The following is a 55,198-nucleotide window of genomic DNA, read 5'->3' on the forward strand; positions in this document are numbered from 1 at the left end:
GCGTTGATGTCCCAGTCGTTGACGGCGTTGGGGTTGCCGCTGGACTCGCGCATGATGTTGCGGTGCAGGCCCTCGTAGGTGCCCGGGATGTGCTTGGCGTGCATGATGTCGAGCGCCTCGCGGATCCAGCCGTCGAGGTTGTTCGCGTAGTGCTTCACGGCCTTGCGCTCGGCGGAGCGGTTGGCGGCCTGCTGGGCGGTGTGCTGCTTGGCGACGGCGGTCACCTTGATGTGGTCGGCGACCGAGGCGGTCACCGGGCGGCCGGTCTTGGCGTCGGCCTTGGCGGCGGTGTCGGCCTTCTGGGCCGGCAGGCCGTTGGCGCTGACGGGCTTGACGGCGGCCGGAGCGTGCTCAGACGCAGCCTGTGCGGTGTCCGGGGCGGAGGTGAGCGCCAGACCCGAGGTGGCACCCGCGGCGGCCAGAACGGCCACGGCGACCTTGTGGGTACGGGTGATGCGGGTCATACGGACAGCGCGGGGCAGGGTGAAGCTGGGCATGCAGAGGGACCTCTTCCAGGTACGGGATCGGGGAGCGGCCTTCGTTGGCGGCGCGTTGCGAACCGGAGGTCATTGCCGCGTTCGCCGGGGGGCGTTCACCGCGACTCGCTCTCGGCGCGTCGGAATCCATGTTTAGCGACGGACCGGAATCGAGGCAATGGTGCTTTGTACTACCCATCTTCGTGAGAATCCCGGCTTCCTGAAGTAATAAGCGTTTCGCACCGCGTTGACCTGGAAAAGCTGCGAATTCCATCGACTAGGCGTGGTCGTAAGTGACGTGCATCGCGTGCCGCGGGTCACCTGGAAGCGGCCGGAAAGCCCGCGTTATCGGGGTGCTTAAGTTGCCTGGCTCACACCGCAATTACCGCCCGCCGGCACCGTTTCATGCACCGGCCCCGGCCGATTCATCCGCCCGGCTGCCCGTCGTGGGCCAGCGGGATTCGATAAATGTGGTGCAGGGCACTGCCGCTGAGCCCAAAAGGGCGGCATTTGTGCGCCAATTCACGTGCCAGGGACGGCTCTGAAATGACCGCCGGGCGATCGGTGGCGCGGTGCCGGGCTGGGCCGTTGGTGAGGCGCCCGCTACGGCAATACGGCGGTGCCGCTGGGCCGTTCGCAGCAGCGCCCCGGACTGTCGCATGACGGCGCGGCCCCGGCTCCCCGACAGTGACACCCATACAGTCGTCACTCACCGTAGGGATGTGCTCATGTTCCGTCGCATCGCCGTCGTCGTCACCGGTCTGCTCGTGACCGGCGTCCTCACGGCGGGCTCCGCGGCCGCGGCGCCCGTCGACGACCACCACCACCTGTCTCCCAGGGAAGAGGCGGGACTTCGCTTCGCGGGCGAGGTGCTCGACGCGCTCTTCGGCGGCTCCGGCCCGGCCCGGCACGGCCGTTACTGAGGCCGCCCGAGGAGCCGGAAAACGGCAGCGGCCCCACCCGCGCGAGGCGGGCAGGGCCACTGTCGTGGAGGTGCTACTGGCGGCTCAGTAGGCCGAGTTGACGTTGTCGATCGAGCCGTAGCGGTCGGCCGCGTAGTTGGCGGCGGCGGTGATGTTGGCCACCGGGTCGGTCAGCTTGTTGGCCGTGCCGGCGACGTGGTAGCGGTCGAAGGTGGGCTGGATCACCTGCAGCAGGCCCTTGGACGGGATGCCGTTGATGGCGTTGATGTCCCAGTCGTTGACGGCGTTGGGGTTGCCGCTGGACTCGCGCATGATGTTGCGGTGCAGGCCCTCGTAGGTGCCCGGGATGTGCTTGCGGTGCATGATGTCGAGCGCCTCGCGGATCCAGCCGTCGAGGTTGTTCGCGTAGCGCTTGGGAGCGGCCTTCGGCTTGGCCTTGGGCGCGGCCTTGGGTGCCTGGGATATCGCCTTGCGCTCGACGGAACGGCTGGCGGCCGCCTTGGCCACATGGCCCTGCTTCTCGACGGCGGTGACCTTCAGGCCGTCGGCGACGGACGACGCCACGACCCGGTCCTTCTTGCCGTCGTCGGCCCGGTCCTTGGCGGTCAGCGGCATTCCGTTGGCGCTGACCGGCTTGACCGCGGCCGGTGCGTGCGCGGCCGGCGTCGCGGCATCGCTCGGCGCGGCGGTGAACGCCAGCGCGGCGGCGCAGCTCGCGGTGGCCACCAACGCCGCGGAAGCCTTGTGGGTGCGGGTGATGCGGACGTTCCGGACGGCGCGGGGCAGGGTGAAGCTGGGCATGCGGAGGTGACCTCTTCCAGAGCTGGTGGCGGGGGAAACGGCCTTCGGTTGGCGCGTGAGGACCGAGGGTCATTGCCGCGCTCGCCACTCCGGCTGAAGTCGCAGGCACGTTCTCGGTGCTACCCGGAACATGGTTAGCGCCCGCCCTGGAGGGTGGCAAAGAGGTGTTGTACTACCTCTCTTCGTGACTTGAGGAGAGATGTCCGATATAAATTGCCGATTTCCTGCTCAGTGCAGGCCTCACTTCCCCCTCGGGAATCGACTAGGAATGGTCGTACGTGACGTACGTCGCGTGCCCGGCATCACCCGGAACCGCCCCCGCGCCCCGCCCGGAACCCCCGCCGGAGTTACCCGGCTCACACCCCGCGGCCCGGCCCGCATGCCCCTGCGCAAAGGAGAAAGCGCCCCCTGCGAAGTCCGCAGGGGGCGCTTTCCCGTGCCGCCGGAAACACAGCCGGGGAAGAACGGGGACAGGCCCGCGAAAACGTGGGGCGGGCCCGCTCAATCCGTCAGCAGCCGGGCCGCCAGCCTTTCGATCCTGGCGTGCCAGGCCTCCAGTGCGGGCCGCGGATCGACGTCCCGCGGGCCGGTCTGGGTGAGGACGAGCCGGGCGCCGTGGCCGGTGCCCTTTCCCAGTTCCCAGCGGACGGTCCCCGCCGTGTGCCAGCGGTACGCGAGGAGTGTGGGGGCGCTCACCTCGGTGACCGGTCCGCCCGGCACCGGCGGAGCGGTGAAGCCCGGTGGCGCCGGCGCCCCCACCTCGGGCTCCGCACCCCCGGTCAGCGCCGTCCACACCGCCTCGGCGGGCCGCACCAGCTGGCGTTCGAAGCGGATCCGCGGACCGTCCGGCGTGTCCTCGACCACGCCGGCCCCGAGCCCGAACTGCTCCAGGTACGCCTCGTGCAGCTCGCCGGTGTCCCGGTCCACCGCCGGGGTCCGGCCGTCGAGCAGCTGGGAGAGCGCGGTCAGGCACAGGTGCCAGCCGGAGGCGAAGCTGGCGCCGCCGAACCGGTCGCCGAAGGTGTGGGTCAAGGTCAGCAGCGAGCCGTCCCCGTCCGGCGTGATCTCCCAGCGCAGATGGTCTTCTCCCCAGGTGAACGCGAAGAGTTGGGGCGGCTCGGCGTCGGTGACCGTGCCGGTCATGGCGACCCCGGTCACACCGGGCATGGTGAAGGTCATCGCCCCGCCGGGCCGGAGCTCGACGGCGACCTGGGAGGGGAACCACCTTCCGAGCTGCGCCGGGTCGGTGAGCGCCGCCCAGAGCTTCTCGGGCGGATGGGCGAGCCGACGCTCCATGCGCAGTGCGGGGCGGCCTTCCTCGGTGGTGAGGCTGTCGGAGTGCGGATTCATCGGGGGTCGTCCTCCATGGCGTCGAGGTGCCGTTCCAGGGCGTCGAGGCTCCCGGCCCACAGGTGCCGGTAGTGCGCGAGCCAGACGTCCAGCTCCGCGAGCGGTTCCGGCCGGAGTTCGTACCAGCGGCGCTGGGCGTCCTGCCGGACCTGTACCAGCCCGGCCTCGCGCAGCGCCCGCAGGTGCTTGGAGGTGCCGGGCTGGCTCAGGCCGAGTTCCGCGGTGAGCTCGCCGACCAGCCGCGGGCGCTCCAGCAGCAGGTCGAGGATCTTGCGCCGGTTCGGCTCCGCGAGCACGTCGAACGGTAGGGGCATACCGCAAGTATGTGCCGCTGGTTATATAACCGCAAGGGAATGCTGGTCTGCGGCGCCGACGGCACGGGCCGAAGGCGGCGCCGGGCGGGGCACCGGGGCGAGCGCGGGGGCGCACTCCAGTGGGGCGTCGGTGAAGAACCGGGCTGCCAACTCCGCGATGTCGTCGGCCCGTTCGAGCACCACCCAGTGATCCGTGTCGGGGACGGTCAGGAAGCGGCTGCCCGGAATCCGCGCCGCGAAGGCCCGCTGCCGCTCCGCGGAGGTCACCGTGTCGTGCTCCCCGCTGAAGACCAGCGTGCGCACCCCGGCCGGCACACCGGAGAAGTCCGGCCGGTCCGTGAGCGCACGGCCCAGCGCAGTCGCCGCATGGGGCGAGTGCCGCGCGGCGTGCAGCATCGAGCGCCGGACGTACCGCCGCGCCAGGGCCCGCCGGGTGACGTACCGGTCCTCGTCCAGGCACATCAGCGCCTCGGTGACCAGGGTCGCGAAGGTGCCGGCGTCACCCCGCACGAGGTGGTCCGCGGCCCGCCGCCACAGCTCCAGCTGCCCGGTACTCAGATGCGCCGGTACGCCGCCGAGGGCGAGCCGCGCGATCCGCCCGGGGACCCGCCGCGCGCACCCGTAGGCCAGGCCCGCGCCGTAGGAGAAACCGAAGAGGTTGATCCGCGGCACGTCCAGGTCGTCGATGATCCGCTCCAGGGCGGCGCACAGCAGGCCGTGGGCCGGCCCCGGCGGCAGCGGATCGGCGCTGCCCATCCCGGGCAGATCGGCGGTCACCACATCCGCCACCGGGCCCAGCCGGTCCTCCATCTGCGGCCAGCCGAACATGCCCTGCAGCGCGCCGCCCAGCACCACGACCGGCTCGGTGGCCGGCGAAGGGGCACCCAGCCGCCGGTAGGCGAAGCCCACCCCGTCCACCGACAGTGACCGGACCGTCTCCTCGTGCATCGCCGCCGCCTAGCGGGTCAGCACGAGCGCGGCGTTGTGCCCGCCGAAACCGAGCGATGTCTTGACCGCACAGTCGAAGGACGCCCGCCGCGGCTCCTGAGCCACGATCTCCAGCGGCAGCCGCGGATCGGGCACGTCGAGGTTCGCGGTCGGCGGCACCAGCTGCTCCTCCAGCGCGAGCACGGTGAGCGCGGTCTCGATGCCGCCGGCCGCGCCCAGCGTGTGGCCGGTCATCGCCTTCGTGGAGGTGACCAGCGGGTGCTCGCCGATCACCCGCCGCAGCATGGTGGCCTCGATCAGATCGTTGACCACCGTCGACGTGCCGTGCGCATTGACGTGTCCGACGTCACCGGGCTGCACCCCCGCGTCGGACATCGCGGTGCGCAGCGCCTGCTCGATGCCCTTGCCGTCGGGATCCGGGGCGACCGCGGCATAGGCGTCGCTGGACGCCCCGTAACCGCTGACGTGCGCCCGGACCGGCGCCCGGCGGGCCGCGGCGTGTTCCGGCCGTTCCAGTACGAGCAGGCCGGCGCCCTCCCCGACCACGAAACCGTCCCGGGCGGCGTCGAACGGCCGGCAGGCCGCGGCCGGGTCCTCCCGCCGGGTCGAGACCGCCTTCATCCGGCAGGCGCTGGCGATCAGCAGCCGGGAGATCGGCGACTCGGCACCGCCGGCGATGGCGATGTCACAGGCCCCGGTGCGCAGCAGCTGGTGCGCGGTGCCCAGCGCGACGGTCCCGGAGGAGCAGGCCGTCGCCACGCCCAGGCTGGGGCCGCGCACCCCGAGGTCCATGCAGACGCTGCTGGCGGCGCCGTTGACGACGGTCAGCGGGGCGAGCTTGGGGGAGACCCGGCGGGCGCCGCGCTCGGTCATCGCCCCGTGCTGCTGGTCGTAGAAGGGCAGGCCGCCGTGCGCGGAGCCGATGACCACCGCGACCCGGGAGCCGTCCCAGATCTCCGGGTCCAGGCCGGCGTCCGCGACCGCCTCGCGGGCCGCGATCACCGCGAGCTGCGAGAAACGGTCCATCAGCCGCTGGGCCGCCACCCCGAGCTGCTCGGTGGTGTCCAGGTCGGAGGTGTACATGAAGTCGCAGGGCAGATCGGCGAGTTCGGGGTGCGGGTGCACCCCGCCGGGCGCGGTGTCCTGGGTGACGGAGTGCCAGGTGGCCTTGGCGGTGGCGCCCGCCGCGGTCACCATGCCCAGTCCGGTCACCGCCGCGGAGAACGGCTGCCGGCGGGCCGTCACGCCGCGACCGTGAATCGCTGGAGGGGACATCCCGGGGCCTGCGGGGTGTGGACAACTTCTGCCGCATTCACGTGGCGTTCCTCCGCTTGTTGGCGTGCCGCCCACCGCGTCATGGACGGGTCTCGCCGGTGGCCCGGCGGTTGGCCACTCTTTATACGCCTTCGTCCTGTTGAGCCCCCAACCCCGGTAACTCAATGGGGTGAGCGGGCGTCGGGGGGCCGGGAACGCCGTCCGGTCGGCCGGCCGTGGCGCGCGGGGACCTCAGGACGCGTCGAGCGCGCTGGTCACCCGGCCCAACAGGCCCCGCAGCGTGCGCAGTTCCTCGACGGTCAGGCCGGTGGAGGCCAGCATCCGGCGGGGGACCGGCAGGGCCGCCTCGCGCAGCTCGTCGCCCGCCGGGGTCAGCTGGATGGTGACCGACCGCTCGTCCTCGGTGCTGCGCTCGCGCTGGACCAGGCCGGCCGTCTCCAGGCGCTTGAGCAGCGGGGAGAGGGTGCCGGAGTCCAGCCGGAGCCGCTCGCCGATCGCCTTGACCGGCTGGGCGCCGTGCTCCCACAGGACCAGCATGACCAGGTACTGGGGATAGGTGAGGCCCAGGTCCTTCAGTGCGTCCCGGTAGACGCTGCCGAACGCCCGCGAGGCGGCGTGCAGGGAGAAGCAGACCTGGTGGTCGAGGCGGAGCAGTTCGGCGTCCGGCGGAAGCGTGGTCATGGCTCCAGGTTAGCCGGGCGGGCATTTAAGTTGCACGCAATCGAGTTGCGCACAATTTAGATCTCTGCGACAGTGGAGCCCGTCGGACGGCCGGGAAGCGGCCGCCCCGCCAGCTGAAGGGACCCATGATGGACGCGCTGTACACCGCCGTCGCCACCGCCAACGGCCGCGAGGGCCGGGCCGTCAGCTCCGACGGCACGATCGACCTCGCCCTGGCCCTGCCGCCCCAGCTCGGCGGCAACGGCGCCGGCACCAACCCGGAGCAGCTCTTCGCCGCCGGCTACGCGGCCTGCTTCGCCAGCGCCATGAGCAACGTCGCCCGCCGGATGAAGCTCGACACCAAGGACGTCTCGGTCACCGCCGAGGTCTCCCTCGGCAAGGACGGCGAGGGCTTCGGCCTCGGCGTCGTCATGCGGGTGGAGCTGCCGGACAGCCTGGCGGGCGAGACCGGACACCGGCTGGTCGAGGCCACCCACGAGTTCTGCCCCTACTCCAAGGCCACCCGCGGCAACATCCCGGTCGAGCTGGTCATCGAATAGGACGGTGCCGGCGGATCAGCCCCGCGTAGTGCCGGCCGCTGTCCTTCAGGGTGCGGGCCTGGGTCGCGTAGTCGACGTGGAACAGGCCGAACCGCTTGCCGTAACCGTAGGCCCACTCGAAGTTGTCCATCAGGGACCAGGCGAAATACCCGGCGAGCGGGGCACCCCGCCGGGCCGCCCGGGCACAGGCCGCCACATGCCCGTGCAGGTAAGCGGTCCGCTCCGGATCCCGCACCGTCCCGTCCGGCCGGACCACGTCCACGAACGCCGACCCGTTCTCGGTGACGTAGATCCGCCGCGCCGCGTACTCCCTGGTCAGCCGCAGCAGCAGGGCCTCGAGGCCGCCGGCGTCGATCTCCCAGTCCATCCCCGTACGCGGCACCTGCGGCCGGCGCACCGGGCGGGCGTACGGAGGCGGCCCGGCCGGATCGGCGGCCACCACGGCCGGGAAGTAGTAGTTCAGCCCCAGCCAGTCCAGCGGCCCGGCGATGACCTCCGCGTCGCCGGGCCGCTCCGGCAGCTCGACGCCGTACACCTCCCGCAGGTCCGCCGGGAAGCCGCGGCCGTGCACCGGATCCAGCCACCAGCGGTTGGTGTGCCCGTCCATCCGCCGCGCCGCCGCGACGTCCGCCGGTGAGTCGGTGGCGGGCACGACGGGGCTGAGATTGTTCACGAGGCCCACCTCGGCGCCCGGCGCCCGGTCGCGGATCGCCCGCACGGCCAGCCCGTGCCCGAGCAGCAGATGGTACGAGGCCCGCACCGCCGCCGTGAGGTCCGTGACCCCGGGCGCCATCCGGCCTTCGAGATGCCCGATCCACGCCGAGCACAGCGGCTCGTTCAGCGTGGCCCAGTGACGCACCCGGTCGCCCAGCCGGCCGGCCACCACCGACGCGTACTCCGCCAGCCGCTCGGCGGTCTCCCGCACCGGCCAGCCACCCCGGTCCTGCAGGGCCTGCGGCAGATCCCAGTGGTACAGGGTCACGGACGGCGCGATGCCCGCCGCCAGCAGACCGTCCACCAGCCGGTCGTAGAAGTCCAGGCCCGCGGCATTGACCCGGCCGTCACCCCGCGGCACGATCCGCGGCCACGACAGCGAGAACCGGTAGGCGCCGACACCCAGTTGACCCATCAGGCCGATGTCCTCGCGCCACCGGTGATAGTGGTCGCAGGCCACGTCCCCGGTGTCACCGTTGTCCGTCCGGCCCGGCGTGTGCGCGAACGTGTCCCAGATGGACGGCGCCCGGCCGTCCTCGTCGACCGCCCCCTCGATCTGATAGGCCGACGTGGCCACGCCCCAGACGAAATCGTCCGGCAGGGCGGCGAAATCGATCCGTTCGGTCACGGCGTTCCTCTCGACGAAAGGCCCTTCGGCACGGGTCATTTGACGGCCCCGGCGGTCAGCCCGGCGACCAGAAAACGCTGCAACAGCAGGAACCCCGCCACCACCGGCACGCTCACCACCAGCGACGCGGCCATGACCTGGTTCCAGTACACGTCGTTCTGCGTGGCGTAACCCTGCAGCCCGACCGACAGCGTGCGGGTGGTGTCGTTCGTCATCACCGACGCGAACAGCACCTCACCCCACGCCGTCATGAACGCGTACACCGCGACCGCCACGATCCCCGGCAGCGCCGCCGGCACCACCACCCGGAACAGCGCACCCAGCGCCCCACAGCCGTCCACGTACGCCGCCTCGTCCAACTCCCGCGGCACCGACGCGAAGTACCCGGTCAGCATCCAGATCGAGAACGGCAGCGAGAACGTCAGATAGGTCAGCACCAGACCGCCCCGGGAACCGTAGAGCGCCACACCGGTGGCATTCCCGACATTGACGTAGAGCAGGAACAGCGGCAGCAGGAAGAGGATGCCGGGGAACATCTGGGTGGACAGCACCGTCACCGTGAACACCCGCCGGCCACGGAACCGGTACCGGCTGACCGCATACGCCGCGAACACCGCGACCAGCACCGAACAGACCGTCGCCGACCCCGCCACGATCAGCGAATTCACGAAATAGTGCGCCAGCGGCACGGTCCGCCAGATGTCGAGGTACGGCCGGACCGTCAGCTCGCTCGGCAGCCACCGGAACGCACCCGAGACGTCCTGCAGCGGCTTCAGCGAACTGCTCAGCATCACATACACCGGCAGCAGCACGAAGCCGGTCAGCGCGGTCAGGAAGATCCGCCGCGCCCAGCGGAACGACCGGGGCGGCGCGGTGGGCGAGACCCGGCGCCGGGCCCGGGAGCGCCAGCGGACCGGCGGGCGCGGACCTCGGACCGCCGGGCGGGGCGCGCGGGCAGCGGTGTCAGTCATCGGCGTGCTTCCTTCCGCGGGACGTCACCCACAGATAGCCCGCCGTCACCACCAGCAGGAACAGCAGCAACAGCACCGACATCGCCGAGCCGGTGCCGAAGTTCCAGGTGGCGAACGACGACTGGTAGAGGTGGACGGACAGCAGATCGGCGGCCTCCGGCGCGGCCTTCCCGAACAGCACATACGGCGTGTTGAAGTCGTTGAACGTCCACAGGAACAGCACCAGCACCAGCACCTGGTTCACCGGCCGCAACGCCGGCATCGTGATCCGCCACAACTGCCGCAGCATCCCCGCCCCGTCCAGCGCCGCCGCCTCGTAAAGATCCTTCGGAATGTTCTGCAACGCGGCCATCACCACCAGGAACGCGAACGGCCAGCTCTTCCACACGGCGACCACCAACAGGGCCACGAAGCTGTTGTCCCCCAGTAGCCAGAACGGCCGGTCAACGGTGAGGTGCAGCTGATCGTGCAGCACATGATTGACCAGCCCGCTGTCCCGCTGGAACATGAACGCCCAGGTGATCACCGCGGCGTACACCGGCAACGCGTACGGAGTGAGGAACACCGCCCGCAGCAGACCCCGGCCACGGAAGTTCTCCTGCAGGAAGACCGCCGCCGCGGTACCGAGCAGCCAGCACAGCCCGACCGCCAGCACACTGAACACACACGTCACCCAGAACGAGTGCAGCAACGCCGCGCCCACCGGAGCGTGCACGTCCACGACCACCCGGTAGTTGCCCAGTCCCTTCCAGGGCGCCGCACCCCAGTTGCCGAGGAAGAACTGGGTCAGTTCCCGGAAGCTCATCACCACGCCGATGACCATCGGCACGAGATGGACCAGCACCTCCAGGGCCAGCGCGGGCAACAACAGCAGATACGGCAGGCCGGCACGGCGCCACCGGGCGAAACGCACCACGACGGACCCGCTCACTTCGCCATCTGCTGCTCGGCCTTGGCCAGCCGGGCGCGCACCGACGCGGTGGTCACCGGATGCCCCGCCGCCGCATCAGCGAACAGATCCTTGATCGCGGTGCCCACCGACGTCTCGAACTGCGCCTCATCGGGGAGCTGCGGCAGCGGCGTGGCACTCCTGGTGAGCGTCTCCCGCAGCACCCTGGTGTCCTGCCGGTCGAACGCCGGGTCCCGCTGGGCCGACGTGACCGGCGGTATCGCCCCGTACGTCTTGTTCAGCAGCCGCTGCTCGGCGTCGCTGGTCAGGAACTTCACGAACTTCCGCGCGCCGTTGAGGTTGTGGGTGTTCCTGAAGACCGCGACGTTGATCCCGGCCAGCATCGAGTTGGTCTGCCGGCCGGCTCCCGGGCGCCCGGACGGCACCGGCACCGGTACGACGCCCCAGTCCGACGGTTTCATCCCGTCCGCCGCGAACGTCGTCGCGGCGGCCTGCCACAGCACCATCGCGGTCTTGCCGGTCGCGAAGTCCCGCAACGACTGGTTCTGGCCGTACTCGGCGTTCCCCGGCGCGATGATCCGGTCCTTGGCCATGAAATCGACGTACTGCTTGACCGCCGCGACCGCACCGTCGGAGGTGAACGACGGCCTGCCGGCCGCGTCGAAGAAGTCGGCACCGTGCTGCTTGCCCAGCACGAACGCCTGGTGGACGTTGTTGGCCAGCTGCTCGCCCTCGGCCCCCAGCCCCCACCTGCCGTCCTTCGACACCTTCTTGCCCGCCGCGACCAACTCGGCCCAGGTGGCCGGGGGTTTGCCGATCCCGGCGTCCTTGAACATCCGCTTGTTGTAGTAGAGCGCGTACGTCAGCGAATACAGCGGCACCGCGGCCGGGTCCTTACCTGCCGCACCCGCCGCGGCCAGCGCCGGCGCCGCGAACCGGTCCCGCCCGCCGATCGCCGCGAAGTTGTCCTTGTCCCACGGCAGCAGCGCGCCGGTGGCCTGCAGCGAGGCCGACCAGGTGTTGCCGATGTTCAGCACGTCCGGGCCCTGGCCGGATGTGGTGGCCGCCAGGATCCGGTTCAGCAGATCGGGCCAGGGAATGACCTCCAGCTTCACCTTGATCCCGGTCTGCCGCTCGAACTTCTTCAGCTCCGGGCCCAGGATCTTCTTGTCCGCCTCGACGTTCGGCCCCTGATTGGACGCCCAATACGTCAGCGTCGTCGGGGAATCGTTACTGCCCCCGCCACCTGGGCTCGTACCGCCACCACACCCCGAGGCCGCCGCGGCGAGCGCGGTGACGAGGGCGGAGACGGTCGCGACTCGGAGCATGCGCATGACGGATACGCCTCTCTTTGAGGAGTCCGAGGGCCGCCATGTTCAGGTCCTGAACGGCCTCAAGGCTTAACTTTCGGTGTGAGTTAAAGCCTGAGAGACCAACGCGTCAAGGGAGCACACGGGCAGCGCACGGCCAGCACATGGTCACCAAACGCGTTTCGAGAGGGGATGAGTTGGGGGGCGGGGGAGTGGGAGGGCGGGGGAGGGGGTGGCTTACGAGGAGGGGCGGCGGGTGCCTAGGAGGGGTGGCCGGCGGACTAAGGCCCGCCCCCAGCGGCCAGGCCCGTCATGCCTCAGGCGTCATCGGCCGCGTACACCCGCTGACCCCCGACGAACGTCTCCAGCACCCGGGCCGCGGCGATCTCCTCCGGCGGCCCGTCGAACGGGTCCCGGTCCAGGACGACCAGGTCGGCCAGCTTGCCCGGCTGGATGCTGCCGGTGTCGTCGAGGTGGTTGGCGTACGCACTGCCGGCCGTGTAGGCGGCCAACGCCGACCCCAGATCGAGCCGCTGCTCGGGCAGGAAGACCGGCACCGAGGGCGCGGCCTCCGGGATGCGGCGGTTGACCGCGACGTGCAGCGCGGCGAGCGGATCGGGCGAACTGACCGGCCAGTCGCTGCCCGCCGCGAGCGTCGCCCCCGCCCGCAGCAGATCACCGAACGGGTACTGCCACGACGCCCGTCGGTCCCCCAGGAAGGGAATCGTCAGCTCGTCCATCTGCGGTTCGTGGGCCGCCCACAACGCCTGGATGTTCGCCGTCGCCCCGAGCCGCCGGAAGCGCGGTACGTCATCGGGGTGGACGACCTGGAGATGCGCGAGATGCGGCCGGGTGTCGCGCCAGCCGTTCGTCCGCCGGGCCGCCTCGACCGCATCGAGCGCCTCCCGTACGGCGCGGTCGCCCAGGGCGTGGAAGTGCACCTGGAACCCCTCCGCGTCCAGCGACGTGACATACGTCCGCAGCTCCTCGGGGTCGATGAACGAGATCCCGCTGTTGTCGGAGGCACAGCCGCACGCCGTGAGGTAGGGGCTGAGCATGGCCGCCGTGTGGTTCTCGGCGATCCCGTCCTGCATGATCTTCACGCTCGTCGCCCGCAGCAGCCCGCCCGTCAACTCCTCACGCTTGGCGACCAGTTCGGGAATCTGCTCCGCGCCCCGAGCCCGGTCCCACCACAGCGCCCCGGTCACCCGCGCGGTCAGCTGCCCCTCACTCCGGGCGGCCACATACGCCGGGGTGGCGTCGGCGATGCCCGGCGTGCGGCCCAGCATCGCGTCCTGCCAGGCGGTCACACCGTAACTGTGCAGCAGACGCTGCGCCCGCAGCAGCCCGGCGGTCCGCTCGGCGAGCGTCGGCTCCGGGATCAGGTCGGCCACCAGCCGCATCGCCCCCTCCTGCAGCATGCCGGACGGATGGCCGTCGGCCTCCCGCTCGATACGGCCGTCGGACGGGTCCGGCGTACGGGCGGTGAGCCCGGCACGTTCCAGGGCACGGGAGTTGGCCCAGCCACCGTGGTGATCGCGATTGACGAGGAACACCGGCCGGTCCGGTACGAGGGCGTCCAGGAACTGCCGGGTGGGCATCCCGCCCGGGAACGCCTCCAGGGACCAGCCGCCCCCGGTGACCCACGGCGCCTGCGGATGCGCGTCCGCGTACGAACCGATCAGCTCCCGGTACGCCTCCGCGGTCTCCGCCGCGCTCAGATCGCACTGCGCCAACTCCATTCCACCGCCCACGGGATGGACGTGCGCGTCCTGGAACCCGGGGATCAGCAGCTTGCCGCGCAGGTCGACGACCTCCGTCCCCGGCCCGATCAACTCCCGTACGTCCGCGTCGTACCCGACGGCGACGATCCGGTCCCCGCGCACGGCCACCGCCCCGGCCCGGCTGCGCGCGGCGTCAACGGTGTGCACGGGACCGGAGAGGAACACGAGGTCGGCGGGGCCGGGGGAGGGGGAGGCGGAGGGGGAGGCGGAAGTGCAGGTGGTGGCGGAGGGGGCGGACGGGGCGGACAGGGCGGGGGAGGTGGTGGTGGAACAGCGGGGGGCCATCTTGCGGTTGCTCCAGGGGTGTTGGTGGCGCCGTTGGCGTTCGTGGTGTCAGGTGGTTGGTGGTTGGTGGTCGGTAGTCGGTTGCGGACGAATTGTTGCTGGTCGTTGGTGGTGGGTCGCCCGTGGTGGCTTGCTGATCGTTCTGATCTTGCGGTCGTTGCGGTCGTTGCGGTCGCTTCGGTTGTCAGCCGTCCGAAGGCGAGGGCAACGGGGAAGGCGGCGAGGCCAAGGGGGTGACCGCCCCGGCCCCGGCTCCGTCCATCGGCAACGTCAGCGCATCCGCGTCCGTGCCCCGACCGGTACGGAAGTACGGGGCCTGCCGTACCCACTTGGCCCAGGCCGCGGCCGCCAGCCCCAGCAGGATGAACGCGGCCGGGAGGGCCAGCATGAACCAGCCGTTGTCCGGGCTCATCGCGAAGTGGTCGCTCATCGTCGCGTAGTCCCAGACCAGGTAGCCGCCGAGCCCGAACAGCACCAGTGCACTCGCGGCGGGCACCACCACGTCCCGCAGCGCACGGATCGCGCCCTGGCGCAGGCTCGTGCGGAAGCGCACCGCGCAGGCGAGCGCGGTGAGCCCGTAATAGAGGGCCACCGTGAGCCCGATCGAGTTCACCGCGGTGAGGATCATGTCGTTGAGCTGCGGGATGCCGACGGCGAGGACGGCGATCAGCGCGGCGATCGCCATGATGAGCAGCGTGCCGACGGCCGGCGAGCCGTAACGCGGGTGCAACCGCTGCCACACCGGGCCGAGCGTCCGGTCGCGCGCCATCGCGAGCGCACCGCGGGCGGTGGGGATGACGCTCGACTGCAGGGAGGCGAAGGCGGAACACATCAGCGCGGCCAACGGCAGCGAGGCCCAGGGCTCCGGTGCCAGTTTGCCGCCGAGGAAGGTGAGCGCCTGCGGTCCGTTGCGTACGAGTTCGCCGGTGCTCATCACCCGCTGGAAGGCGACCGCCCCGACGAGGAACAGTCCCGCCATCACCACCAGGGCGATCAGCCCGCCCCGTGCCGCGTCCGAGGCGCTGCGGGTCTCCTCGTTGACGCTGAACGCCGCGTCCCAGCCCCAGTAGATGAAGACCGCGAGCACCATCCCCTGCGCCAGTGCCTCGGGTGAGCCGATGTCGAGCGGGTTCAGCCAGGACAGTGAGAACGGCTGGTCGCCGACGACCACTGCGTAACCGCAGAAGACCAGCAGCACCACGTACTCGAAGATCAGCAGCCACATCTGCAGCCGGGTCGCCGCGCGTACGCCCGTGATGGCGGTGACGGTGACGAGGACCAGCGCAACGAGCCCCACCGCGGTACTGACCCCGGTCGAGCCCGGATCCAGCTTGAGCCCCCACACACTGTGCCAGCCCAGCTTGTTGAGGAACTGCAGCACCACGGACCCGGTCACCGCGCCCGTGTACGCCATGAAGACCACGTTGCCGACCAGCACCACCCACCCGGTGAGGAACCCGGACCAGGGGCCGATCGACCGGCCGACCCAGGTGTAGCCGCTGCCGCAGTTCGGCTCCGAGCGGTTGAGCCGGGCGTACGAGAGCGCGATGCCGAGGATGGGCAGGTAGGCCAGCAGCAACAGCGCGGGCGTCTGCCGCCCGGCGTACGCGGCCAGCGAGCCCATACCGATACCGATGCTGGTGGTGGCCGCGGTACTCGACGCGGCGATCGCCACCCCGTCCTTCACCCCTAGCGCGCGGCGCATACCCGCGCTGTTCTCGGGTTCCTGTGGCATTGCGGAGGACATGACATCGACTCCTTGGAGGGGGAGGGCGGGCCGGCTGGGGCGGGGGCATGACCTGCGGAGGGAGGGGGGTGCTCCACCGCGGGAGCCTGCAGTGACTCCGAGATGGCCTCGAGGTGACTCCGAGGTGGCTCTGAGGTGGCTCCGAGGTGGCGTGTGAGGCCGCCGTGAGACGGCTCTGAGGCGGCTCTGGGATGGGTCTGAGACGACTGCGGGGAGGCGGAGGAGGCTGTGAGGAGGCTGGGATCTGAGACGGCCCTGTCCGGTACGGGTCGCCGGCAGCGGGCCGCGCGGGCGCTGATGTCCGCCGATGAAACAGCCCCCGGCAGCTTGTGTCAACGGTGTTGACGTAACCTGGCGCAGGGGCGGACGAAGGGCGGGCGATCAACTGAGCCCCGGTCGACACCAATCAACCCCCATCGACCCCAATCGCCCCCATTCGACCCCGGGCGAGGCAAGGGCGAACCCCAACTGCCGGGCACGACAAGCGCAGGAACCGCAACGGGGAACGGAACCGGAACGGCGCCACCCGGAACGGAACCGGAACGGGGAAAGGGCAAAGGGAAACGGAACCGGAACGGGGAAATGAGAAAGGGAACCGGAACAGTGACACCTGGAACGGAACCTTGAACGGTTGAGAAGACCCAGGCAGGGCAGGATGGGGCGGGCCGCCGGGCCAGACGAGGCCCGGCGGGGATGCCTACGGAGCACGGATGCCCACGGAGCACGGATCCCGCGGAGCACGGATCCCCCGGAGTACGGATCCCGCGGAGCATGGATCCCACGCAGCACGGATCCCATGGAGCACAGAGAGAGGTTCGGCGTGCCAGACAGTGAACCTGCCAGCCCCCGGGTCCGCGTGCCGGCCGAGCGCAAGCGACGCCGGCCGACCAGCTCAGGCGTGGTGCTCTCCGCCGACCTCATCGTCGACACCGCATGCCAACTGATCGACGCACACGGTGCACAGGCGTTCACGGTACGCAAACTGGGCGCCGCGCTCGGTGCCGATCCCTCCGCGGTCTACCGCTACTTCCGCAACACCGAGGACCTGCTGCTCGCACTGGCCGACCGGCTCATCGGCGAATCAATGGCGGGGTTCACGTACAGCGGGGACTGGGCCGCCGACCTGCGCGAATTCGGCCTACGCGCTTACCGCTCCGCGCTCCGCCATCCGCAGATCGCCGTCTTCAGCACCCTCCGCGTCACCGGCCGGCCGCATGAGCAACGGGCCGTCGACGCCGGCATCGGCCTGCTGCTCCAGGCCGGCTTCGACGAAGCGAGCGCGGTCCGGCACTACCACGCCCTCGTCGACACGGTCCTCGGTCACGCCGCCCTGGACGCCGGCGTAATGCTGCTGGCCCCCGCCCAACGCGCGGCGGACGAACGCGCTTGGCACGCCGCATACGGCACCCTGCCCGCCGACGATTTCCCCAGCCTGCACCGCGTACGCGAACACCTCCCCCTCATGTCCGGCTCCGCCGTCGAACCCGCCCTCGATCTCCTCCTCACGGCCCTACGCCAGGAAGCGGCCAAGCACCCAAGCTGAGCCCGAGCATCAGGCATGCCCTCTCGACGTCCGACGCCTCTCCGGAGACGACGGCAACGCCGCACCGTGCTGGTGCTGCTCCCGATCAGCCCCATAGCGGCCATCCGCACGCTCGACCTCCTCTCATCGCCCCATATCCACCCCGGGCCCCTCCCGGCCGCAGCCCCCTCCGGCAATCACCACGGCCCCGCCGGCCCCGGCTGCCGCCACGATCGGGGCGCTCACGTTCGCCGCCCATCCAGGCCATCACCGGCGTGGCACGCCCGCCCTCCAGGCGGGATCGCTGTCCTGGCAACGGTCTCTCGGTGGCCTCCTGGCGGTCTCCTGGCGGTCTCCTGGCGGTCTCCTGGGGGTCTCCCAGTGGTCTCCTGGTGGTCTCCGCGCTGGCCGCCCTCTTCGCCCTCATCCGGGACCGCAATGAGCGCCGCCTGATAGAGCCACTCCGTTCAAGAGCCGCTCGGCCGCCGCGGTGGCCCAGCAGGTCCTGCTCCGCCGCTGCCCGAACGCAGCGTCCCCCTGGAGATCGCCTCGCCATACCTGCCGGCCGAGGAGGAGGCGGCGGAAACGGTCGGCAACTACAAGCGGATCAACCGGCGCACACATACTCGCGGCAAGCTGAGCGCCGTCGCCGTCGCCGTCGCCGTACGACGCTTCCCGCACCCCCGCCATCCACCCCACGACACCGTCCACCACCCACAACGACCCCCGCGACATCCGTCCCCGAACGGCCTTCGTTACCCCACCCGGCCGTCGTACCCCAGCGGCCCTCGTCCCCCGACCAGCGCCCGCCACCGATCCCACGCCCGCCCCGCCACCGACGCCCCCACTAAAACCCCTCACCTCTCACACCTCACTCTCCGCTCCCCCCGGCCTCACCCCTCCCACTGGCTGACCGACCGAACGCACGGACACAAACGCTGACACAAACGCCGACACAAACACGGACGCAAACGCGGACACAAAGCGGCCCTGAATATGCCGGCAAACCACCCCATAACATCCCGCTCCACCCCCTGACGCTTCCTCAGGGTCACCCTCTTTGATAGACACGTCCGAATCATCCGCAAGTGGTATGGACGCGCACCATGAACGACCGCAACACCACGGACGACCACATAGCCGAGCCGTCCGAGATCTTCGAGTTCGACCTCACCGCTCATGAAGCCCGGCGGCGGGCCGAAGTCGTCGCGGCCCTGGGCGACACCTGGGACCCCCTCACGGTGATGGAGGACGAGGCGGCCGCCCACCGGCTCCTCTACTCGGACCTGGACGCAGACCAGCAGGCCACCTACGACATGCTGGTCGCCGCCCACGTGCTGCCGGCCCCCGAGCAGGGCTGAGCATGCTGCCGCTCGACCCCACCGCCGACATCGGCCGCCGCGCCTGGGTCCCGTGCCCCCGCTGCGAGGACCACCAGGGTTGCGGAACCTGCCTCGACGGCCGCACCTGCACCACCCACTGGCGCTACCTCCTCTCCAACAAGGGCAGCGAGCTCCATCTGCAGTGCCCCAACTGCACCCACCTGTGGACCTGGCAATCCGGCTTCGGCGCAGCCGGCCGCCCAACCCCCTGACACCCCCTGCCCCTCCCCCCGAGGGAAGTCCCACGCCGACACGCTGCGCCGGATGCCCGGCGGCGGTAGCGTGCGAGGCATGGAGCTGCACGCACGATCGCTTTGGCTGATGACCGAGCCGCTGCACGCGGTCTGCTATTTCGACGAGAAGTGCCGTGCCCTGGGCAAGGACCTCGGCCTCAAGGGCTTCTGGATGGGCTATTTCGCCTCCCGCACCGCCCCGCTGGGTGCCGTGGAACCCGCTGCCGCCACGGCCGTACTGGGTGTCTTCGCACCCGGAATGGTGGCCCGGGCGTTGCCCGCCGCCTGGAGCCTGGCCGGTCCGGCCCACATCCTCGACGAACGCGGCAGCCGCGCCGCCCAGGCACTGCGCCGGATCGACCCCGAGCTGGAACACCGCACCACCGACCTCCTGCCCCCGCTCCAGATCCTCGTCGACGAGGCGCCGGCCACCGCACGCCCCCTCTTCGCCGCCAACCGCGCACTCTGCGACCACGCCGACCCCGTCGAACGGCTCTGGCAACTGGTCACCGCCCTGCGGGAGTTCCGCGGAGATGCGCATCTCGCCGTACTCGCCGACGAGGGACTCGACGGCTGCGAAGCCCTCGTCCTGGCCGCCGCCTCCGGCCGCGTCCCCAAGGACACCATCCGGGAGGACCGCGGCTGGAGCGAGGAGGAATGGGCGGCCGCCACGGACCGGCTGCGTTCCCGAGACCTCGTCGACGCAGACGGCCACGCCACCGAATACGGCCTGCGAGAACGCGAACGCATCGAGAACGCCACCGACCGGCTGGCCGGCCGCATGCTGCACGCGCTGCCCGAAGCGGATACCGAAGCGCTGCTGCACGCCCTGGACGCCGTCGTCCGCCGCGTCCTCGCCGCCGACGTGCTGCCCTTCCCGAACCCGATCGGGCTGCCCCACATCGACGAACCGCTGCCGCACGCCACGGAGCAATCCGCTGACCCAGCCGCTGCCCCTCCGGCTCCCTGAGCCCCCGCAGCGTTCGCTCCAGATCCAGCCGGTCGGCGACAGGCAACGCCTGAACCGCGACCGGCTAGTTGAACCCGAAGAAGCGTATGGCCACGTCCGACGCCCCCCGGCCCGCCTGATCGCCCCGCTCACGGGACTTCTTCACCAGGCGATGACCGGGACGGTCCCACACGCCGAGATCCAGCCTGCTCACCCGCAACCGCAGGAACCGCTCCACCACCTTCCCGCCACGCTCACGCCTCAGTGAATGACGACTCCTCATATCTCCCCCCGAAAACGATCACCGCGAGCAACAGGCAGTCCCGGCAGTGCCGCACCGCACAGGACAACGCACCGCACAGAACAACGCACCGCACAGAGCAACTCGCCACGCAGCCGCGCCGCCCGCGATGAAAATCTACTGATCACGACACTAGACCAAGCCACTGACAATCCACGCTGAGCGCGAAACCGACCGCGTGGCCAGGCATTACGCCATCCGGTGGCACTCACAGCTCCCCGCTCCGCCCCACGCAGAGTGATTTTCATCTAGTGGTTCGATGGGTGCTTTGGGGTGCTTTGCTACGGCAGGTCGGGACACCTTTGCCCAAGATGCGTTGAATGGGTATGGATCCTAGAGAGTTGTGGGACCGCAACGCCGTGTTGGCAGAGGCGTTTTGCCTGGGAGACGAACGCGTGCGGGAGGCGCAGGCGAGACTTGACGAGGCCCAGGCCGACCGGTCACGAGTTCTGGCGGCATTCGCGGTCACAGTGGGCAGCACCGGTGCAGTGGCCGGACTTTTCGGACTGAACGAGCGGGAAGTGCGCATCGCCCGACGCACGGTGGGCAAGGACGACGCCCGGGCCGTCGCCGAGGAATTGCTCGCCGCAGCCGCCCCCACCGCGCCACCCCGAGAACCCGAAGAGAACCCACCGTCCCCCGACAACTCTCCCGAATACTCCCACCACAGCCCCGCCGCCGGCCCCCGCACCACCGGCCCCACCCGCGAAAGCGGCACCGGCACCGGCACCGCGACCGGCTCGTCCGACCAGAATTGGTCCCCGGCCATGGACGCGGTCCTCATCGGCAGCTGGCAGACCGGCGTCGACCTCCGCGAACTCGCCGCAGAATTCGGGCTCGACCTCACCCGCCTGGTTACCCGTGCCCAACAGCTCTCCGCCCAGGGGCGGTTCTACCCGGGCCCGACGGAAACCGCGGGACGCCACCGCCGTGGCCCCGGCGACGTCCACGAAGGCGAATACACCATCCCCGCCCAACAAACGGCCGCCTGGAATGCCGTACCCCCGGCACACCCCATGGCGACCGCCTGGCAAACGGGCACGATGCCATCGGCGGAATCCGTCCCCGACGTCACCGCCGCCCTCGCTACCGAATGGGACAACGCCCTCGCCCCCTGGGGCTCCCTCGCCCCCACCCATGAGGACCCCGCGCAAGCTCCGCAACCCTGGACCCAATACCACCTGAGTTCTTGACCAGTTATGACCACGCGTAGTTACGACCAGATCCAGTTACGACCAGGTCCAGTTGCGACCAGATGCCGTCACCGGCCCCATTCCCCTCCAAGGCGCACGACTGCCGGCCCCGGCCCGCCCGACCGGTTCCGTTCGCCACCCTCCCCGTTCCCCACCCTCCCGATTTGTTTCCGGTACGACGAACCACCCCGCGATCCCGCCGGCCCCCGCCGCCCGCACCTGGGCCGGCACTCCCCAGCCCCGCCTCAGTCCCAGCCCCCTCCGACTCCCACTCCGCCAAGGATCGCCCGGCAAACGCCGTGAGTCCCCACACCACATGATCGACCACGGCGCTCGCCGGCCGGCGGGCTGCTCCGTCCTCAACCCCCGCGCAACGCGTCCCGCTTACGCCACGCCACCATCAGCGCCCCCAAAGCACTGAGCACGAGAAAAGCCATCGCCAACAGGAACGCGGGCGACGTCGGGGTCGCCGCCCGGGCACCGGCCACGGCATAGGCCGCCGTATTCGGAAGGCTGCCGAGCGCCGTGGCCACAAGAAAAGCGCACCAGCCCATACGTGAAATCGCAGCACAGTAGTTGGACGCGCAGAACGGCAGCCCGGGGAACAGCCGGACCGCCAGCATCGAGCGGAAGCCGTGCTCACTCAACTGCCGGTCGGCCGCCGCCAGCCAACGCGCCCGCAGCAACGGCCGCAACGCCTCCTGGCCCAGCAGCCGCCCCAGCCCGAACGCCAGCCCGGCCCCCAGCACCGTACCGACGAGTGCCGCGGCCAGCCCCACCACACTGCCGAACAGCGCACCCGCAGCAACGTTCAGCACCGGACGCGGAACAAAAGCAGCGGTGCACAGGCCGTAGGCCACCGCGAACACCACCACCGCGGTCGCCCCGGACCACTGTGCCGGCCAGCCACCCGACAAAAGACGCTGCGGCTCCCAGCGCAGCATCGCCACCGCACCACCTGCCAACAGGACGCCCAACAACGCCAGCCGCAACCACGGAGAACGCACCACACGCGCACAGCGGGCAGCAAAACCGTGGCCAGAGGCGGCAGTGGCGAACATCCTGGGAGCGTACCGACCGGCAGCTGATAAATCGTTCGACGCCGCGGTGACCACCCGGCACCATATGACGCATGTCCCGGTACGCCTTCCTGTCGCTCACGTCCGCAGTCGCGGACGAGCTGAAGGCTGCCGCCACCTTCCTCGCCGCAGTACCCGCCCGGGCCACTGCCGCGATGCCCACCAAGGCCATCGCCGCAGCAACCGCCCTGGCCACCGCTGCTGCCGCCTCCGACGGCGCACGAAGCTGACCCTCTCCGGATCGTCCGGCGGACCCCGCAGGGGGAGGGTCGGCTCGGCCCAGGGGTCCCCACGGCGCCAAGTCGCCGTCCTCACCGCATCCTTGCGAGGAAGAAGACCATGCCCAAGACGGCATACGTGCGCACCAAGCCGCACCTGAACATCGGCACCATGGGCCACGTCGACCACGGCAAGACCACCCTCACCGCGGCCATCACCAAGGTCCTCAGCGACCGCGGCACCGGCACCTTCGTGCCGTTCGACCGGATCGACCGCGCCCCGGAGGAGGCCGCCCGCGGCATCACCATCAACATCTCGCACGTCGAGTACGAGACCGGCACCCGCCACTACGCCCACGTCGACATGCCCGGCCACGCCGACTTCATCAAGAACATGGTCACCGGCGCGGCCCAACTCGACGGCGCGATCCTCGTCGTCTCCGCCCTCGACGGGATCATGCCGCAGACCGCCGAGCACGTACTCCTCGCCAAACAGGTCGGCGTACGCCACATCGTCGTCGCCCTCAACAAGGCCGACGCCGGTGACCCGGAACTCACCGACCTGGTCGAGCTGGAGGTCCGCGAGCTGCTGAGCGCGCACGGCTACGACGGCGAGCACGTACCCGTCGTACGCGTCTCCGGCCTGCGCGCCCTCGAAGGCGACCCGCGCTGGACGGAGGCCATCGAGGCGCTGCTCGACGCCGTCGACACCTACGTGCCGATGCCGGAACGCCATGTCGACGCGCCGTTCCTGCTGCCGGTGGAGAACGTCCTCACCATCACCGGGCGCGGCACGGTCGTCACGGGAGCCATCGAGCGCGGCAGCGTACGCGTCGGCGACCGGGTCGCCGTGCTCGGCGCGGACACCGAGACCACGGTCACCGGCCTGGAGACCTTCGGCAAGCCGATGGAATCCGCCGAGGCCGGGGACAACGTCGCGCTGCTGCTCCGCGGGATGCACCGCGACCAGGTACGCCGTGGCCACGTGGTCGCCACCCCCGGCAGCGTCACACCGCGGCGCCGTTTCACCGCCGAGGTGTACGTGCTCTCCACCGAGGAAGGCGGCCGCCGTACGCCGATCTCCACCGGCTACCGCCCGCAGTTCTACATCCGCACCGCGGACGTGGACGGCGACCTCGACCTCGGCGAGCGCGGTATCGCACGCCCGGGTGAGACGGTGACCGTCACGGTCGAACTCGGCCGCGACGTCCCCCTGGAGCCCGGCCTCGGCTTCGCCATCCGCGAGGGCGGCCGCACCATCGGCGCCGGCACGATCCGCACCCTCCTCACCTGACCCCGACACCCCACGCCGCGCCCCGTACTCCCGACCACACCCGGGAGAACGGGGCGCGGCACGCCCACGAGCACGGGGCACGGCATGGCCGAGGACGCACCGCATGGCCGAGTACGGGAGACGGCCTCGCCACCTGGACCGGGAAGACGGGGCAGGGGGCGACAGACTGGGCACGACTGGACTCGGCGCAAAGCACGCGCCCACCGGCCGCACACCACCAGCCCCGCAGGCAGGCACACACCACCCCACGTCGCCATCCACCCGCCCGGCAGGCAGGCACACCACCCGCCCCGTCGCCATCCACCGGCCCGGCACAATGGAACGGTGGACGAAGCACCCGAGCCGATACCCGTCACCCGGTCCGTGGACCACGGCACCGCCAAGTTGCTGCCGGATGTCGACCGGCCGCGGGCCTGGCTGCTGACCGTGGACGGCGCCCCGCAGTCGTACGTGGACCTGGACGCGCCCACGCACCTGGAATTCGAGTACGTGCGTCGCCTCGCCCACGTCCTGGACGAGCTCGCCGCCCCCGGGCAGCCGCTCGATGTGCTGCACCTCGGGGGCGGAGCCATGACCCTGCCCCGCTACCTGGCCGCCACCCGTCCACACTCCCGCCAAAACGTGATCGAAGCCGACCGGCGCCTGCTCGCCCTGGTGACCGAAGCCCTACCGCTCCCCGACGACAGCGGCATCGCCGTACGGGCGCAGGACGCTCGCATGGCGCTTACGGAGGCGCCCGAAGACAGCGCCGATGTGATCGTGGCCGATGTCTTCGGTGGCTCGCGAGTGCCGGCGCATCTCACCTCGGTCGAGTACGCACGCGCCGCCGACCGAGTGCTGCGGGCGGACGGCCGTTACATCGCGAACCTTGCCGACAGCGCACCCTTCGACTTCCTCCGCGGCCAACTCGCCAACTTCGCCACGGTCTTCGAGCACCTGGCGCTCATCGCTGAGCCCTCAGTGCTCCGAGGCCGCCGGTTCGGCAACGCCCTCCTGGTCGCCTCGCATGCCGAGCTCCCGATTGCGCCGCTGGCCCGGCGCGTAGCCGCGGACGCCTTCCCGGCGCGGGTCGAGCACGGTGCAGCGCTCCGGCGGCTGATCGCGGACGCGGTACCCGTCGGGGATGCCGAGGCGGTGGCGTCCCCGGTGCCGCCGGCTGGTGCCTTCAGCGTCGGCTAGTGAGCGGTGACGGACGGGGCTACTGGCGGCGACGGGCAGGCGACGGACAGGGGTTTGCTGGCGGCGACGGACGGGGCTGACAGCTTGCACCTGCGTTCAGTGGGCCATGGCGGCCCTCACCGCCGCCGTCCTCACAGTGCACTGACTTACTCGGTTGGCGACTTGCTCGGTTGACGCCTCGTTTCGGTACCGATGGTGGTGTGGCGGGGCCTGGCAGTGGAGCCTTAGTGGAGCCTTGGGGAGTCCCGTGTGCCTTCCGCCGTGGGGCTGGGCCGTGTGCGCCTCCTCTATCTCCGGCAACGATTACGGAGCGTTGTTAGTTCCCGTGATTTTATCACTTTCAGTGATGACGGAGGAAGGGAGAGGGGCCGCCACAGGGGAAAGGGGTGGGGAGTTGCGGCGGGTGAGGTGGCGGATGTCGGGGACGCAGAGGACGGCGGCGGTGAGGAGGGTGATCAGGGCTGAGCAGGACCAGAGGGCGGCGGTGCGGCCTATGAGGTCCTGGACGGGGCCGGCCAGGGCGGTGGCGAGGGGGATCATGGAGACCGAGCCCAGCCAGTCGTACGAGGAGACCCGGGAGAATTTCTCCTCGGGGATCTCCTGGTGGAGGGCCATCATCCATGTCACCGAGAAGACCTCGATCGCGATGCCGGTGCCGAACATGAGGCCGGTGAGGGCGGTGGCCGGCAGAGGGATGGCGAGGGCGGCGGACGGGAGGGCGAGCGGGAAGACACACAGCGCGCCGGTCAGCAGGAGGCGACGCGGTTTGACGCGGGTCATCAGGAGCGCGCCGATCGCCGTGCCCGCACCGAAGGCGCCCAGTGCCAGGCCCCACGGGCCTGGGCCGCCCAGGTGTTCTTCGGCGACGAGTGGTCCGTAGACCGCCTCGGCTGCCGACACCACCGCGTTGACGATGGAGAACTGCACCACCACCGCCCACAACCACGGTCGCGAGGCCACCTCGCGCCAGCCGTCGCGCAGATCGTGCAGGATCCCACCGCCCGCCGCGCGTTCGGGGATGCCACGGACGTCGAGGAAGGCCCGTAGCGCGCCGGCCAGGGCGAACGAGGCGGAGTCGACGGCGAGTACCCAGCCGGGGCCGACCGCGGCGACCAGTGCGCCGCCGAGTGCCGCGCCACCGATGTTCGCGCCGCTCATGCCCATCCGGAACACCGCGAACGCGCGACCCGCCTGCTCCCCGGAGACGCTGGCGAGCAGCATGCCCTCGGAGGCCGGGGCGAAGAAGGCCTGTCCGGTGCCACCGAGCGCGGCCAGTACGGCCATCTGCCACAGGCGCGGTTCTCCGGTCAGGACGAGCCACGCGAACAGGCCCTGGGAGAGGCAACTGAGGGCGTTCGCGGCGACCATGACGTGATGGCGCGGGAGTCGGTCGGCGACCGCGCCGCCGATCAGTAGGAAGAGGACCAGGGGGATCGTGCGGGCGGCGGCGACCAGTCCCACGTCCGTGGCGGAGCCGCCGGCGGCGAGGACCGCGAAGGCGGTGGCGATCAGTGCGCCCGAGCTGCCGAGGTTCGCGATGACGGTGGCTCCGGTGAGGAGCAGATAGTTGCGTCCCGCCCAGCTGGGGCGTGTCCTCGCGCTGTGTGGTTGTCCTGGCCGCATGGGCGTCAACGATATGGGGGGAGGGGGCGGGGAGGGGTGGGAATGTCATGGGTGGGGTGCGGGTGGGGCTGGAGGTTCACGCGGGGCGCCGTGGGGCACCACGGGAACCATGTGGGATTACGGGAATGGCGGGGGATCACTGGGCTGGGGTCGATGAGGGGCCGCTGGGGTGGAACCTGGGGAGGCCGCTGGGAGGGGTGGCTCGTCGGGTGGTGGGTGTGTGGCATGACGGCGGTGAGGTCGAGGGATGCAGGGCCTTCACAACTAAGCTACCGCTAGGTAACATCAGCGGCATGTCCTCCGAGACCCTGCCGTCGATCGGCGAAATGATGGCGGCCTCCGTGCCGATGGTCCGTACGCTGAACCTCGAGTTCACCGAGACCAGCGCCGAGCGCGCCGTGGTCCGCATGCCCGACCAGTCCGACTTCCACAACCACGTGGGCGGGCCGCACGCCGGAGCGATGTTCACCCTCGCCGAGTCCGCCAGCGGGGCCATCGTGATGGCGGCGTTCGGCAGTCAGCTCGGCCGGGCGGTGCCGCTGGCCGTACGTGCGGAGATCGGCTACAAGAAGCTGGCCATGGGGCCGGTGACCGCGACCGCGGAGCTGGGCCGGCCGGTGGCCGAGGTGATCGCCGAGCTCGACGCCGGGGGGCGCCCGGAGTTCCCCGTCAATGTGTCCATATCGCGCGAGGACGGCGCGGTGACGGGCGAGATGAGCATCGTGTGGACCCTGCGGCCGAATAGCTGAGCCGCTCACCGCCTCGCGGGTACCCGTTGACCTTCGCGGGTACCCGTTGACTCGTTCACGGGGCTCGGCCTCCTTTGCGTGGCTCTCCTCCATCGCGTGGTTGCTCCTCCGTTACGGGCTCGGCTCCTTTACGGGCCGGGCGTCCCGCAAGTCCTTCCGGGCTTCGGTGCGCCGCATGACTTCACGGGTCTCCGTGCGCCGCAGGTCACGCGTCTCGGTGTGCTGGGGGCCGGATGTCGCTGACCGCACGTGGATTCGGCCCTCGCAGGATGCGATCGAGTACGCTGCCCGGGCGTGCTGCGGCGCGCCAGGGGATCGAGCGGCACTGGTGTCGATGGACACGGGGCCACGGCCCACGGGGCCCTAGACAGCGGAGGAATCGGCGTTGCACATCCAGGAGTGGCTCGAGACCGTACCGGCCGTGAGCGTCTATCTCCTGGTGGGGGTGGTCATCGGGCTGGAGAGCCTGGGCATTCCGCTGCCCGGCGAGATCGTCCTGGTCAGCGCTGCAATCCTCGCCGCCACCCAGGACCACATCAATCCGTTCGTGCTGGGTGCCTGCGCTTCCGTCGGTGCGATCGTCGGCGACTCCATCGGCTATCTGATCGGCCGCAAGGGCGGCCAGCCCCTGTTGCATTGGGCCGGCCGCAAGTTTCCCAAGCACTTCGGTCCCGATCACGTGGCGATGGCGGAGTCGAAGTTCGACAAGTGGGGTATGTGGGCGGTCTTCTTCGGCCGCTTCATCGCGCTGCTGCGTATCTTCGCCGGCCCGCTCGCCGGCGTGCTGAAGATGCCGTACTGGAAGTTCCTGATCGCCAACGTGCTCGGCGGCATCGTCTGGGCCGGCGGTACGACCGCGCTGATCTACACCGTGGGCATGGTTGCCGAGCCGTGGCTCAAGCGGTTCTCGACGTGGGGGCTGGTGGCCGCCGTGCTGTTCGGTATCGGCTCGTTCCTGGTCATGCGGCTCCGGGCGAAGAAGGCGGCTGCGGCCCGCGAGGCGGAGGAGACGCCGGTTGCCGCCACGGTTGACTGAGCGATCGCTGGCGGAGCGATTGCGCGATTGAGCGGCCGGATGACTGGATGGTCGAGTGGTCGAGTGACTGGTGCGGTGGATGCGGTCGGCCCTTGGGACGGCACGGTTCGCTGGTGAGCCTCAGGGCATGATCCAGACGTCGGGGCCGCCGTCGCGCCATTCGAAGACGCCGGTGTCGTCCCAGACGAACTTGCTGGTGCAGAAACCGGCCCGGCGCAGCATCGCGGCCACGTCACCGGGGCGCAGCGCCCGTCCCAGGTCCTGACCGTAGAGCGTCACACGGCGGCCGCCGGTGGACGGCGGATGGACGATCACGGGGGCGCGCTTCATGTCCCCAGGGTGCGACCGGACGCACGCCTTCGCATCCGGAAAGCGATCGCGACATCACTCCACGTGACCAACTCAATAGGGGCATGGTCAACTCGGTATGACCAGGTGGCGTGACTCCCAGAGGTGGCACGTGTGCGTCGCTTGGTCACCGTGCTCATCCGGCGTGCTCCCCGGCCCGGCGGTCCCGGTTGCTGGCCCGCTCCCGGACGCTGTCCCGCTCCCGGCCCCGGTCGATGTCGCGGTCGCGGTCCCGGTCCGGGTTTCTGTCGCGCCCCTTGGGGCGGTGGGGCTGCCACCATGGTTCGCTCGTCGCGTCGTCGGATGGGGCGGTGTCCTTGCGTACCGCGCGGCGCAGGTCGGCGAGCAGGTGACGGGCGCCGGTGATGAACAGGGGGTCCCCGACGAGTTTCTTGGCGACCAGGGCCTTGCGGCAGGCGCGTAGGGCCGCTGCCGGGTCGCCGTGCGCCCGTTCGGTCAGGGCAAGGGCGTAGAGGATCGTCGAGTAGAGCCAGAAGTCGCCGTCGGAGTGCCGGGTCGCCCAGGCGCGGCGGGCCGCCGTTCTGGCGCGTGCCGCGTCGTGCGGTGCCAGGGCGATCGCGAGCAGTGCCCGGCTGTGCGCCGGGCCCGGGCCGAACCACGGGTCCCGGGAGTGGTGCCGGGCGGCCTCCTCCAGACAGGCCACGGCCGTCGCGGTGTCCTGACGGTACAGGGCCAGTACCGCGTGGGCGTGCGCGATCCGGGCCAATCCGTCGGAGTCGGCGTGCATCACGGCCGCCCGCCACGCCTGGTCGAGCAGGTTCTCCGCAGTGGCGGTGGCATGTTCCTGCGCCGCCAGATAGCCGGCCAGCCACAGCGCCCGGGCCCGCAGCGCGGTGTCATCGCGGGAGAGCAGCAGCAGCCGGTCCAGATGGGCCCGCCCCTCTTGCCGGTAGCCGCGGGCCGCCCAGTGGAACCACAGGGAAACCGCGATCTCCAGTGCGCCCAGTGCGTCCTCGGCGTCCTGCGGGGGATGGGTCAGCGCCGCGTCGAGGTTGTGCTGTTCGTCCTCGACGAGGCACACCGCGACCTGCTGGTTCGGTCCCTGCCAGGCGATCTGCGCCTCGGCCGCCAGGGCCGCGCACGCCTGCCGGAACCGGCGCCGCGCGGCGGGTTCCTCGCCCGCCTCACGCAGCTGGGTCCGGCCGAAGTCGCGGGCGGCGCGCGGGAGTCGGTAACGGGGTGGCAGTGCGACCCCGGTGTCGGGATGTGCACCGCCCGCGTCCCGTACGCATTCGACCACCGAGGCGCTGCGCAGCCGTTCCAGCGCGCCGTCGACGGCCGCTGCAGGAACGTCACTGCTGGTGCAGACGCAGCCGGCGAGCCACGGGTCGAAATCGCCGGGGAGGATCGAGAGTCTGGCCCAGACCCGGCGGTCGGTGGGCGAGCAGAGGGCGTAGCCGGCGGCGTGTGCGGCGTAGAGCGAGGTGTGTCGTACGGTCGCCGCCGGTCCCGAGTAGAACAGCGCGCCGTCCGCGCCCACATGGACGGCCAGCTGGGGCAGCGACATCCGGTCGAGCTGATGCGCGGCCAGGGCGATGGCCAGGGGTGAGCCCTCCAGGGCCTGGCACACCGTGACCAACAGCTCCGGTGCCGCGGGCCCGGTGTGTGCGGCCAGGAGCTCGACGGCCGGCCCGGCGATGCCCTCGCCGAGCGTCACGGGTAGTGGTGCGATCGCCGCGACCCGCTCCTCGGGGAGGCCCAGTGGCCGACGCGCGGTTGCCACGACCCGTAGCCCGGGGTCGGCCCGCAGCAATCGGCGGACGAGTTGTGCGCACTCGTCGAGCACCGGGTCACAGTCGTCCAGCAGCAGGGTCGCGCGGTGCCGTCGGCAGTGTGCGGTGAGCGCCTTGATGGCCCCACCGGGCGGCGCCGGAGCGGGAGTTGAGGCCGCCGGCCGCTCTGGCCGGGCCGCTGGACTCGTACGGCCGGCCGATCCCGAACGGCCGGCCAGGTCGCAACGGTCTGTCGAGTCTGAACAGTTCGCCGAGTCCGAATCGCTCGCCGAGTCCGAACGGCCAGCCGATCCTGAACCGCTCGCCGAGTGCGAACGGCCCGCCAAATCCCCACACTTCACCGAGTCTGAACCGACCGCCGATTCCGTACGATCTCCTGAAGCTGGCCGACGGCCTGACGGATCCGCCGCCCGTTCCGCTCGCCCGCGTCCCCCGTTGCTCACGCAGGGGTGTGCGGTGTGGTGGGCGAGGGCGCGGGCGGCCTCGTGGTGGGCGGCGGCGTCCGGGAGGCCGGCCGCGCGCAGCAGGGCGTCGGTGACGCCCCCGCCGGCCGGTCCGTCCCAGCAGCTGATCCGGATCACCGTGCCGTCGTGCCGGGCGGTGTGCTCCTCCAGGACGGCGCGGGCCAGCACGCTCTTGCCCACCCCGGCGGGCCCGGTGAGGGTCACCAGCGGAGCGGTGTCCAGCAGTCCGGACAGCTGCTGGTGCTCAACGGCCCTTCCCACTACGTCGGTAAGGGGCAGTCGATCGGCCCACGCGGTCATCGGTCATTCCCAACTACGGCGCGGAATCGCGCCTTTGCTCGGTCCGGCACGGCGGGTCGCGCTCGTGCGATCCAGCTCTCCACGATGCCAGAACCGACCGTCCGGTAAACAGGGAGCGGCCTTACCGAACGGGGGAAACCGGGACGGCGGCTTTGACGTCATCGGCCGTCCGTTGTGGGAGGAGGGGGGTACCTGCAGGTCATATGGGGTGGGGCAGACGCTGGGGGCCCGCGGGGCGAACGTACAGTGGTGTCTTTCGATGGGTGCCGTGGGGTGCCGTTGTGTGCCGTGGTGGCGGTGTGACCGCCCACGGCCGGCCCAGGACCGAGGAGATCGTCCCGATGAAGCGCGTGTTCCTCAGCGCTGCGACAAGTGTGGTGGCCATGGGAATCCTGGCCGGTTGCGGCGGTGGGGTGGACACCGTCGATGCGTCGGGGGTCCCCCGGTTACCGGCCCGTGCCGCGGACGCGATCAACGGGGCGCCCCGGGTGGTGCCGCCGCGCGGTCCGCGCTCGGTCTTCACGCCCTTCCGTACGACGGGCGATGACGGCACCCAGGTCGTCAGGACGACATGGCGCGGCCGGAAGTCCGGGTTCACCGGGGACATCTGGGCGTGGGTGCCGCCGCAGTACCAGCAGCGCCGGTACGCCAACAGCGGCTTCCCGGTGCTGATCGCGCTACCGGGTGCGTACGGCTATCCCTTCAACTACTGGGCCGGGGCGCCGTTCGCACTGGAGGAACGGATCGCGGAGTGGTCCCGGGAGGGCAAGACGCTCCCGTTCATCGTGGTGATGCCGGTGCTCAACCCGGAGCGGAAGTACTACGACGGCAGCGACATCCCGGGGCAGCCGAAGATGGGCACCTGGCTGACCGAGGACGTGCCGGACTTCGCGCGGGCCAACTTCCGTACGTACGCGAGCCGTGACGGCTGGGCCTTCATGGGGTCGTCGTCCGGGGGGTTCGCGGCGCTCAAGGCCGTGCTGAAACAGCCACGGACGTTCAAGGCGGCGATCGTCAACGGGCCGGACACCGCCCCCGATTCGCCGATGTGGCGGGGGCATCCGGAGGAGATGCGCGCCAACGATCCCCGCCATCTGGCGCGGCAGTTGGCCGCGCACCGGGAGCCGGAGGTCTATCTGGCCTTCGAACTCGGCAGCAGGGAGGCCGCGGTACCCGATGTGAAGCGCTTCATCAGGGACTATACGGGCGGGCCGATCCACTCGACGTTGTTCGAAATACCGGATGGTGTGCACAGCGCGCACACCTACATCCAGCGGATGCCCGAATCTCTGCACTGGATCAGCGAGCAGATGCAGGGACCCGTACCGTCGGCCTGACTTCCCCGCGGTTCGGGGCGTCGCCCGTCGGGCCCGGGGCCCGACGCCCCGTGGCCTGGGTGGCCGCAGGGTTGGGGGGCCGGTGTTGCCGCGATCGGACGGGCAGTGAGAATGGTGCGTGTCCCGGCCGTGGGTGCGGCGGGGTGTCCGGGTACCCGTTGGAGGGAGAGTCGTGCGGAAGCTGCGAGCGGCCGGCCTGCTGCTGGCCGGTACGGCTCTGCTGGCGGGCAGCTTCGCGGCCGGTGACCGGTGGCTGCGGGACCGGGACGCGACCAGCGAGGTCAACGGCGTGACCGATACCGTTCCGCGCGCCGAGGTCGCCCGCTCCATCTCGGGCCATCTGTCGCTTCCGGTGATCCCCAGGGGGCCGCGCTCGGTCGACTGCGCGCGGGACCTGCGGGCGGTCGAGGGAGCCCGGACGCACTGCACCGCCCATTACCTGCGCGGGACGGACCGCGGCATGACCGTACGTGTCGTCCGGGTGCGCGGTGACAAGATCACCTACGTGCATGACGCCCCGCACCGCTGACCGCCGTCTCGGCGCCTCATCGCATGACGCCCGGCGCTGCTGACTGCCCTGTCGGCACTTCGTCGTATGACCCTCGGCGCTGCTGACTGCCCTGTCGGGACCTCGTCGCGTGACGCTCCGCACCGCTGACTGCCGTCTCGGCGCCTTACCGGGGCCCGGCGTCGCCGGATGCTGCTGGGCTCTCGGCCAGGTCGTCGGCCCGCATGCGTCGTTCCGGTCGCACTCCTTACGTGCGTTCGCGCCTGCCGTGTTCGCTCGTGATCGTTGCGATCGCTACGGCTCCAGTGGCCGGCGAGTTGCTAGCGGTTCGTCAGGAAGTGGCCGGTCGGGTTGCCGCGACGACCGGCAACGGCGCCCAATGGACGCAAAACCGCCCATTGTTGATTCAGCATCAGGTGAAGAACAGTTCACATCGCCGTTGTACGGCGGCCGTTGGCGTGATGCTAAGATCATCGCACTTGCCAACGGGGTAGTCACCTGCTATGGCAAGAAAAGAAATCCGCGCATTGGCCTATGAAAATCGCCACCCCCGGGGAGAACGATGCCATTAGCCGGCCCTTTGATGGCCCTCTGGCAGGCGACTGCGCGCGGCCGTTCCCGTATGTCAGGGATGTGGTGAGTGATTCCGTACACCGCAGCCAGACATACGACATCTGGTGGCTCCGTCGTCCGAAGAGAGTCCTATGACGCCATACTTTCAGGATCCAGCGCTGTGGGCATTGGTCGCTGGTACCCCTGTCGCCGCAACCGCGATTATTCGCGGACGAATGAAGATCGCGGAGCTGAGAAAAGAGAAGGTCGAACTCAAGCAGCACTACGCGAATCTTGAGGACCACTACGCGGAGGCCGTGGAGGAGGCGAAGGATCGGGCCGAAGAGGCCACCAAGACGACTCTGAAGGCCGCCATGCGGACCCTGCAGGGTCTGGCGAGTGAGCAGCAGCTGGCGATTTCCAAGCTGCAGGAGACGTATGGCGAGCACAAGATCCTGCAGGATCTGCTCGACATCGACCACATGAATTCGCAGTTCGCGCGGCGGGCCCAGTCCATCGCCGTGCTCTGCGACGGCTGGCTCGGCCGGCGCCGTCAGGACGCCTCGCTCTACGACGTGGTCCGCAGCGCGAAGGGACGTATCCGTCACTTCACGCGCGTCGAAATCCGGTCGCAGAGCCATTTCGGCATCGTGAGCCGCGCCGTGGAACCGGTGGCGCTGGTACTCGCCGAACTGCTGGACAATGCGACCAGCTATTCGGCGCCCGAGACGGTCATCGAGATCAATATCCGACCGGTGCCCAAGGGCGTCTGCATCGTCGTGGACGACGCCGGTGTCGGCATGAACGAGGAGGAGAAGGCGCGGGCGGCCCGGCTGCTGTCCAGCGGGAATTCCGCGAGCGTCTCCAGCCTCGGTAATCCGCCGCAGTTCGGATTCACCGTCATGGGTGTGCTCGCCGCCCGGTACGGCTTCAGCGTCTCGGTCGACTCCACGTCTCCGTACGGTGGCGTGCGCGCGGTCGTTCTGCTCCCCGACGATCTGCTCACGTCCCTGCACGAGCCAGAGGAGAGTCCTGCCGTGGCCGCGTCGAACCCGTTGCCGCCCGAGAACCCTCCTGGTCAGGCCGCCGAAGTGGCCGCCCGTGGTTACCGCGGGCCGGCCCCGTCGGCCCCCGCCGCACCGCTCGCCCCGGCCGTCGCGCAGGCCGAGCCGGAGACCACCGCCGGCGGGCTGCCCAAGCGCCGCCGCCGCGGTGCGATCTCCATCGTGCCGGCCGAACCGGAGAACGACCGGACCCCGGCCAGGGACAGTGCACGGGCCGCGTCCGTGATGGGCGCATTCCAGCGCGGCACCCAATCCGGCCGTCGATCCACCGATGCAAGCAGTGAAGGGCATGAGGTTCAGTGAACTACGATCTGTCGTGGATGCTTGACAGTGCTCTGGAATTGCCCGAAGCACAGCATGCCATTCTCGTCTCCGCCGACGGCCTTCTCATGGCCCGTTCCAAGGAGGTCGGCCGGGATCACGCCGACACCGTTGCCGCGGCGATGAGCGGAATGCAGTCGCTGAGCCGTACGGTCGCCGACTTCTGCAACGGCGGCGCGCCGACGGTCCGTCCGCAATGGCGCCAGACGCTGGTGGAATTCGACCACGGCTGGGTTTTCCTCATCTCGGCCGGTGAAGGCGCCTATCTCGCGGTTTCGGCCTCTCCCGAGGTCGACATGGCGGAGATCACCTTCCGTATGCAGCAGCTGGTCGGCCAGCTCGGCAAGGCACTGACCAGTCCGCCGCGTGAGAGGGCCGATATTCAGCCATGACGACCGCTGACGAGTCGGAGCTGGAACAGGAAGCAGCTGAATTAGTACGGCCGTACGTCATCACCAACGGCCGTGATCTCCTTGATGATCAGAAATTTTCTTTGATCACCTTGGTCACCGTGCACCCCGAACCGCCCCGCACCAGGCCGCTCGACCCGGAGCGGCTCAGCGTACTCGACCTCTGTTCGGGCGGTTTCCTGTCCATCGCCGAAATCGCCGGGCACACCCGGCTCCCGGTGGGCGTCGTCAAGATTCTGGTGTCCGACCTCGTACAGGAGGGCCACCTCTGTTCCCGGGCGCCGATACCCAGCGCCCAGCTTGTCGACCGGCAAATCCTTGAGGAGGTGCTGAATGGGCTCCAGGCTCGCTTTGGATGACGGCGTGTACCTGCGCAGTTCAGTGCAGACCGCGGCGAAGATCCTGGTGGTCGGGCACTTCGCCGTGGGCAAAACCACGTTCATCGGGACGATGTCCGAGATTCCCCCGCTGCGTACCGAAGAGGTAATGACCCAGGCGGGTGCGGGAATTGACGATCCGAAAGGTGCGCCCGGCAAGACCACGACGACCGTCGCCATGGACTTCGGCCGGCTCACCCTCAGTGAGCAGCTGGTCCTGTATCTGTTCGGAACGCCCGGGCAGCAGCGCTTCGTTCAGGTGTGGGAGGACATGACGCGCGGAGCGCTCGGGGCGCTGGTCCTGGTCGATCCCCAGCGTCTTGAGGAGTCCTTTCCTGTCATGGACCTGGTGGAACACTACGGACTCCCGTACGCCATCGCCGTGAACCGCTTCGACGGGACCCCCGCGCATTCGCTCGACGAGATCCGCGAGGCGCTGGACCTGCTTCCTGAGACACCTGTTGTCAACTGTGACGCGCGGGACCAGCGTTCCTCGGCGGATTCCCTGATCGCGCTCGTCCGCTATCTCCAGTCCCGCCTCAACTAGGAGTTCAGGCATGCATTCTCCTTCGGAATTCGAGACTCCACCGCCGGGCTGCCCGGCACATGCCGACGGTGCGGCAGCCCCGCTGTACGGCCCCGAATTCGCCGCCGATCCGCACGGCTTCTACGAGCGCCTCCGGAAGCACGGCCCCGTCGCCCCCGTCGAGCTCGCTCCCGGCGTGGCGGCGGAGCTCGTCACCGACTACGCCACCGCGCTGCACATCCTGCAGAACCCGGACACCTTCGCCCGCGACTCCCGCCGCTGGCGTGCCCTGAACGAGGGCTTGATACCGCTGGACAGCCCCGTGCTGCCGATGATGATGTACCGGCCGAACTGCATGTTCTCCGACGGTGCCGATCACCTGAAGCTGCGCCAGGCCGTGACGGACAGCTTCGCGCGCCTGGACATGCACCGGGTGAGCCGGCACGTCGACCGGGTCGCCGCCTACCTGATCGACCAGTTCGGTTTCCGCGGCAAGGCCGACCTGATCGGTGACTACGCGCAGGTGCTGCCACTGCTGGTCTTCAACGACCTGTTCGGCTGCCCGGCGGAGCTCGGCGACCGGCTGATCAGTGCCATCTCCAACCTCTTCGACGGCGTAGACGTGGAGCGGGCCAACGAGGCCATGGCGGGTGCCCTGTTCGAGCTGGTCACGCTGAAGCGCACCAGCCCCGGCGAGGACATCACCTCATGGCTGATGCAGCACCCCTCGCAGCTGTCGGACGAGGAGATGGTCCACCAACTGGCCCTCCTCATAGGTGCGGGTACCGAGCCGGTGCAGAACATCATCGGCAACGCGCTGCGCCTGCTGCTGTCCGACGAACAGTTCGCCGACGGTCAGCAGGGCGCCGGCGTCCTGGTCGAGGACGCCATCAACGAGGTGCTGTGGAACAGCCCGCCGATCGCCAACTACGCCACCCACTACCCGGTCCACGACGTGGAGATCGCCGGCAGCAAGCTGGCGGCCGGCACGCCGGTCCTCATCAGCTTCGCGGCGGCCAACGCGGACCCGAGCCTGTCCGCCTCCCGGCAGACGTTCAGCAAGCGGGCGCATCTGGCCTGGGGAGCGGGAACGCATGCCTGCCCTGCCAAGGACCCGGCACTGCTCATCTCCATCAGGGCCATCGAGAAGCTGCTGAACACGCTGCCCGACGTCGAGTTGGGCGTTCCGGCGGACACCCTGACCTGGCGTCCCGGTCCGTTCCATCGCGCGCTCAACGCACTGCCCGCCCGCTTCACCCCGGTGCGCCACACCCGGCGTGAGGCGATGCAGACCGAGGGCCACGGTCCCCGCCCGGGAGACGGGCAGGTTCAGGAGGCCAGGGGCAGGTCGCAGAAGGGCAGTTGGTGGAGTGGGTTCCTCAACTGGTGGCGGGTGTGATTTTTGCGACAGCGTAAAGGTTCGTTGACCGCATGAATGTTCAAACGTGGGGGTATGCAGCGTTGGCGATTACTGTGTGATCTCCTGGAAGAAGGTGTCGCCGTGGAGCCCGCTCTGGCCACGACCCCCGTTGACCGACGCAGCGTGGTTTCGCTCTTCTCCCGTCTACGCACGGCCGATGGCCAGGCAAATCCCTTGCCCTGGTACGTGAAACTCAGAGGGATGGGGGATATGGTCCCGGCGCCTTGGGGCGGGCACCTGGCGACTTCTTACACGTTGTGCCACCAGGTATTGCGCAGCAAATCGTGGCGGGTGCCGGACAGCGGCTGGCGGGCCCGCCAGCTCGACGCGGCACGCTGGAACGCACCCGCATCACGCCAGATGGGCGGCACCCTGCCCATGCTCAACCCGCCGGACCACACCCGGATGCGGCGCTCGGTGGGAAATGTTTTCGGCCGCCATTCCCTGGCGGTGATGAAGAGGTCCATCGAGCGTACGGTCAATCGGCTGCTCGACCGCCTCGACGAAGAACTCACCTTTGGCGCCGTGGATTTCTGCGCACTGGTCAGCGACGAATTGCCGGTGATAACCATCGGCGAATGGCTGCAACTGCCGCTGTCTGATTACTCGTTGCTGCGGTCTCTCACGCACGACCAGGTATTCACCCAGGAGTTGTTTCCGACCCGAAGTCAGCTGGCGCTTTCCGACCAGGCCACCAGTCAATTGCGGGAGTATTTCACCGCTTTGGTGCGTGACCGCAGGAGGAATCCCGGGACGGACCCGATCTCGTCCTGGCTCGCCGTCTGGGACGACCTCGAACCCGACCGGGCGACCGCCGACGAGGCCGTTTTCCACCTCGCGCTCTTCATGGTCCTGGCGGCCCTGGAGACCACCGCCCACGTACTCTCCGGGGCGGTCCGCCTGCTCCTGGAGCACCCGCGCCAACTGGAGTGGCTGCGTACCCGCCCCGAGCACATACCGGGTGCGATCGACGAGGTCCTCCGTTACGACGCGCCGATACACATGATCAGCCGGATCGCTCCCGAAGACATCGTGCTCGACGGGGTCACGGTCCGTGAGAACGAGATGGTGCAGCTCATGGTCGGCGCGGCCCATCACGACCCGCGTCAGTACGCGGACCCCGAGCTCTTCGACATCCGCCGACGGGCGCCGCACCTCAGCTTCGGCGGCGGCATCCACTTCTGCCTGGGCAACGCCCTCGCCCGTATGGAGGCGGAGTGCCTGCTCACCGCGTTGCTCCGGCGTCTGCCCGGGCTGCAGCTCGCGGGTGCGCCCGGCTGGGCGTCCCGGGTGGCCTTCCGCCGCCTGATCACACTTCCGGTCGCCCGTGCCTGATACGGCCGGTGGACCGGGCTCCCACGAAGCGTGGAACAACGAACAAGGAACCGGCATGATGCACGACTTCAAGTCCCTCCTCGTGTCCCAGGAAGGGCCCGTCCTCAGGGTGCAGTTGAACTCTCCGGAGAGCGGCAACGCCATTTCCGGGCCGATGCTCGACGAACTGCTGGCGGTCCTGGGCTCCCTGGACGACGAGACCGGCATCAGGGTGCTGATCCTCTCCGGGGCGGGCGACGACTTCTGTCTGGGCGGCGACCGTGCGGAGTTCCCCGCCCTGCTCGCGGCGGACCCCAGTGGTGTGGGGCTGCGGGCGCTCGCCAACAAGGCACGCCGGGTGTGCGACGCCCTCGCGACCACCGACGTGGTGACCATCGCGCGGCTGCACGGCGGCGTGGTCGGGGCCGGCGTGGGGCTCGCCGTCTTCTGCGATCTGCGGGTCGGCGCGGACGACTGCCGCTTCCGGCTGCCGGAGCTGGGTCTGGGCGTGCCGCCGGCCTGGGGCGGCATCATGCCGCGGCTGCTGCACGAGGGAGGCGCCGCCAGGGTGCGGGAGCTGATACTGACGGCCGACAACTTCGACGCCGTCACCGCGCAGGAGCTCTGCCTCCTCCACAAGGTCGTACCCCAGGATCAGCTCGACAGCACCGTCACGCGCTGGACCAAGCCGCTGATCCGCCGTTCCCCCGCGGCCCTGAGGACCGCCAAGCTCATGATGAACGGGTACGCCAACGCCCACCGGCTCGCGGACGCCTCCCTCTTCGACGCCGAGCTGCTGTCCTCGGCCCTCACCGTCGCCGCGTCCTCCGGGCGCCGCTGAGACCCTGCGGACATCGCGCGTTGCCCCGTGATCCCTCGCTGCGAGGTCCCTCGGCCGCGGCGCGGTCCCCACGCCCGCCCCGCGGCCCCCGCGGCGGCGTCGCTCAGTCCTTCGCCACCGCCTCCCGGTGCCCCGCCGCCAGTTCCAGGTACATCGCCGCGTTGACCCGGATCATCTCGCGTTCCTCGGCGGCCAGTTCCCGCTTGACCTTCGCCGGGACGCCGGCGACGAGAGAGCCGGGCGGTACCCGCATGCCCTGCGGGACCAGTGCCTGGGCGGCGACCAGGGAACCGGCGCCGATGTGGGCGCCGTTGAGGACCGTGGCACCCATGCCGATGAGCACGTCGTCCTCGACGGTGCAGCCGTGCAGCACCGCGTTGTGGCCGACCGAGACCCGGTCGCCGACGGTCACCGGGTAGCCGGGGTCGACGTGCACCGTGCAGTTGTCCTGGATGTTGCTGTCGGCGCCGAGCACGATGGGGCCGCAGTCGGCGCGCAGTACCGCGTGGTACCAGACGCTGGAGCCCGCGGCCAGGGTGACTTCGCCGATCACCACGGACGTCGGGGCGGTGAACGCCGTCGGATCCACCGTCGGTTCCTTGCCGCCCACCGCTGCAATGAACGCCCGTTCCGTCATCTCTGGATCTCCTCGCCGTATGTGCGCCGCGCCTCCAGCACCGTAGACGACCGATGCGCCGACGGGCCGGGCCGTCGGCCGGTAGGGCGAAGATCACAGCCTGCCGCGCGGACCTGTGACCGGGGTGCTGAGTACGGTGTGCGGGTGCCGATAAACCAGAACGTGTTCTCGTCCTTGGCGGCCTGGCGGCGCCGGGCCGTGTCGAGCGCCGTCCACCGCGGCGCGCGCTGGGTGCGGGAGGCCGGGGCCGTCTCGGCCGGCCGGCCGGGCCCGTACCGCTTCCGCCGGATCGGCACCGGCACCCGGCTCGCGTTCCCGCAGGGCACCGTCTTCGGCGACCCCTGGATCGAGCTCGGCGACCACTGCATCATCGCCCAGGACGTGACCCTCACCGCGGGCATGATGCCGGACCTCGACCTCGGCCCGGACCCGATCCTCACGCTCGGGAACGGCGTGGTGCTCGGCCGCGGCAGCCATGTGATCGCCGATGTCCGGCTGACGATCGGCGACGACTGCTTCTTCGGCCCCGGGGTGTACGTCACCACCACCAACCACAGTTACGACGACCCGGAGGTGCCGGTCGGCAAACAGTGGCCGCGCACCGATCCGGTCAGCATCGGCCCCGGCAGCTGGATCGGCACCGGCGCGGTCATCCTGCCCGGCGCCCGGCTGGGCCGGAACGTGGTGGTCGCGGCCGGTGCCGTGGTCCGCGGCGAGGTGCCCGACCATGCGGTGGTCGCCGGCGCGCCCGCCAGGGTCGTCCGCCGCTGGGATGCGGCGACCGGCTGGCAGCCGCCGCTGCGCACCCCGGCGCCGGTGCCGATCCCGGAGGGCGTCACGCCGGAGCAGTTGCTGGCGCTGGGGGAGTGGGTCGCTGACGAGGCCGCGGCGCCCGCCGGGGAGGCGCAGCGGCCGCGGCCTGACGGGGTGTCGGCCGGATAGCGACCGCGGCCGGCGGGGTGTCAGCCGCCGGAGGCGAGCAGGACCGTGCCGACCAGCGCCAGGGAGGCGCCGGCCGTCTGTATCGCCCGCATCCGCTCCTTGAGGACGCCGAGCGCGGCGAGCGCGGTGACGACGGGGTAGAGGGAGGCGAGCACCGCGGCCATGGTGACCGGGCCGTGCTGGGCGGCGAGGGAGTACGTGCCGTTCGCGGCGACGTCCGCGATGCCGACGAAGGCGAGCATCGGCAGCGCACCCTTGAGGGCCGCGAACCCGCCCTCGGGCAGCGCCGGGGCGCCGCGCCGTACCGACACGTACAGGGCGGCGCCGCCGACCGCGACGTTGCACACCCGCTGCACGAACAGTGCGAGGAACAGCCCGGTCACGGTCGTGGACGCCTCCGCGATCAGCGCCATCACCGCGCCGAAACCGAGCGCCGAGACCAGTGTCAGCACGATGGTCTGGCGGGCGACGGACGCGCCGCTGATCTTCGGGCCGCCGGCCAGCAGCACCCCGACGACCGCCACGACCATGCCGGTGGCCTGCAGCAGCCCGGGCCGTTCGCCCGCCACGATGCCGACGCCGAGCGGTACGAGTACGGTGCCGAGCGCGGCGAGCGGGGAGACCACGCCCATCGGGCCGAGGGCCAGGGCGCGGTAGAAGCAGAGCATCGCGGCCGGGCCCACGACGCCCGCCCCGACCGCGAACCAGAGCTGCGGCCCGGCCTCGCGCCAGCCGCCGGTCGCCACCACGATGGTGCCCAGTACTACGGCGGCCAGGGCTTGGGAGACGACCACGACGGTCAGCGCCTGGAATCGTCGGGTGAGCAGTCCGCCCCCGAAGTCGGCGAGCCCCCAGAGGAGGCTGGTGGCCAGGGCGAAGACCGCTGTCATGGTGAAACCTCGCAGTACAGTGAACCGGACGCTGAAGTACACCACACCGTAGTCCAACAAACTGAACTCCAGAATCTAATTTATTAGCCTCGACTTGGACGGACCGTGACGGATCTCGACCAGCTGACGCAGTCGCTCGCCCGCAACCTCAAGCACTGGCGCGCCGAGCGCGGCTACACCCTCGACGCCCTGGCGGCCCGTGCCGGCGTCAGCCGCGGCATGATCATCCAGATCGAGCAGGCCCGTACCAACCCGAGCGTCGGCACCACCGTCAAGATCGCCGACGCGCTCGGCGTCAGCATCACCACGCTCCTCGACTACGAGCAGGGCCCCCAGGTCAGCATCGTCGGGCCGGGCGAGGCGGTCCGCCTGTGGTCCACCGAGGCGGGCAGCTTCACCAAGCTCCTCGTAGGAGCCGAGGCACCCGGCCCCTTCGAACTGTGGGACTGGCGGCTGATGCCCGGCGACGGCAGCACCTCCGACCCCCATCCGCCCGGCACCGTCGAGCTGCTCCACGTCCGCGCCGGCACCCTGACCCTGGTCGTCGACGGGGTCGACCACACGGTGCCGGCCGGCGCCTCGGCGTCGTTCGAGGCCAAGGTCGCGCACGGCTACCGCAACGACGGCACCGAACCGGTCGAGATGACCATGTCCGTGATCATCCAGCTCGCCCGCTGAGACGGCCCCGCGCCGGCCGGCCGCGACTGTTAACTTGGCGTCATGCCCGTCCCGATGGATGCCTTCGAAGACGTCCGGCCCGCCGTCGAGTGCCTGGACCTGCTGACCGAGCCCGTCGCCGCGGCGCTCCGCGCCTGGAGCGGCTCCGTACCGGTCGAGGAAGTCCGCTTCGTCGACACCGACCCGGCCATCGCGGACACCGCCCAACTCGTCGAGCACCACGGCCCCTGGCTGCTGGAGCAGTCGGCGAACTGCGTGGTGGTGGCCGGCAAGCGCGGTGGCGAGACCACCCTGGCCGCGTGCGTCGTCCTGTCCCACACCCGCGTCGACGTCAACGGCGTGGTACGCCGCCAACTCGGCGCCCGCAAGGCGTCGTTCGCGCCGATGGACCGGGCGGTCGGCGAGAGCGGCATGGAGTACGGCGGCATCACCCCGATCGGCCTGCCCGCCGGCTGGCCGCTGCTCATCGACGCCGCCGTCGCCGACACCCCGTACGCCCTGATCGGCAGCGGCAGCCGCCGCGGCAAGCTCATCGTCCCCGGCAAGGCACTGGCCGAACTCCCCGGCGCCACGGTCCTGGACGGCCTCGGCGTCGCCTAGTCGCGGCCCTGCGGGCCCTTCCGGAGCGGTCCCGGGGCCCGTGCCCGCCCCGGTGTCAGTGCCGGCGCCTAGTCTGCGGCACATGACGATCGACGACGAGAGGCTGACGCGGCTGCGGACCGCCGCGACGGCCGGTGATGCCGATGCCGCCTTCGCGCTGGGGCGGCTGCTGTGCCTGACGGCCACCGGCCCGGCGGACGTACCGGAAGACCTCGACGGCGCCGGACAGAGCTGGCCGGAGGAACCCTGGCTGCGCGCGGCCCTCGGCAGACACCCCGACCACGTACCCGCGATGACCCTGCTGGCCGGGCGGCTGGCCCAGCAGATCGACTTCTGGCAGAACATGTGCGAGCTCGACCCCGAGGCCGCCGAGGCGTACGGGGAGGACGACACCACCCTCGGGCGGCGCCAGGCCGAGGTGCAGGAACTCCTCGCCCGGGCAGGCGCCGCCGGGCCCGCGCACCACACCGCCGGGCCGTACGGCTTCTACGTACTGGACGACACCGGCTGGAGCGGCTCGGCGGCGCACTGCGCGACGATCGTCGCCGCCCGCCCGGACGAGCTGCGCTGGGCCTGCGACCAGTGGTTCTCGGTCGTCGGGGGCTGCGGGCTGAGTGGCGCGCCGACCCTCACCGCGTACGCGCACGGCGAGGAGGTGAGCGTCGTCCACCTCGCCGAACACTTCGACCGGACCGTCGACTGGGACGCCGTCCCCCTTCCGCCGCTGACCGGCGAGGAGTTGCCACCAGGACTCCCGGTGCCGGGCAGCGGCCTCCACTACGGTTTTGCGGGCCGGGTGGAGTAGGTCCGGTTCCGCCGCCGTCCCGGGCCGGCGCGGGAAAGGGGTCGCCTCGGCGTGCGGCGGCCCGTAGCGTCACCCGGATGAAGCTGCTCTCCGTGAACGTGGGCACGCCACGGCCCAACCCCTGGAAGGGCCTCAGCGCGACAGGCATCGACAAGCGGCCCGTCGACGGACCGGTCGCCGTCACCGAACCCGGCCCCAAAGGCACCGGAGCGGTCGGCCTCGCGGGCGACCGCGTCTACGACCTCAAGCACCACGGCGGCACCGACCACGCCGTCTACGCCTATGCCCGCGAGGACCTCGACGGATGGCAGGCCGAACTGGGCAGGCCGCTGGCGAACGGCGAGTTCGGCGAGAACCTCACCACCGTCGGCCTGGACGTCAACGGTGCGCTGATCGGGGAACGCTGGCACATCGGGCCCGAGGTGGTCCTGGAGGTGTCGTGCCCGCGGGTCCCCTGCGCGACGTTCCAGGGCCGGCTGGAGCGTGCCGGCTGGATCAAACGGTTCACGCAGGCCGCGCTGCCCGGCGCGTACCTGCGCGTCATCACGCCGGGAGACATCCGCGCCGGTCAGGACATCGAGATCGGGTACCGGCCCGACCACGACGTGACCGTCGCACTGACCTTCCGCGCCCTGACCCGCGAGCCGGAACTGCTGCCGCGGCTGCCGGCCGCCGACGCGCTGCCCGACGAGATCAGGGACCGGGCCCGCAGGCGCGCGGGCTCCTAGGACCTGACCCACGGACAGGTTCTGGGCCACCGGGCGTGCCCCGGGCCAGGCGTCAGCCCGGCCGGACTTGCGCCGCACGCGCGCGCAGGTCCAGGGAGAGCGGTGTGGAGTGCTCGTGGAAGCCCATGCTGCGGTACAGCGGTTCGGCGCCGTCCGTGGCGTGCAGGTCGACGCGGCTGACGCCCTGTTCGGCGAACCAGTCGAGCAGGGCCTCGGTGGTGGCGCGGGCGTAGCCGCGGCCCCGGTAGCGCGGGTCCGTACAGACGTTGAAGACGAAGCCGAAGCGGCCCGAGGGGTGGCCCGGGGCGGGCAGCCGCTGCTCCACCGTCCCGACCGCACACGCCGCCAGATGCGGCCCGGCTGCCTCGTCGCCCGCCACCACGAACGCGCCCAGCCGCGGCTCCGGCCCGGACAGCAGCCGGCGCGCCACCGCCTCCGCCTCCTGCTCCCAACTGCCCGGCCGATCCTCGCCGTTCATCGCCCGGAACATCAGGCGGCGCAGCCGGACCAGTTCGGCGGCGTCGCCGGGAACGGCGGCCCGTATCTCGATCATGTACGGACGCTAGCGCACGCCCGGCTCAGCCCAAACGCGGTATCTCAATGGCCGGACAACGGTCCATGACCATATCGAGACCGGCATCGCGCACGCGGTTCCAGGCATCCTCGTCGACCACGCCGAGCTGGAACCAGACGGCCTTCGCGCCGGCCGCCACGGCCTCGTCGGCGACCGGTCCCGCCAGCTCGCTGTTGACGAACACATCGACCACGTCGACCGGGAACGGGATCGCGTCCAGCGAGGGGTAGCCCGGCTCACCGTGCACGGTCTCGGCCTTGGGGTGCACCGGAACGATGCGCTTGCCGTAGCGCCGCAGCACCTCGGCCACGCCGTACGCGGCACGCTGCTCGTTGTTCGACAGGCCCACGACGGCCCAGGTGTCGCCGAGCTCGGTGAGGATCCTGCGGATCGTACTGGGATCGCCGTACACGCACTGCCTCCTGCCCAGGGAAGGTTCTCGTGCGGATCAACGGCCGGCACCGCCGGAAGATTCCCGCCCGGCCGCGGCGGGCGCGGCCGTGGACGCAGGCGCCCCGCCCGAAGGGGAAGGCGGGCGGGGCGGGTTCTCTGCGGGTGGGGCGAAGGCGGTCAGCGGCGGCCGCGGGCGACTCCGCTGCCGGCCAGTCCGGCGCCGACGACGGTGCTGCCGTTGGCGGCCCGGGCCGGCTTGCCGATCGCCCGGCCGCCGCTCACCGGCTCGGCACCGCCGGCCCCGGTGCCGGGCCGCAGCGCCCCGTTGGCGGCCGCGTCCCGGCCCTCCTCCGGCGCCTTCGCGGACGCCCCGGCCAGTGCGGCACGCAGTTCCTCGGTGTCGACCAGCATGCTCACCGGCCCGGTGGGGTTCAGATACAGGGCATGGCCCGGAGGAAGCTGGTCGACGAGGTCGGCCACCGGACGGCGGTCGTACAGCAGCCGCCCCACCGACTCCAGGTAGCCCTCCGAGGTGTAGACCGGGATCACCGGGGTGCCCTCGGGCGAGGCGGCGGCCAGCGGGCTGCCGGTCGCGGTGACCAGGACGGACACCTCGGCCCGGGCCAGCGCCTCGGCGACGTCCTGGCCGGGCCCGTAACCGGTCGCGGCCAGCTGCACCGCGCGGTCCACCGGGTCGGCCGGCTCCGACCACTCCAGCATCTGCGGCGACGGCCGGTACTCCGGGTTGTCCCGCCACTCCTCGATCTCACCGGTCGGCCCGGACCGCCACTGCCCGATCAGCGCCCAGAGTGGCGGCGGCCCCTCGCCCTGCCACGTCAGGTCCACCAGGGCCAGCCAGTGGTCGGGCGCCTCGCGTGCCGCCTCGACGACCTCCGGCGGGGGCTCGGGCATGTCCTCGCCCGTCAGGGGCTCGCCCGCCGTCATCGCCGCCTGTGTGCTCTCTTCCATGCAGCCCTCCGCCAACCCGCCGTTCCGTTCCTGCGCGTATGCGCGGGGCCCCGGAAACACGAGGCTCTCGCACTGGCCTCACCCTGCCCACGGCCGGCGCCGACGTCTCCCCGACGCACCGTGCGGACGGGGTGGGTACGCCGCCTGGCCGTGCGGACTGCGCCCGTCCGGCGGACCCCCGCGCCCTTTTGGCGGACGGCCCAGCGCGGCGCCGGCGGCCCGGTCCGGAGCCCGTTGTCACAGGGGCCGCATAGGCTGGAGCGATGCAGGAGCAGTACCGCACGCTCGCGCGCGAGGGTGTCCACGAGATCGAGATCAACAAGTCCCGCTTCCTCTGCGCGCTCGCGCCCGTCGCGAACGAGTCCGAGGCGCAGGACTTCATCGCGCGCGTCCGCAAGGAGCACCCCACCGCACGCCACCACTGCTGGGCGTACGTCCTCGGCGCCGACGGCGGCGTGCAGAAGGCCAGCGACGACGGCGAGCCGGGCGGCACCGCGGGCGTACCGATGCTGCAGATGCTGCTCCGCCGCGAGGTGCGCTACGTCGTCGCGGTCGTCACCCGTTACTTCGGCGGCATCAAGCTCGGCGCCGGCGGGCTGATACGCGCCTACGGCGGCGTCGTCGGCGAGGCCCTGGACGCGCTGGGCACGGTCACCCGGCAACGCTTCCGGCTGGCCACGATCACCGTCGACCACCAACGGGCCGGCCGGGTCGAGAACGACCTGCGGACCACCGGCCGCGCCGTGCGGAAGGTGACGTACGGGGCGGACGTGCGGATCGAGGTCGGGCTGCCGGAGGCCGAGCTGGACGCGTTCCGAGCCTGGCTCGCGGACGCGACGGCCGGCACCGCCCGGCTGGAGCTCGGTGGCGAGGCGTACGGGGAGGCCAGGGAGGCCGGGCAGGTCTGACGGGCGGCATGCTCCCCGGGGGCGGCAGGAATCGGCCGGCCGCGGCGGAAAGTGTCCGGTCCGCGCCGGTGCGCGGCGGCGCCGGGCGTGTCAGCCTGTGGCCGGGTGGACGGGTGCCGCAGCGGCGAGCGGCGGCGGCCGGAGCTCCGCCGTGCCGGCACGAGAAGGGGGCCGCCGATGCCTGAACTCCTCGACGAGCGGGTGGGGTTCGTCCGCCGGATCGGCCTGTTCCAGGCCACCGCCATCAACATGAGCCAGATGTGTGGCATCGGCCCGTTCGTCACCATCCCGCTGATGGTCGCCGCCTTCGGCGGACCGCAGGCGGTCATCGGATTCCTCGCCGGGGCGGTCCTGGCGCTCGCGGACGGGCTGGTCTGGGCCGAACTCGGCGCCTCGCTGCCCGGTGCCGGCGGCAGTTACGTCTACCTGCGGCAGGCGTTCCAGTACCGCACCGGCAAGCTGATGCCGTTCCTGTTCGTCTGGACGGCCATGCTGTTCATCCCGTTGGGGATGTCCACCGGCGTGATCGGTTTCGTGCAGTACCTCGGCTATCTCTGGCCGGGGATGAGCCAGGGGCAAGGTGACGCCGTCGGGCTCGTGGTCACCGTGGGCATCGTGGTGCTGTTGTGGCGGCGGGTGGAGCGCATCGCCCGGCTCACCGTCGTCCTCTGGGCGGTCATGATCGCCGCCGTCGTCCTCGTCATCGTGGCCGCGTTCACCCACTTCAGCCCGGAGCGCGCCTTCAGCTACCCCGCGCACGCCTTCGAGCTGACGGCCGGTCACTTCTGGGTGGGCTTCGCGGCCGGACTGACCATCGGCATCTACGACTACCTCGGCTACAACACCATCGCCTACATGGGCGCCGAGATCCGCCACCCCGGCCGGACCGTCCCGCGCGCGATCATCGCCGCCATCGTCGGGATCATGGTCATCTACCTGCTGCTGCAGATCGGCACCCTCGGCGTCGTCGACTGGCGGGAGATGCTCGACCCGCACTCCACGGCCTCCTCGTCCGTCGCCTCCGCCGTGCTGGAACGGGCCTGGGGCAGAGCCGCGGCCGCCACCGTCACCGTGCTCATCCTCGTCACCGCCGTCGCCTCCGTCCTCACCGGCCTTCTCGGCGGCTCCCGGGTCCCCTACGACGCCGCCCGCGACCGGGTCTTCTTCCGCCCCTACGGCACCCTCCACCCGCGCCACCGGTTCCCGGTGCTGGGCCTGCTCACCATGGGGACGGTGATGGCGGCCGGCTTCCTCCTCGGCCGGCACACCGACCTGGCCACCATCATCCAGCTGCTCACCACCGTCATGGTGATCGTGCAGTCGCTGGCCCAGGTCGCCGCCGTCACCGTGCTGCGCCGCCGCCAGCCCGCCCTGCGCCGCCCGTACCGGATGTGGCTCTACCCGCTCCCCGGACTCGTCGCGCTGGTCGGCTGGCTGGTGATCTACGGCTACGCGGACCGCAACGCGCCCGGCCGGCACCCCATCGAATGGTCGCTGGCCTGGGTGGCCGCGGGCATCGTGGCGTTCCTCTGCTGGGCCCGCTTCGAGAAGGAGTGGCCCTTCGGGCCGAAGCGGATCGACGAGCGGTACCTGGAAGCGGACGGGCGCCGGCGGGACGGGCGTGACGACGAGGGCCACCGGCCGGCCGAGGGGGAGGTCGGCACCGCCGGCGCCGGGGGATAACCCCACCGCGGGGTCTCGTGGCTGCCGGATGGGAGCCGGGACGCGCCTCAACCACCCTTGTCCCATGACGAGTTACCCACGACGCGGCCTCCTCCTCGGCCTCTCCGCCGCGGCGGTCGCGGCCACCCTGACCGGCTTCGCCCCGCCCGCCCCCGCCGCCACCGGCGCGCCCGGGCCCCTCACCTGGCGGCCCTGCGCCCAGCCCGGCGGCCCCGCCGGGCAGGAGTGCGCCGACCTGGCCGTACCGGTCGACTACCGGCACCCGGACGGGCCCCGGCTGACCGTCGCGGTGTCCCGGCTGCGCAGCGACCGGCCCGCGGCCCGGCGCGGGACCCTGCTGCTCATCCCCGGCGGCCCCGGCGGATCCGGGGTACAGCGGCTCACCCAGAAGGGAGAGGCGCTGCGCAAGGCCACGGGCGGCGCGTACGACCTGGTCGGCCTGGACCCGCGCGGGGTCGGCGGCAGCACCACGGCGAGCTGCGGCCTGGCACCCGCCGACCGCTATCTGGTGGGCCTGCGTTCCTGGCCCGCCCCGGACGGCGACATCACCGACAACGTCGACCGCTCCCGCCGCGTCGCCGACGCCTGCCACCGCAACGGCGGCGCCGTCCTGCACAGCATCTCCACCGCGAACGAGGTCCGTGACATCGACCGCTTCCGGCAGGCGCTCGGCGAGCGGAAGCTCTCGGCCTGGGGCGTCTCCTACGGGACGTACGTGGGCGCCGTCTACGCCCAGAAGTACCCGCGGCACACCGACCGTTGGGTGCTCGACAGCAGCGGTGACCCCGACCCGTCGCGGGTCGAGCGGGGATGGCTGGCGAACATGTCGGCCGCCGCGGACGACCGGTTCCCCGACTTCGCGGCCTGGGCCGCCGACCCGGCCCGCGACAAGGACGGCCTGCGGCTGGCCGCCCGCCCCGAAGACGTCCGCCCGCTGTTCCTCGCCCTGGCCGCCCGGCTGGACCGCGCGCCGAAGGAATCCACCACCCCGTCCGTGCCGCTGACCGGCAACATGCTGCGGCAGGCGCTGCAGAACGCCCTCTACAGCGACACCTTCTTCGCTCCGCTGGCCCGGCTCGTCCGGCAGGCCCAGGACCCGGCCGCCCGCCCGGTCCTGCCGCCCGATCTCGACCGGCCGCTGCCCGACACCGGCGCCACCGCCATCATGGCGACCCTCTGCAACGACGTGCGCTGGCCGGCGTCGGTGCCCGCCCACCGGCGCGCGGTCGCCGCCGACCGGGCCCGCCACCCGCTCACCGCCGGGATGCCGGTGAACATCACGCCCTGCTCCTTCTGGAAGGACGCGCCGGACGCCCGGCCCACCAGGATCACCGACGACGGCCCGTCCAACATCCTGATGCTCCAGAACCTCAGGGACCCCTCCACCCCCTACTTCGGCGCCCTGAAGATGCGGCAGGCGCTCGGTGACCGCGCCCGCCTGGTCACGCTCGACCACGGCGGCCACGGCGCCTACCTCGCCAACGGCACCGCCTGCGGCGACCGTACGGTCACCACCTTCCTCACCACCGGCCGCCGCCCGGCACACGACGTGCGCTGCACGGACCGCGCCACGCCGCCCGCGGCCGCAGCCCGGTAGCGGACGGCGGACCGCCGGCGGCTACCCTGGGCACGGCCGGCCGGCGAACCCCGGGCGGCGCAACGGACGGCCCAGGAGGGGGAAACGTGCAGGTCGGAGCGGTCGATTGAGACTTCTGCACACCTCCGACTGGCACCTGGGCCGGTCCTTCCACCGGATCGGCCTGCTCACCGCCCAGCGCGCCTTCCTCGATCACCTCGTGGCGACGGTGCGCGACCGGGAGATCGACGCGGTGCTCGTCGCGGGCGACATCTACGACCGGGCCGTGCCGCCGCTCGCCGCCGTCGAGCTCTTCGACGAGGCACTGCACCGGCTCGCCGACCTGGGCGTGCCGACCGTGATGATCTCCGGCAACCACGATTCCGCCCGCCGGCTGGGCGTCGGCTCGGGACTCATGGAACGGGCCGGCATCCACCTGCGCACCGACCCGGCCGGCTGCGGCACCCCCGTGCTGCTGCACGACGCGCACGGCCCGGTCGCGCTCTACGGCCTGCCGTACCTCGAACCCGCCATGGTGCGCGACGCCCTCGGTGCGCCGCGGGCCGACCACGCGGCGGTGCTGGGCGCGGCGATGGACAGGGTCCGCGCCGACCTCGCCGGCCGGCCGCCGGGGACCCGTTCGGTGGTGCTGGCGCACGCCTTCGTCACCGGCGGCGTGGTCAGCGACAGCGAACGCGACATCACCGTCGGCGGCGTCGCGTCCGTCCCCGCGGCCGTGTTCGACGGCGTGGACTACGCCGCGCTCGGCCATCTGCACGGCTGTCAGACCCTCACCGAACGGGTCCGCTACTCGGGTTCCCCGCTGGCGTACTCGTTCTCCGAGGCCACCCACCGCAAGTCGATGTGGCTGATCGAGCTCGACGCGGACGGGGCGGTGCACGGGGAGCGGGTGGACTGCCCGGTGCCCCGGCCGCTGGCCCGCATCCGGGGGCCGCTGGAGCAGTTGCTCGACGACCCGGCACTGGCGTCGCACGAGGACTCCTGGGTCGAGGCGACGCTCACCGACAGCGCCCGCCCGCACGAGCCCATGGCCCGGCTCGCCCGCCGCTTCCCGCACCTCGTCAGCCTGGTCTTCGACCCCGACGAGGGACCGGCCCGCTCGTCGGCCTCGTACGCCCAGCGGTTGCGCGGCCGCAGCGACCAGGAGATCGCCGAGGACTTCGTGGCACACGTACGGTCCGGCCGCGCGGCCGACGCCGGTGAACGGGCCGAACTGCGCTCCGCGATCGACGAGGTGCGCGCCCACGAGATGGCGGCCGAGGGGGCGCGATGAGGCTGCACCGGCTGACCGTCACCGCGTTCGGGCCGTTCGGCGACACCCAGACCATCGACTTCGACCGGCTCACCCGGGACGGCCTGTTCCTGCTGCACGGGCCGACCGGCGCCGGCAAGACCTCGGTCCTCGACGCGGTCTGCTTCGCCCTGTACGGGTCGGTCCCCGGGGCGCGGCAGAGCGGTCAGGCACTGCGCAGCGACCTGGCCGACCCGCTGACCCTCACCGAGGTCGTCCTCGAACTCACCGTCGCGGACCGGCGGTTGGAGATCACCCGGCTGCCCGAGCAGCCGCGGCCCAAGAAGCGCGGCAGCGGCACGACGAGGGAGAAGGCGCAGAGCCGGCTGCGGGAGTTCGTACCGGCCGGGCCGGAGGGGCCGGCGGCCGGCGGCGAGGGGCACTGGAAGGCGCTGAGCCGTTCGCACCAGGAGATCGGGGAGGAGATCGGGCAGCTGCTCGGCATGAGCAAGGAGCAGTTCTGCCAGGTCGTGCTGTTGCCGCAGGGCGAGTTCGCGCGCTTCCTGCGGGCCGACGCCGAGGCCCGCGCCCGGCTGCTCGGGCGGCTCTTCGACACCCGCAGGTTCGCCGCGCTGGAGGAACAGCTGACCGCGCGCCGCCGGGCCGCCGCCGACGAGGTCGCGGCGGGCGACGAACGGCTGCTGGCGCTGGCGCACCGGATGGCGCAGGCGGCCGGCGGTACCGCGGATGCGGAATCCGGTGACGCCGCCGTGTTCGCGGGGCTGCTGCCGGCCGCGGACTCCGGGCGGCGGACGGCGGCTTCGGTCCCGGCACAGGGCGGCGCCGCCGGACGACGTACCGCGGGCACGGCCGGGCGGGCCGGACGCGGCGGCGGGCACGCCCCCGCGGAGCCGGACCTGCCCGGACCGGGCGAGCCGGGATTCGCCGACGCGGTGCTGGCCGGCGCCGCCGTCGCCCGGGTGACCGCACGGGAGCGGCTGGACATCGCCCGCTCCGCGCTGCACCACGCCGAAGAAGCGGAACGGACCGTGGCCGGCCGGCTGGCGGAGGCCCGCGAACGGCACCGGCTCCAGCAGCGGTACGCGGACGCCCGCCGCCGGGCCGATGCCCTGCGGGCCCGGTCCGCGGAACGGGACGAGACCCGCGAACGGCTGGCCCGGGCCCGCGCCGCCGCAGAGGTGGCGCCCGCGCTCGCCCTCCGTGACGCCGCCGGACGCGACCTGGACGCCGCCCAGCGCGCCGACGCCGAGTGCCGCAGCCTCCTGCCGCCGGAGCTCGCTGACGCCGCGGGCGGTCAACTCGCCGCCAGGGAGCGGGAGTTGCGGGAGGAGCTGGGCTCGCTCGGGGCGGCCCGGCGGGCCGAGCGGCGGGCCGCCGAGATCGGTGCGGAACGGGCCGCACTGGACCGCGAGGCGCGCGCCGACGAACAGACCCTGCTGGACGCCGACGAGTGGCTCGCCCAGTGGGACCGGGCCCGCCGCGCCCATCAGCAGCGCATCGAGACGGCCCAGGACGCCGCGACCCGGGCCGAGCAGCTCGCCGCCCGCGTCGAACCGGCCTCCGAACGGCTCGCCGCGGCCCGGCAGCGCGACCGGCTCACCGAGGAAGTACACGCCGCGGAACGGGAGTTGCTCAGCACACGGGAGCGGTCCGCGGCCGCCCACGAGCACTGGCTCGACCTCAAGGACCGGCGGCTGCGCGGGATCGCCGCCGAGCTCGCGGAGGGGCTCAGCGACGGCACGGCCTGTGTGGTGTGCGGTGCCACCGAGCATCCGGCGCCGGCCCGGGCCGGCGCCGGCCATGTCGACCGCGCCGCCGAGGAGGCCGCACTGGCCGCGTACCGCCGGGCCGAGGAGACCCGTCGGCAGGCCGAGCGGCGCTGCCAGTCCGCCAAGGAGGAACTGGCCGGCGCCGCCGCCACCGCAGGTGACGCCCCGGTCGTCGAACTCACCGCGCAGGTCGAGGAGTTGCGGGCCGATCTGGCCCGCGAGCACGCCCGCGGCGCCGATCTGCACGCCGCCCGCGAGGCACTCGACCGCGCCGAGCGGGAGCACGAACGGCGCCGCGCCGAGCAGCAGCAGGCCGAGCGCCGGGCCGCCGCCCGCACCTCCCGCCGTGAGGCGCTGGACGCTGAACGGGCCGCGCTGGAGGAGGAGTTGGCACGGGCCCGGGCGGACTGCGCGAGCGTGGCCGAGCGGGCCGGGCGGCTGGAGCGGCAGGTGGCCCGGCTGGCCGCCGCGGCCGAGGCGGCCCGTACGGCGCACTCCTGCGCCGAGCGGCTCAAGGAGGCCGACGCCGCGCTCTCCGACGCCGCCTACCGGGCCGGGTTCGACACCCCGCAGGCGGTCGCCGGAGCACTGCTGCGGGACGACGCCTGGCGGGCCCTGCAGCAGCGGCTCGACGACTGGCAGCGGGAATCCGCCGCGACCGAGGCGGAGCTGGCCGACCCGGAGGTGTCCGCCGCGGCCGCGCTGCCGCCCGCCGACCCGGACGCCGCCCAGGCCGCGCACCAGGAGGCGGCGGCGCGGCTGCGCACCGCGGCCACGGCCCACGCCACCGCCCAGGCCCGCGCCACCGAGCTCGACCGGCTCT

54 protein-coding genes (1 of these 54 running past the window's edge) are annotated in these 55,198 nt (G+C 71.4%); 31 read left to right on the forward strand and 23 right to left on the reverse strand.

Annotated features, from left to right (window positions below):
* The coding region (locus ACFV1J_RS18975) for a lytic transglycosylase (RefSeq protein WP_385859517.1) at positions 1 to 497 on the reverse strand (497 nt) is incomplete at its 3' end.
* 707 nt (positions 498 to 1,204) lie between these two features.
* On the opposite strand from ACFV1J_RS18975, the gene ACFV1J_RS18980 reads away from it, so the two are divergent.
* The gene (locus ACFV1J_RS18980) at positions 1,205 to 1,399 is read left to right on the forward strand and encodes a hypothetical protein (RefSeq protein WP_385859518.1); all 195 of its coding nucleotides are present in this window, start codon (positions 1,205 to 1,207) and stop codon (positions 1,397 to 1,399) included.
* A gap of 84 nt (positions 1,400 to 1,483) precedes the next feature.
* On the opposite strand, the gene ACFV1J_RS18985 is transcribed toward ACFV1J_RS18980, so the two are convergent.
* From ACFV1J_RS18985 to ACFV1J_RS19010, 6 genes are all read right to left on the reverse strand, one after another.
* A complete protein-coding gene (locus tag ACFV1J_RS18985) occupies positions 1,484 to 2,200 on the reverse strand; it encodes a transglycosylase SLT domain-containing protein (RefSeq protein ID WP_385859520.1) in 717 nt (238 codons plus the stop codon).
* Between the two features lie 501 nt (positions 2,201 to 2,701).
* The gene (locus ACFV1J_RS18990) at positions 2,702 to 3,550 is read right to left on the reverse strand and encodes an SRPBCC family protein (RefSeq protein ID WP_385859522.1); all 849 of its coding nucleotides are present in this window, start codon (positions 3,548 to 3,550) and stop codon (positions 2,702 to 2,704) included.
* On the reverse strand, positions 3,547 to 3,864 hold the full coding sequence (locus ACFV1J_RS18995; protein ID WP_385859524.1) for an ArsR/SmtB family transcription factor: 318 nt from the start codon (positions 3,862 to 3,864) through the stop codon (positions 3,547 to 3,549). The genes ACFV1J_RS18990 and ACFV1J_RS18995 overlap by 4 nt, the downstream gene beginning before the upstream one ends.
* A gap of 21 nt (positions 3,865 to 3,885) precedes the next feature.
* Positions 3,886 to 4,812, reverse strand: a complete 927-nt coding sequence (locus ACFV1J_RS19000) for an alpha/beta fold hydrolase (RefSeq protein ID WP_385859526.1) — start codon at positions 4,810 to 4,812, stop codon at positions 3,886 to 3,888.
* Between the two features lie 9 nt (positions 4,813 to 4,821).
* On the reverse strand, positions 4,822 to 6,087 hold the full coding sequence (locus ACFV1J_RS19005; RefSeq protein WP_385859528.1) for a beta-ketoacyl-[acyl-carrier-protein] synthase family protein: 1,266 nt from the start codon (positions 6,085 to 6,087) through the stop codon (positions 4,822 to 4,824).
* Positions 6,088 to 6,318: 231 nt separating this feature from the next.
* Positions 6,319 to 6,768, reverse strand: a complete 450-nt coding sequence (locus tag ACFV1J_RS19010) for a MarR family winged helix-turn-helix transcriptional regulator (RefSeq protein WP_385859530.1) — start codon at positions 6,766 to 6,768, stop codon at positions 6,319 to 6,321.
* Between the two features lie 128 nt (positions 6,769 to 6,896).
* Here ACFV1J_RS19010 and ACFV1J_RS19015 point away from each other — a divergent pair, with 128 nt between their 5' ends.
* Positions 6,897 to 7,307: an organic hydroperoxide resistance protein gene (locus ACFV1J_RS19015; RefSeq protein ID WP_385859762.1), complete on the forward strand. Its 411-nt coding sequence runs from the start codon at positions 6,897 to 6,899 to the stop codon at positions 7,305 to 7,307.
* Here the strand turns inward: ACFV1J_RS19015 and ACFV1J_RS19020 are convergent.
* From ACFV1J_RS19020 to ACFV1J_RS19045, 6 genes are all read right to left on the reverse strand, one after another.
* The gene (locus tag ACFV1J_RS19020; RefSeq protein ID WP_385859532.1) at positions 7,297 to 8,688 is read right to left on the reverse strand and encodes a GH1 family beta-glucosidase; all 1,392 of its coding nucleotides are present in this window, start codon (positions 8,686 to 8,688) and stop codon (positions 7,297 to 7,299) included. The genes ACFV1J_RS19015 and ACFV1J_RS19020 overlap by 11 nt on opposite strands.
* Positions 8,685 to 9,620: a carbohydrate ABC transporter permease gene (locus ACFV1J_RS19025; RefSeq protein ID WP_385859534.1), complete on the reverse strand. Its 936-nt coding sequence runs from the start codon at positions 9,618 to 9,620 to the stop codon at positions 8,685 to 8,687. The genes ACFV1J_RS19020 and ACFV1J_RS19025 overlap by 4 nt, the downstream gene beginning before the upstream one ends.
* On the reverse strand, positions 9,613 to 10,551 hold the full coding sequence (locus tag ACFV1J_RS19030; RefSeq protein ID WP_385859536.1) for a carbohydrate ABC transporter permease: 939 nt from the start codon (positions 10,549 to 10,551) through the stop codon (positions 9,613 to 9,615). Before ACFV1J_RS19030 ends, ACFV1J_RS19025 begins: the two co-directional genes overlap by 8 nt.
* Complete coding sequence (locus ACFV1J_RS19035) at positions 10,548 to 11,864, reverse strand: ABC transporter substrate-binding protein (protein ID WP_385859538.1); 1,317 nt, start codon at positions 11,862 to 11,864, stop codon at positions 10,548 to 10,550. Before ACFV1J_RS19035 ends, ACFV1J_RS19030 begins: the two co-directional genes overlap by 4 nt.
* Positions 11,865 to 12,157: 293 nt before the next feature.
* Positions 12,158 to 13,909, reverse strand: a complete 1,752-nt coding sequence (locus tag ACFV1J_RS19040; RefSeq protein WP_385859540.1) for an amidohydrolase — start codon at positions 13,907 to 13,909, stop codon at positions 12,158 to 12,160.
* A 184-nt stretch (positions 13,910 to 14,093) separates the two neighbouring features.
* On the reverse strand, positions 14,094 to 15,656 hold the full coding sequence (locus ACFV1J_RS19045; protein ID WP_385859542.1) for an APC family permease: 1,563 nt from the start codon (positions 15,654 to 15,656) through the stop codon (positions 14,094 to 14,096).
* 820 nt (positions 15,657 to 16,476) lie between these two features.
* Between ACFV1J_RS19045 and ACFV1J_RS19050 the strand changes: the two genes are divergently transcribed.
* The 5 genes from ACFV1J_RS19050 (at position 16,477) to ACFV1J_RS19070 (ending at position 21,236) form a co-directional block, all read left to right on the forward strand.
* Positions 16,477 to 17,199, forward strand: coding sequence for a helix-turn-helix domain-containing protein (locus ACFV1J_RS19050; RefSeq protein ID WP_385859544.1), 723 nt, complete (start codon positions 16,477 to 16,479; stop codon positions 17,197 to 17,199).
* Positions 17,200 to 18,284: 1,085 nt separating this feature from the next.
* Positions 18,285 to 18,539 (forward strand): DUF6400 family protein, encoded by a 255-nt coding sequence (locus tag ACFV1J_RS19055; protein WP_385859546.1) that lies wholly within the window; start codon positions 18,285 to 18,287, stop codon positions 18,537 to 18,539.
* Between the two features lie 2 nt (positions 18,540 to 18,541).
* Entirely contained in the window at positions 18,542 to 18,772 is a 231-nt protein-coding gene (locus ACFV1J_RS19060) for a hypothetical protein (RefSeq protein WP_385859548.1), read from the forward strand.
* Positions 18,773 to 18,851: 79 nt separating this feature from the next.
* The gene (locus ACFV1J_RS19065) at positions 18,852 to 19,763 is read left to right on the forward strand and encodes a hypothetical protein (protein ID WP_385859550.1); all 912 of its coding nucleotides are present in this window, start codon (positions 18,852 to 18,854) and stop codon (positions 19,761 to 19,763) included.
* An 801-nt stretch (positions 19,764 to 20,564) separates the two neighbouring features.
* Complete coding sequence (locus ACFV1J_RS19070; protein ID WP_385859553.1) at positions 20,565 to 21,236, forward strand: hypothetical protein; 672 nt, start codon at positions 20,565 to 20,567, stop codon at positions 21,234 to 21,236.
* A gap of 359 nt (positions 21,237 to 21,595) precedes the next feature.
* On the opposite strand, the gene ACFV1J_RS19075 is transcribed toward ACFV1J_RS19070, so the two are convergent.
* Positions 21,596 to 22,297 carry a TVP38/TMEM64 family protein gene (locus ACFV1J_RS19075; RefSeq protein ID WP_385859555.1) on the reverse strand — a complete coding sequence of 234 codons (702 nt, stop codon included), beginning with the start codon at positions 22,295 to 22,297 and terminating at the stop codon, positions 21,596 to 21,598.
* 71 nt (positions 22,298 to 22,368) lie between these two features.
* Here ACFV1J_RS19075 and ACFV1J_RS19080 point away from each other — a divergent pair, with 71 nt between their 5' ends.
* The 3 genes from ACFV1J_RS19080 (at position 22,369) to ACFV1J_RS19090 (ending at position 25,006) form a co-directional block, all read left to right on the forward strand.
* Complete coding sequence (locus ACFV1J_RS19080; protein WP_385859557.1) at positions 22,369 to 22,545, forward strand: hypothetical protein; 177 nt, start codon at positions 22,369 to 22,371, stop codon at positions 22,543 to 22,545.
* Positions 22,546 to 22,654: 109 nt separating this feature from the next.
* Positions 22,655 to 23,827 (forward strand): elongation factor Tu, encoded by a 1,173-nt coding sequence (gene tuf / locus ACFV1J_RS19085; protein WP_385859559.1) that lies wholly within the window; start codon positions 22,655 to 22,657, stop codon positions 23,825 to 23,827.
* 324 nt (positions 23,828 to 24,151) lie between these two features.
* On the forward strand, positions 24,152 to 25,006 hold the full coding sequence (locus ACFV1J_RS19090; RefSeq protein WP_385859561.1) for a spermidine synthase: 855 nt from the start codon (positions 24,152 to 24,154) through the stop codon (positions 25,004 to 25,006).
* A gap of 303 nt (positions 25,007 to 25,309) precedes the next feature.
* Here the strand turns inward: ACFV1J_RS19090 and ACFV1J_RS19095 are convergent, their stop codons facing one another.
* A complete protein-coding gene (locus ACFV1J_RS19095; protein WP_385859563.1) occupies positions 25,310 to 26,629 on the reverse strand; it encodes an MFS transporter in 1,320 nt (439 codons plus the stop codon).
* A 293-nt stretch (positions 26,630 to 26,922) separates the two neighbouring features.
* On the opposite strand from ACFV1J_RS19095, the gene ACFV1J_RS19100 reads away from it, so the two are divergent.
* Positions 26,923 to 27,378, forward strand: coding sequence for a DUF4442 domain-containing protein (locus tag ACFV1J_RS19100; protein WP_385859566.1), 456 nt, complete (start codon positions 26,923 to 26,925; stop codon positions 27,376 to 27,378).
* A 385-nt stretch (positions 27,379 to 27,763) separates the two neighbouring features.
* The gene (locus ACFV1J_RS19105) at positions 27,764 to 28,414 is read left to right on the forward strand and encodes a DedA family protein (RefSeq protein WP_385859568.1); all 651 of its coding nucleotides are present in this window, start codon (positions 27,764 to 27,766) and stop codon (positions 28,412 to 28,414) included.
* Positions 28,415 to 28,534: 120 nt separating this feature from the next.
* Here the strand turns inward: ACFV1J_RS19105 and ACFV1J_RS19110 are convergent, their stop codons facing one another.
* Positions 28,535 to 28,744: a hypothetical protein gene (locus tag ACFV1J_RS19110; protein WP_385859570.1), complete on the reverse strand. Its 210-nt coding sequence runs from the start codon at positions 28,742 to 28,744 to the stop codon at positions 28,535 to 28,537.
* 154 nt (positions 28,745 to 28,898) lie between these two features.
* Entirely contained in the window at positions 28,899 to 31,280 is a 2,382-nt protein-coding gene (locus tag ACFV1J_RS19115) for an AAA family ATPase (RefSeq protein ID WP_385859572.1), read from the reverse strand.
* A gap of 341 nt (positions 31,281 to 31,621) precedes the next feature.
* Between ACFV1J_RS19115 and ACFV1J_RS19120 the strand changes: the two genes are divergently transcribed.
* From ACFV1J_RS19120 to ACFV1J_RS19150, 7 genes are all read left to right on the forward strand, one after another.
* A complete protein-coding gene (locus ACFV1J_RS19120) occupies positions 31,622 to 32,617 on the forward strand; it encodes an alpha/beta hydrolase (protein WP_385859574.1) in 996 nt (331 codons plus the stop codon).
* Positions 32,618 to 32,789: 172 nt separating this feature from the next.
* Positions 32,790 to 33,146 carry a DUF4333 domain-containing protein gene (locus ACFV1J_RS19125; RefSeq protein ID WP_385859576.1) on the forward strand — a complete coding sequence of 119 codons (357 nt, stop codon included), beginning with the start codon at positions 32,790 to 32,792 and terminating at the stop codon, positions 33,144 to 33,146.
* Positions 33,147 to 33,829: 683 nt separating this feature from the next.
* Positions 33,830 to 35,044 (forward strand): ATP-binding protein, encoded by a 1,215-nt coding sequence (locus ACFV1J_RS19130; protein ID WP_385859578.1) that lies wholly within the window; start codon positions 33,830 to 33,832, stop codon positions 35,042 to 35,044.
* A complete protein-coding gene (locus tag ACFV1J_RS19135; RefSeq protein ID WP_385859580.1) occupies positions 35,041 to 35,454 on the forward strand; it encodes a roadblock/LC7 domain-containing protein in 414 nt (137 codons plus the stop codon). Before ACFV1J_RS19130 ends, ACFV1J_RS19135 begins: the two co-directional genes overlap by 4 nt.
* Positions 35,451 to 35,831 (forward strand): DUF742 domain-containing protein, encoded by a 381-nt coding sequence (locus tag ACFV1J_RS19140; protein WP_385859582.1) that lies wholly within the window; start codon positions 35,451 to 35,453, stop codon positions 35,829 to 35,831. Before ACFV1J_RS19135 ends, ACFV1J_RS19140 begins: the two co-directional genes overlap by 4 nt.
* On the forward strand, positions 35,806 to 36,396 hold the full coding sequence (locus ACFV1J_RS19145; protein ID WP_385859584.1) for an ATP/GTP-binding protein: 591 nt from the start codon (positions 35,806 to 35,808) through the stop codon (positions 36,394 to 36,396). Before ACFV1J_RS19140 ends, ACFV1J_RS19145 begins: the two co-directional genes overlap by 26 nt.
* 10 nt (positions 36,397 to 36,406) lie before the next feature.
* On the forward strand, positions 36,407 to 37,774 hold the full coding sequence (locus ACFV1J_RS19150; RefSeq protein ID WP_385859587.1) for a cytochrome P450: 1,368 nt from the start codon (positions 36,407 to 36,409) through the stop codon (positions 37,772 to 37,774).
* A gap of 269 nt (positions 37,775 to 38,043) precedes the next feature.
* Here ACFV1J_RS19150 and ACFV1J_RS19155 read toward each other — a convergent pair whose 3' ends face one another.
* Positions 38,044 to 38,262: a hypothetical protein gene (locus ACFV1J_RS19155; protein WP_385859589.1), complete on the reverse strand. Its 219-nt coding sequence runs from the start codon at positions 38,260 to 38,262 to the stop codon at positions 38,044 to 38,046.
* On the opposite strand from ACFV1J_RS19155, the gene ACFV1J_RS19160 reads away from it, so the two are divergent.
* Together ACFV1J_RS19160 and ACFV1J_RS19165 are read left to right on the forward strand one after the other, a co-directional pair.
* Positions 38,249 to 39,130, forward strand: a complete 882-nt coding sequence (locus ACFV1J_RS19160; protein ID WP_385859592.1) for a cytochrome P450 — start codon at positions 38,249 to 38,251, stop codon at positions 39,128 to 39,130. The genes ACFV1J_RS19155 and ACFV1J_RS19160 overlap by 14 nt on opposite strands.
* Positions 39,131 to 39,185: 55 nt before the next feature.
* Positions 39,186 to 39,950, forward strand: a complete 765-nt coding sequence (locus ACFV1J_RS19165) for an enoyl-CoA hydratase/isomerase family protein (RefSeq protein WP_385859594.1) — start codon at positions 39,186 to 39,188, stop codon at positions 39,948 to 39,950.
* Between the two features lie 103 nt (positions 39,951 to 40,053).
* Here the strand turns inward: ACFV1J_RS19165 and ACFV1J_RS19170 are convergent, their stop codons facing one another.
* Positions 40,054 to 40,587: a gamma carbonic anhydrase family protein gene (locus ACFV1J_RS19170; protein WP_385859596.1), complete on the reverse strand. Its 534-nt coding sequence runs from the start codon at positions 40,585 to 40,587 to the stop codon at positions 40,054 to 40,056.
* Between the two features lie 144 nt (positions 40,588 to 40,731).
* On the opposite strand from ACFV1J_RS19170, the gene ACFV1J_RS19175 reads away from it, so the two are divergent.
* Positions 40,732 to 41,529: an acyltransferase gene (locus ACFV1J_RS19175; RefSeq protein ID WP_385859599.1), complete on the forward strand. Its 798-nt coding sequence runs from the start codon at positions 40,732 to 40,734 to the stop codon at positions 41,527 to 41,529.
* Positions 41,530 to 41,549: 20 nt separating this feature from the next.
* On the opposite strand, the gene ACFV1J_RS19180 is transcribed toward ACFV1J_RS19175, so the two are convergent.
* A complete protein-coding gene (locus tag ACFV1J_RS19180) occupies positions 41,550 to 42,419 on the reverse strand; it encodes an EamA family transporter (protein WP_385859601.1) in 870 nt (289 codons plus the stop codon).
* Between the two features lie 105 nt (positions 42,420 to 42,524).
* Here ACFV1J_RS19180 and ACFV1J_RS19185 point away from each other — a divergent pair, with 105 nt between their 5' ends.
* The 4 genes from ACFV1J_RS19185 (at position 42,525) to ACFV1J_RS19200 (ending at position 45,230) form a co-directional block, all read left to right on the forward strand.
* Positions 42,525 to 43,097: a helix-turn-helix domain-containing protein gene (locus ACFV1J_RS19185; protein WP_385859604.1), complete on the forward strand. Its 573-nt coding sequence runs from the start codon at positions 42,525 to 42,527 to the stop codon at positions 43,095 to 43,097.
* Positions 43,098 to 43,139: 42 nt separating this feature from the next.
* The gene (locus ACFV1J_RS19190; RefSeq protein WP_385859606.1) at positions 43,140 to 43,697 is read left to right on the forward strand and encodes a YbaK/EbsC family protein; all 558 of its coding nucleotides are present in this window, start codon (positions 43,140 to 43,142) and stop codon (positions 43,695 to 43,697) included.
* A gap of 82 nt (positions 43,698 to 43,779) precedes the next feature.
* Entirely contained in the window at positions 43,780 to 44,502 is a 723-nt protein-coding gene (locus ACFV1J_RS19195) for a hypothetical protein (protein ID WP_385859609.1), read from the forward strand.
* A 77-nt stretch (positions 44,503 to 44,579) separates the two neighbouring features.
* Positions 44,580 to 45,230 carry an MOSC domain-containing protein gene (locus ACFV1J_RS19200; protein WP_385859611.1) on the forward strand — a complete coding sequence of 217 codons (651 nt, stop codon included), beginning with the start codon at positions 44,580 to 44,582 and terminating at the stop codon, positions 45,228 to 45,230.
* 52 nt (positions 45,231 to 45,282) lie between these two features.
* Here ACFV1J_RS19200 and ACFV1J_RS19205 read toward each other — a convergent pair whose 3' ends face one another.
* The 3 genes from ACFV1J_RS19205 to ACFV1J_RS19215 all read right to left on the reverse strand — a co-directional run bounded on the left by ACFV1J_RS19205 (position 45,283) and on the right by ACFV1J_RS19215 (position 47,166).
* Entirely contained in the window at positions 45,283 to 45,783 is a 501-nt protein-coding gene (locus tag ACFV1J_RS19205) for a GNAT family N-acetyltransferase (protein ID WP_385859614.1), read from the reverse strand.
* Positions 45,784 to 45,808: 25 nt separating this feature from the next.
* A complete protein-coding gene (locus ACFV1J_RS19210; RefSeq protein WP_385859616.1) occupies positions 45,809 to 46,216 on the reverse strand; it encodes a CoA-binding protein in 408 nt (135 codons plus the stop codon).
* A 158-nt stretch (positions 46,217 to 46,374) separates the two neighbouring features.
* On the reverse strand, positions 46,375 to 47,166 hold the full coding sequence (locus ACFV1J_RS19215; protein ID WP_385859618.1) for a type VII secretion system-associated protein: 792 nt from the start codon (positions 47,164 to 47,166) through the stop codon (positions 46,375 to 46,377).
* A gap of 263 nt (positions 47,167 to 47,429) precedes the next feature.
* Here ACFV1J_RS19215 and ACFV1J_RS19220 point away from each other — a divergent pair, with 263 nt between their 5' ends.
* From ACFV1J_RS19220 to ACFV1J_RS19240, 5 genes are all read left to right on the forward strand, one after another.
* Entirely contained in the window at positions 47,430 to 48,074 is a 645-nt protein-coding gene (locus tag ACFV1J_RS19220; RefSeq protein ID WP_385859620.1) for a YigZ family protein, read from the forward strand.
* Positions 48,075 to 48,251: 177 nt separating this feature from the next.
* Entirely contained in the window at positions 48,252 to 49,757 is a 1,506-nt protein-coding gene (locus ACFV1J_RS19225) for an APC family permease (protein ID WP_385859622.1), read from the forward strand.
* 64 nt (positions 49,758 to 49,821) lie between these two features.
* Positions 49,822 to 51,354, forward strand: a complete 1,533-nt coding sequence (locus ACFV1J_RS19230; RefSeq protein ID WP_385859624.1) for an alpha/beta hydrolase — start codon at positions 49,822 to 49,824, stop codon at positions 51,352 to 51,354.
* A 106-nt stretch (positions 51,355 to 51,460) separates the two neighbouring features.
* Positions 51,461 to 52,627, forward strand: coding sequence for an exonuclease SbcCD subunit D (locus tag ACFV1J_RS19235; protein WP_385859626.1), 1,167 nt, complete (start codon positions 51,461 to 51,463; stop codon positions 52,625 to 52,627).
* On the forward strand, positions 52,624 to 55,198 hold the 5' portion of the coding sequence (locus ACFV1J_RS19240; RefSeq protein ID WP_385859628.1) for an AAA family ATPase. The gene runs 605 nt beyond the window's last position; the window shows 2,575 of its 3,180 coding nt (coding positions 1-2,575); the start codon lies at positions 52,624 to 52,626; its stop codon lies off the right edge, out of view. The genes ACFV1J_RS19235 and ACFV1J_RS19240 overlap by 4 nt, the downstream gene beginning before the upstream one ends.

It is taken from the genome of Streptomyces sp. NPDC059649 (assembly GCF_042734445.1).
Lineage (GTDB): Bacteria > Actinomycetota > Actinomycetes > Streptomycetales > Streptomycetaceae > Streptomyces.

Excerpts from the sequence above, each read along its gene's own strand:
- ACFV1J_RS19025 (WP_385859534.1), bottom strand. The coding sequence starts at position 9,620 with ATGACTGACACCGCTGCCCGCGCGCCCCGCCCGGCGGTCCGAGGTCCG.
- ACFV1J_RS19145 (WP_385859584.1), top strand. The coding sequence starts at position 35,806 with ATGGGCTCCAGGCTCGCTTTGGATGACGGCGTGTACCTGCGCAGTTCA.
- ACFV1J_RS19075 (WP_385859555.1), bottom strand. The coding sequence starts at position 22,297 with ATGTTCGCCACTGCCGCCTCTGGCCACGGTTTTGCTGCCCGCTGTGCG.
- ACFV1J_RS19120 (WP_385859574.1), top strand. The coding sequence starts at position 31,622 with ATGAAGCGCGTGTTCCTCAGCGCTGCGACAAGTGTGGTGGCCATGGGA.
- ACFV1J_RS19160 (WP_385859592.1), top strand. The coding sequence starts at position 38,249 with ATGAAGAGGTCCATCGAGCGTACGGTCAATCGGCTGCTCGACCGCCTC.
- ACFV1J_RS19040 (WP_385859540.1), bottom strand. The coding sequence starts at position 13,909 with ATGGCCCCCCGCTGTTCCACCACCACCTCCCCCGCCCTGTCCGCCCCG.
- tuf (WP_385859559.1), top strand. The coding sequence starts at position 22,655 with ATGCCCAAGACGGCATACGTGCGCACCAAGCCGCACCTGAACATCGGC.
- ACFV1J_RS19190 (WP_385859606.1), top strand. The coding sequence starts at position 43,140 with ATGCCCGTCCCGATGGATGCCTTCGAAGACGTCCGGCCCGCCGTCGAG.
- ACFV1J_RS19100 (WP_385859566.1), top strand. The coding sequence starts at position 26,923 with ATGTCCTCCGAGACCCTGCCGTCGATCGGCGAAATGATGGCGGCCTCC.
- ACFV1J_RS19010 (WP_385859530.1), bottom strand. The coding sequence starts at position 6,768 with ATGACCACGCTTCCGCCGGACGCCGAACTGCTCCGCCTCGACCACCAG.
- ACFV1J_RS19205 (WP_385859614.1), bottom strand. The coding sequence starts at position 45,783 with ATGATCGAGATACGGGCCGCCGTTCCCGGCGACGCCGCCGAACTGGTC.
- ACFV1J_RS19065 (WP_385859550.1), top strand. The coding sequence starts at position 18,852 with ATGGAGCTGCACGCACGATCGCTTTGGCTGATGACCGAGCCGCTGCAC.
- ACFV1J_RS19110 (WP_385859570.1), bottom strand. The coding sequence starts at position 28,744 with ATGAAGCGCGCCCCCGTGATCGTCCATCCGCCGTCCACCGGCGGCCGC.
- ACFV1J_RS19170 (WP_385859596.1), bottom strand. The coding sequence starts at position 40,587 with ATGACGGAACGGGCGTTCATTGCAGCGGTGGGCGGCAAGGAACCGACG.
- ACFV1J_RS19035 (WP_385859538.1), bottom strand. The coding sequence starts at position 11,864 with ATGCGCATGCTCCGAGTCGCGACCGTCTCCGCCCTCGTCACCGCGCTC.
- ACFV1J_RS19015 (WP_385859762.1), top strand. The coding sequence starts at position 6,897 with ATGGACGCGCTGTACACCGCCGTCGCCACCGCCAACGGCCGCGAGGGC.
- ACFV1J_RS19055 (WP_385859546.1), top strand. The coding sequence starts at position 18,285 with ATGAACGACCGCAACACCACGGACGACCACATAGCCGAGCCGTCCGAG.
- ACFV1J_RS19165 (WP_385859594.1), top strand. The coding sequence starts at position 39,186 with ATGATGCACGACTTCAAGTCCCTCCTCGTGTCCCAGGAAGGGCCCGTC.
- ACFV1J_RS19200 (WP_385859611.1), top strand. The coding sequence starts at position 44,580 with ATGAAGCTGCTCTCCGTGAACGTGGGCACGCCACGGCCCAACCCCTGG.
- ACFV1J_RS18990 (WP_385859522.1), bottom strand. The coding sequence starts at position 3,550 with ATGAATCCGCACTCCGACAGCCTCACCACCGAGGAAGGCCGCCCCGCA.
- ACFV1J_RS19115 (WP_385859572.1), bottom strand. The coding sequence starts at position 31,280 with ATGACCGCGTGGGCCGATCGACTGCCCCTTACCGACGTAGTGGGAAGG.
- ACFV1J_RS18980 (WP_385859518.1), top strand. The coding sequence starts at position 1,205 with ATGTTCCGTCGCATCGCCGTCGTCGTCACCGGTCTGCTCGTGACCGGC.
- ACFV1J_RS19000 (WP_385859526.1), bottom strand. The coding sequence starts at position 4,812 with ATGCACGAGGAGACGGTCCGGTCACTGTCGGTGGACGGGGTGGGCTTC.
- ACFV1J_RS19225 (WP_385859622.1), top strand. The coding sequence starts at position 48,252 with ATGCCTGAACTCCTCGACGAGCGGGTGGGGTTCGTCCGCCGGATCGGC.
- ACFV1J_RS18985 (WP_385859520.1), bottom strand. The coding sequence starts at position 2,200 with ATGCCCAGCTTCACCCTGCCCCGCGCCGTCCGGAACGTCCGCATCACC.
- ACFV1J_RS19150 (WP_385859587.1), top strand. The coding sequence starts at position 36,407 with ATGCATTCTCCTTCGGAATTCGAGACTCCACCGCCGGGCTGCCCGGCA.
- ACFV1J_RS19155 (WP_385859589.1), bottom strand. The coding sequence starts at position 38,262 with ATGGACCTCTTCATCACCGCCAGGGAATGGCGGCCGAAAACATTTCCC.
- ACFV1J_RS19230 (WP_385859624.1), top strand. The coding sequence starts at position 49,822 with ATGACGAGTTACCCACGACGCGGCCTCCTCCTCGGCCTCTCCGCCGCG.
- ACFV1J_RS19060 (WP_385859548.1), top strand. The coding sequence starts at position 18,542 with ATGCTGCCGCTCGACCCCACCGCCGACATCGGCCGCCGCGCCTGGGTC.
- ACFV1J_RS19130 (WP_385859578.1), top strand. The coding sequence starts at position 33,830 with ATGACGCCATACTTTCAGGATCCAGCGCTGTGGGCATTGGTCGCTGGT.
- ACFV1J_RS19195 (WP_385859609.1), top strand. The coding sequence starts at position 43,780 with ATGACGATCGACGACGAGAGGCTGACGCGGCTGCGGACCGCCGCGACG.
- ACFV1J_RS19045 (WP_385859542.1), bottom strand. The coding sequence starts at position 15,656 with ATGTCCTCCGCAATGCCACAGGAACCCGAGAACAGCGCGGGTATGCGC.
- ACFV1J_RS19095 (WP_385859563.1), bottom strand. The coding sequence starts at position 26,629 with ATGCGGCCAGGACAACCACACAGCGCGAGGACACGCCCCAGCTGGGCG.
- ACFV1J_RS18995 (WP_385859524.1), bottom strand. The coding sequence starts at position 3,864 with ATGCCCCTACCGTTCGACGTGCTCGCGGAGCCGAACCGGCGCAAGATC.
- ACFV1J_RS19140 (WP_385859582.1), top strand. The coding sequence starts at position 35,451 with ATGACGACCGCTGACGAGTCGGAGCTGGAACAGGAAGCAGCTGAATTA.
- ACFV1J_RS19020 (WP_385859532.1), bottom strand. The coding sequence starts at position 8,688 with ATGACCCGTGCCGAAGGGCCTTTCGTCGAGAGGAACGCCGTGACCGAA.
- ACFV1J_RS19080 (WP_385859557.1), top strand. The coding sequence starts at position 22,369 with ATGTCCCGGTACGCCTTCCTGTCGCTCACGTCCGCAGTCGCGGACGAG.
- ACFV1J_RS19215 (WP_385859618.1), bottom strand. The coding sequence starts at position 47,166 with ATGGAAGAGAGCACACAGGCGGCGATGACGGCGGGCGAGCCCCTGACG.
- ACFV1J_RS19220 (WP_385859620.1), top strand. The coding sequence starts at position 47,430 with ATGCAGGAGCAGTACCGCACGCTCGCGCGCGAGGGTGTCCACGAGATC.
- ACFV1J_RS19005 (WP_385859528.1), bottom strand. The coding sequence starts at position 6,087 with ATGTCCCCTCCAGCGATTCACGGTCGCGGCGTGACGGCCCGCCGGCAG.
- ACFV1J_RS19180 (WP_385859601.1), bottom strand. The coding sequence starts at position 42,419 with ATGACAGCGGTCTTCGCCCTGGCCACCAGCCTCCTCTGGGGGCTCGCC.